The following is a 55,779-nucleotide window of genomic DNA, read 5'->3' on the forward strand; positions in this document are numbered from 1 at the left end:
GGCGATCAATCACCGTCCGATCCTGCTCATCCACGACGATCATGTCGACACGGGTATGGTCGATCTGAACCCATTCAAGCGGGCGGGACGTAACCTTGTACCCGGGGCGAGCCTCGAAGATGTCCGCAGCATCAACCTTCCCTAGCTTCATGTTAGCCAGGAACCGCTTGCCCTTCTTCAAAAGCCGCCGTCGTACAGCATGATAGCTAGGCCGTTTGAGACCACGCTCGTCAGCAAGCATTTGGGCGGTCACCCAAACCCGTTCGATGGTTGCTGCCTTCCCTGCGTAGGCCTTGATGGAGTCAACAATCAACCCCTCAAGTTCTCCCCCAAGCTCGGACGGCGTCGGACGACGTCCGGGCATGCTGGACGTAACGGCACTCAGATCACCGCCACGTGCCCTCACTCGCCGGATAATTTTATGGAAGCCTGATGGCTTCATACCGATCGCCCTCGCCGCATCAACAGCGCTGATTTGACCGGAAAGATAAAGCTGAATCGTCGGAATCCGGTCGCTGGCAAGATCGAAGCGAGCAATGGTCTTATCCGAACTATCCAGATTTAGCTTTGAGCTCGATTTGGATTCTGCAACCCGTGAGGTCGCCATCGTTGGCTCAATATTTTTTTCAGATGTTTTATTGCGATTTGTCATTCCGCCTACCATTTGACGAGTTGCCATTGGTAAATGGCACCTGCCCGTTGTTTGTGGGTAGTGGTTATCACTTGCTGGTTTTTAAAGAGCGGCGCTGTGAAAGCCGAGCTAGTTTTACTTCCTAGATCGGCAAGGTCAAGCCCACTCCGAAAAGCGCGAAAGTTGAATTATCCATATATTGACTGACAATTTAGGCTATTTTATTTTACTGTTTTCAACGCCTAAAAAATATTGGAGGCCCGATGGTGTCAGGCTTTGAGGGGTTGAGCTGGCCTCATGAAAAATTTGCCAAGCGAGACGAGAAATGGAGTATTATTATATATATTGACAAAAATCATATCTGCGGCATCGATATATGCGTTTCGCAATTTCGTGAAGTTCGCATCGAAATCACAAATGTTTTTTGTGCAAAATTTTTCCTTGGACTCTATCTTCTTGGCCATCGCGGCTGAAAAAGCGTAAGCTAATGCGGACACTTTCCGCAGTTTGCGCAGTTAATGCGGACACTTTCAGCACAAGCGCTCAGTTAAATCGGACACTTTCTGGGAAAAATTTGCGAATAATCTGGACACTTTCCGTCAAAAAGTGTCCTGAGTGCAAATTGGAATGCTGGAGGTCTTGAATTTGGGGGCTTGCGGGGAGTGTCCACGATTCGCAAAGGTCACAGAGAGCGTGATCATTAGAAATGAGATTGCAAGCTGCAATAGGCCCCGGAAGCAGCTCGCTCACCTGCACGGCAGATTGACCGGGCTAATGGAATGCTGCCGGATGAGATCCGTCTGCTGATCAGCTAATCCTTGGAACGTGCACGCTCCTTTGCAGCTGCCTCAAGCGCGCGAGCTAGCTCAGCTTCAACACGTTCGAGCATCCGTTGGCTTTGATGCAGTTGTTCACGATACTCTCCCAGCTGGCTGAGCGTTTCATAGTGCTTGTTCTTTAGCTCTTGGCACTGGGCTCGGAGATCATCTATTTGAGCTTCCCGCTCCGCCAGCAGCTGCTCCAGGTCGGCTGCTTGATTTATTGTGGGTAAAGATTGCTCGGCCACTCCTTGTGCAATCGTGGTTGCTTGCTGCCACAGTGCGAGAAATGCCTCAGTCACTTCCCTCGGCATTCCGGGCAGACGGGTTTCACCCACGACGCGCTTGGCCAGCTGTCCCCACCATATATCTAGTAATGAGCCCACGCGCGCTGGACTACCTCGTCCTAGCTCTTGGCGCACCCGCTCAACGGTCGGGCGTTCGCCACGAGCCAATACAGCGTCCGCTGCAGCGAATACCTCATCTTCTGGTACGCCTAATGCCATTGTTGATACCTGCTTTTCAAGGCTATAAGGGGCAGACGTCAACTTATTTTAGTGCGCTGGGATCGACTGTACATCTCATACATGCGCCCTATTGAATGGCGAATTTCCGCCTATGTGAATTGGCGGAAATTGAGCTGAGGCCGCTGGTGATATAGGGATCTCTTCAGAAGCAGAGTAGTGGTTTGCCTGATGCAGCACCCTGCTCTATTTTCTGCTCCAGGCTGGACGTGTCCGTCAGGAGCAAAAACAGCAGGCACAAAAAAACCACCCAAAAGGTGGTTTTTAACTGCTTTCGCATATCCCAAGGCGAAATCAGCTCCCATGCTGACTCCTAACCAAGTGGCTTGGGAAGAGATCGTAGGTGAATTCGGTTCATCCATCAAGGCCTGGGATCGAGCATCCCTTTGGGCATCGTGTTATTTCGACGCCGCCGTGCGAATGCCCTGCAGCTGCATCAACCCCGGCATTCGAAGGCCCACAGAGGCACCCGTATTGACTGGCGCCCATTGACCATAGGCTCTCTGGCATGGATCAGTGCAGCATCCACCGTAGTGTTCATGCCCACCTTCTTCAACGTGCTCGGCATGGCAAGTGTGCAGTCTCATTGCGTTCTGGTGATGCTGCCGGCCTGTGCACTGGCGCAGCTGGGGGCTCCATGGCTTAGACGAATTTTTCCGGGCATGCGGGGGCCTGGCTCCGTCAGCGTGGGCATTACCTGCATATTGATCGGGGCATCTGTGCGAAACGATGCACTCGCCCTGTTCGGTTTTGGACTGCTGGGCCTGGGATTCGGCATGGCCTACCGACTGTGTCTGCTGGCATGTGTAAGGCATGCGACTCCGGCCGAGCAAGCGGCGCTGTCTTCAAAGTATGCTGCTGTGACGTACCTTTCCTCAATGGTCTGCGTCCTGGTAGGAGGCGCATTAGGAAATCTCCTCGGCCTGCCGGCGGCAACGTTCGTGCTCTTCGGACTCATAGCCTTGGCACTGATTCCCCTGATGCGCGTGGCTCCGAAATTAGGCGAAGTCGGCTAAGGACTGTAGCTCTCCAGCCGCTCAATCACTACACCGTATGGGGTACGCTATGCGCCCCTTCAGATCTCATTCCAAGGACGATATGGCCGCCTCGAAAAAGAAACGCGCTCAGAACCCAGGGGCGCAGCCTGCTGCCCATTCCGGGGCGAGCCCATCGGTAAACGAAGCAGACTTCCAAGCGGCGATCATCGCTCGGTTGCGTCAAGCCCTCCCCTTGCTACCGGCTAACATCCGTGCCGAGCGCTATTTGAAATTGCAACTCGGCCACCATCAGATCGCAGTCGATGGAAGCGGAAAAACTAGAGATTTCTTCAAGGGGCGTTCGGACGTTGTCGTGTTCCTCGATGATAAACCGCTGTTGCTTGCTGAGCTGAAAGCTCCGACTGTGGCCATCACTGATGAGGACATCGACCAAGGGCTATCCTATGCCAGAATCCACCAACCCATGGTGCCTCTTGTACTGGTCACGAACGGCGATCAAGCGTCGACCCAACTTGTGCTGACCTACGATGGAACACTTGTCTCAAACGACAAAGCTGATGCTGAAGGTTTGGGGAAGATTCTCTCAGCAGCTTCGAGCCTGGCACGCAGCTCGACCGAGGGCGCTATTCGCAGTTTGCTGGGGCGAGACCCGAAAGTCTGGACAGCCATTCTCAAGAAATGGAATGCCGAGGAGATCAGTAGCCGAACTGGCGACTTACCTGATCTGCATCGGGCCATCGCCAAGGATTTTCAGATCCCCCGCGAGGCAGTAGGTCAGATTATCAAGGATGTCGAGAATGGGGCGGAAGTAGTCGTCCTGCATGGCACTCCACTATGCGGTATCACTGGCACATTGATCCAACTGGTGGAGAAACTGGAGGACTCTCCAGTCCTCTACATCGACCGTAGAGGCTCGGGTGACGTTCTCCAGTTTCTTTCATCCCGACTGACCCGAGAACTCTTCATTGGGGTTTCCCGGGATGACGTAAGACAGTGGCTGATCACTGGTCAGTCATTGAGTGGCTTGATCCTGGTGGTGGACGGCATCCCGGCCGGGGAGCTTGAAGAGCTGCTCCACCTTGCAGAGCTGAAACGCCTCCAACTCGTAATCGGGACTGATAGCGGTAACTTTGACTCACACCGCACTGTGGCGGGCCGCATCGAAGAAACAATGCTTGGTCGCCTCGCAACACCCGTTGGGCTTCAGGAATTGTCCGACGAAGAGTTCGCCGCTGCTCGTAAGCTTTTTGTAGAACTCAAACACGCTCATTTCTTGGCTGGCGCGAAACTGATTCCTGATCTGCGTCGCCCGCGTCAGCTGCGTCTTCTCGCGTCCCTTTTACCCCGCCACACTCCAAAGCGTAAATCAGCACCTGATGGTTCAGTATACGAAGCCCGCCTGGTAATCCCCCCGATACCCAGTTTCCGGATGCTGGAGGGGGCGAGTAACCTCATCGGTGCAGACCCTCAACTGAAGCATGATCTCACCAAGCTTGCAGTCGCCTATCTGGTCGATGTAAAGGAACACGGTCGCGACCATAAGCGTATCGTCGAGACCTACGGAGCTACATCGATCGATCCCGATATCCTAGAGCAGTCACTCGGCGAACAGCGGATCGAGCGCTTGCGCAGAAGTGGCATGATTCACTGGATAGACACTCGGACGCTAGGGCCAAGATTGGTCATTCGGTTCCCAGAGCAGCTAGCTCACTACATCTCTGGCCAATGGGCGGCAGACCTAAATAGACAACCGGATGCAGACAGCCTAAATGCCACCCTTCAGCGCATACTCCATGGAGATCTCGGCGTTGCAGCGGCTATCTCACAAGTCACTGACGGTAATCACGTATACCTAATCGTCAGTGCTCTGATAGCCGCCGAGCCCGTGCCGACCTTCCTCACCGAGGGCTCGAAGGTGGAGATACTTACTAAAGACGTCAAGGGCGTTTGCATTGAGTTCGGCGAAGGAGTGAACGAGCGGCTGCCCGGAGATATGCAGCCTTGGCTGATACTGAGCCATTTGGCGATGACGCCCATGGATAGAGGCGACGGTGGTACTTCGTTGAACTTGTCGATCTTTGCCACCTTAGGCAATTCCGAGGATCTCATTTTCAGACCAGCCCCTCGCGATCTCAGAGCCATGCTTGGCCTTCACACCCACGACATTCCGGGCGTTGGTTCCGTACTATGTGTGAATAGCGGCGTCGTGGAACCGCTCATGCAAGCCATGTATCTGTGGGCATCAAGCCGACCTGATGAGCTCCAACAGTTGGTAACGTACGCGCTAGAAGAAGATAAGCGTCACCTAGCCTGGCGCCTGGTGATTCTCTACAGTCTTCTGAAGAATGATACCGATCCCAAGGCCAGTGCAGCAGCTCGAGCTGCCATGAAACGATTGGACAAATACTGGAAAGACCTCACGGCATCCGATGACGTCAAAACTGAAACGCCCACCGTTTAATCAGTAAAAAATTTCGGAGGGGGCGGCCATGCGAGTGCCCCCGTCCGATCATTCATTGCCGGTACCAGTGAACCAATTTTTGAGGCGCGTCCAGATGCCATGCGTCTGAGGCGTTGCTTCTTCCGGTTGAACGATAGGCTTGGCGTCAATGGCCCTACCGCCGGCGCGATCTTCGTAATGTTGCATCCGTTGCTCCTCTGCGTGCACTCTTCCCCTTTTGATCGCGGCGTCAGACATGTCTCCAGCCCAGAGCACTGCTCCGTTGCGAATGAAGTAATGGGAGCGGCAAGGGAAATTCCAGTTGCCTACTGAAGGATCCAGCGATACCTCGCCATTGAATGTGAGCTTCCACTGAGTCTTGGAAATGGGCAACGGCACTTCGTTGCCACACCCGCAGGGACACAAATGAGTGGTAGTGCGGTACTTCATGGATACGTACAGCACCCCGGCTTCGAGCTCGTCCGGAATGAACTCGACGAATGCGTTCCGTAGCTTCATGGCAACTGCTCGGAATTGACCACCTTGTTGCTGGCGGTGGTGAGTGTCGAATTCAGCTCGCGCGCGCTGTCGTAGTAAAAGCCGCAGTGGCGCTTCCACCTGAGCACAGCAAGCTGGGCGTTGATCGCGTTCAGCTCTGCGATCTGAACGGCAGCCTTGTAGAGAGCCTCACGGTTTCCGTCAGCCATAGAGATCCGATCAAACACATGATCACGCTGGCCCGGAAGGCTCATCGTAACCCTGGCAGTGCCAATCAACTGGTTGTCTTCGGTACGGATCACATCGATACCTGTATCGATGATCACCACCTTGGAGTCGGCAAGGCGATCATAAATTAGCCTGCGCACATCGCCTTTATCCACACACAGGAAGATGTAGTCGTAGTCCCGCAGCTCATCAACGTTAACCTCCGTGACGTTTATGCAGTGCGGCACGATGTGTTTACGGAAAGCTGAGTAAAGCTGCCCGAAATAGTCCACCTTCGAGTGCTGAGCATCTAACGCTTCTCGGCTCACTGCGCCCGGGGCACGAAAGGCGTTGTGCTGCTGAAGCTTGTCCAGGTCGTACAGGTGAATCTCAGCCACTGGCGTCTTCGCCACCGCGTCCAGGACATAAGCACCGGTGCCGCCCAAGCCAACAATGGCTATGCGCTGCGAGGCAAAAATCCCGTTAAGCGCAGTGGTGCCGTAGCGCGCGGAGGCCGTGTCCTCGTAATGGAAAACAGAGTCAGGCGACTCCGCCTCCACCACTTTGTACGTCAACGGTGTAACGCCGGCGGCAGCAGCCCGTGCCTCATTCCAGAGGATACGTGTGTAGTGCCACACCTTGTCGTAAAAGCTGGAAAACCCAGTGGTACCTTGCGGCTTGTTCGAGAATGCAAAATTCGCCGTCAATGTCTGCGTCAACGGCAGCGGCCCCGCCTGGTACTCGATTGCGGCGATCCTTTCACCGTTGTGCTTATGCGGGTACTCACCAATGAAGTGGATGACGTGGGTGGCTGGAGGAGCCACCACGTCAGGACTCACCAGATCAAGCGGACAACAGAATGCACCCAGCTTCACCTCTCCTTGCGCATTGAGGTAAGGAATGGAGTGCACGACCAAATGCCCTTCGCGCACTTCCAATTCGAACCCCTGGTTGCGGAGATCGAGGAGCGTGGGGTTAAGACTTATCACTGACCGAGACATAGAATTCCATCCCCTCTTTGACACGAATTTGTTGACCGTCCACAACCGAACCCTCCGGGTGGTCGTGAGGGCCATGGTCATAGTCGATCGTGTAAACCGTCTGCGGGGGATGCTGGCTGCCAGGGAATGCCAGCTCGACCAGTTGCTGGTAGGTCAGGAAGCGGGTATGAACCACGCGTGGCTTGGCGTTGATGATGATGGTTGCCTCAAAAGGCTTAGCCACGAAGTGCTCAACGCCGGGCTTGGTCAGGTCAATGTAGTCCTTGTCCCCAACCAGGATGTCGCGCCCGCCAGGCACGATTTCCCAAACATCGTGATCCTGAGGTGCACCGGCCAAGGCTTTCAGTGTCGCCCCGTTGATCTGGCGACCACCCCAGGTCAGTACCTGGTCGTTCAACACGATCCGGTAGGAGCTATCGCCCAGGAACACCAAGAAGCGCTCCACCCCAGCGTGGCGCAGATCAACCCGTTCGTTGGTATCGATCTCTTCCAAGCGGCCGGTCGAAAGCACCTGGAAGACCATGATGCCCGGCGCAGGGCGAACCTCGATGCTTTCAAGGATTTGGCCGCCTGTCACGATGGGGTCATCGATCACGACCGAGGTGAAGCTCAGCGCTTCATTCCCCACCAAGATCCGATAAGGGCCCTGCTCGGGCGGCTGTTCACCTTTGGCGATTACGGCCGCCAAATCCACAACGTCTAACGCAAAACCAGAAGCCATGATGGAACTCCTAGCCCCGCTGGGGCAGTTAACCGTTACGCTTGCTAGACTAGGAAAGCGTGCTTGATATGTCAAGCAGTCACGAGAAAATGGTTTGTGCTTGAGTAGCAGAGCGCTACACTGCATCAAACATCACCGTACTGGCACGTTGTCAGATCGCGGCTGATTGCCGAGATTTTCTGAAGATCAGCAACAACAGAGGCACATGTGAAACCAACACTTGCACAGTACCTGGCTTCGATTCGCCGGGATAGGCAGCTATCCCTGAGGCAGGTTGAGGAGCAGAGCGGCAAGGAAGTATCCAATGCCTACCTAAGCCAGCTAGAAACCGGCAAGGTTACGCAGCCCAGCCCAAATGTGCTCCACACACTGGCTGAGTTGTATGGGATCGATTACATATATCTCATGCAGCTAGCTAACTACCTCCCCGCCGAACGGGAGGATTCGCAGCGTCACGGCCGAGTTGCAACATTTGCTGAGCACAACCTCACTCAAGATGAGGAAGGTGAGCTTTTGGAGTTTTTGCAGTTCATCAGGAGTCGACGTAAGGATGGCCAAGCCGGACGACAGTAGCCTGCAGGAACATGAGCTTTATGCTGTAGAAGCCAAAGCCAAGACACTGCTCGATGAAGCAAATGCATGGGGACGGTTCCCTACCCCCGTCCCCGACATCCTTGATGCCGCCAAGCTGCGGGTCGCCCCTATCGCCATCCACGATGTCGAATCCTTTATGGCCTACGTGGCCCAAAAAACGGCCGCCGCCGGGCATCGCCTGAAATCAGCCTTGTCGAAGGTGCTAGGCGTATATGACGCTGATGAGCAATTCATCCACATCGATCCCACTGTCACCGAATCAAAGCAGACCTTCCTCAAGCTCCATGAGACCGGTCATCATCGGCTCCCGAGCCACCGCAAGATGTTCAAATTTTTTCAGGATTGTGAGCAGACACTGGCCCCCTCGATCGCCGATCTCTTCGAGCGTGAGGCGAACAATTTCGCTCGATTCGCTTTGTTCCAAGGAGACAGCTACAAACAGCATGCCCTAGACATGGCGAATGCGATCAAGACTCCGATGGCTCTCGCCAAACAGTACGGCGCGTCGATTTACGCCTCGTGTCGGGAGTTCGTTCGCACTCATGACCAGGCGTGCGCGCTCTTTGTGCTCGAACCGATCCAAATCCATGAAGACCATGAACTCATCGCCCTGGTACGACGGATCGAGCTTTCACCTGCTTACCTCCAGCAATTTGGCCGACCCGACGATAGCTTCATCACGCTCAGCCATACACTTGGGCGGCTGCTTCCTAAGCACGGTCGGCGAATGGTGATCGACGCCAGGGTGCATATCAGAGATCTCAATGGCACGCTGTATGAATGCCTTGGAGAAGCCTTTGACACCAAACATAACGTGTTCTTGTTGATCTTCCCGCTCCGGCCCGCCGTTACCTTTGACTTTTTACTGCCTAAGTAGACGCACCAGTAGCGGGAGGTGCCAGTTACTGCGTATATGGCTTGACTGGCTGTAAGGGCTATCGACGATTAGAAGCGGAGGTATCAAAAATTCATCATGGCCTGAGAAAATGCAAACAAATCCCCAAAGCGCCCTGCCCCTTTTCGATTCAAGTGATGCCCCGGAATTCCATATGAACGTGGCCCGATTTCATCCCACTTTCTGGAATCACCAACCATAACCACTCGAGCAGCGCCCGCTTCGAAGGACTTCCCAGGAATTACACCCATCATGGAGCATGCGCTTTGGTAGATTGCCGGATCAGGCTTCATCACGCCTAGCTCAGCAGAAAGCGCATAGCCATCAAGATTTGGAAAATGTTCTCTCGCTGATGAGCAGTACGGCCCAGCAGGCATTCGAGAAGAATGCCCGACGCTTACGTCACGGCCAGGAGCGATTTCAGCAACTCCAGCATGGCCGAGCGTTGCTCCAGCCAACCGTGCCACTCAGTAACGCCCAGTGCGATACAGCAGAAAATGGTCGATACGATCAAAAATTGGGAGGCAGTTGCAAACAGGAAGAGACGACGCAGAATTGGCGTCCGCTGAGCAAGTTCAGGTTCAATCCTCCTGAACGGTATACCTCGCCGGTAGGCGATCAAGCCCAAAGCGATCGCGAACAAGAGTCCGACCAGCTGGGTTACCGGAAGCAGCAGAACAATCGACCCAACTGAACCTGGCCCCGCGAGGCTCTTGGCATAATCCTTCGCTACCCGCTCTCCACTCCACCCTAAGATCGGGGTGTATTTACGAATCTGCAGCATGTAAAAGCTCCCAAAGCACCGATTCGAGTGAGGCTACCAAAGCTTGACGGCTTTCCTGGCCTGTCAAGGTAACTCCATGTGTCCTAGGCCCAGTGTCCTTCAGCAACTCGGAAGCCCCGAAGTACCCCACTGCTCGCGTGGCGGCTCAGCTCTTCTCTTGAGCCGCCGTCGACACGACGGATCTTTACTCGGGAACATATGCCGTGTTTCGAGTGAACTCACGAACCTGCCTAACGATGCGCTGGCCTTGTTGCTCAGGCATGTGGGCATTCAGTGTGAAAACACCGGGCTATTCCTGGAAGTTGCATTCGGCGCGGAGGACACATTGCGAGCGTTGCGCGTGGTCGGTCAAATGGATATCTCGAACGTAGAGCCGATCTTGGAAAATGTCGAAAATATGATCCGAGAGAAATGGGATTGGGCCCTTCCCCGCTCGCTCCTCATGAAGTCGTTTGCCTCAAGCCATCTTGATTTCCAGGCTGCGGTTTTAACAGCGCGAATTCTTTGCGAGGATGCGTAGGGAGGGGCGATCGGCGCGGTTGAGCCCGGCCCGTTCCGCCCTGGCTCAGGCAATCGGATAACGCTTGAACAGATCCGTCTGCTCCAGGCGGGCCGCATGGGCATTGAGGGCCGGGAAATCGCTCGCCTTGACTACGTTGGGCAGCATCGACTGCATGAACGACCAGGCCACCGCACTGGTGACCCCGGCCTGGTCCGGACGCAGGCCGTACGACGCCTGCGCCGCCCACTGCTTATCCAACTCAGTGCACGCCGCCAGCAGCTGACGGGTGACGCGTTCAACCCAGGGCTGATGAACCTTTTCCGCCGGTCGAAGCTTATGTTCATAGACGATCTGCACCGTCTTCTCGCATGCCGCTAACGCCAGCCCCACTCTACTCAGAGCCCCGGCCAACGCCTGCGGTTGGCTTGGCAATAACTTGCTCTGGGGTGTGCTGAGGCTCTCGAAATAATCGATGATCAGCGTCGAGTCCATCAGTACGCAGCCGTCATCGAGCAGCAGAGTCGGCGCTTTGACCACCGGATTGACCCTGGAAAACGCTTCGAACGTGCTAAACACCGACAGTGGGTCATGTTCAAACTCGATACCCAGAAGGTCCAGGGAAATAGCTACCCGGCGAACGTAAGGTGAATCCAGCATCCCAATGAGTTTCATCGATAGTCTCCTTGATTGATGGTGACCGCTAACACCGTTATCCGACGTTTGAACAGCCGAGGCAGCGGCCATGTGAACGGATGAGCTTCGCACACATCGTCTATGGCGCCGGCCGGCTTTCCAGCCGAAGACTTTACCGTCCCTTACATTAATGAGAGCCTTGCCACTTATAAATCAGTTTTTTTTGCCGATATTTGTAAGGGTTGCTTACATGTCGAATCTACCCCCGATCACCTGCCTACGCTGCTTCGAGTCGGTTGCGAGGCTGGGCAGTGTTACCGCAGCTGCCAAGGAACTGCACGTCACCCACTCAGCCATCAGCCAGCAAATCAAGGTGTTGGAACACATGATCGGCGTCACCCTGTTCGTCCGTGAGGGGCGGGGCCTGCGGGTGAGTGAGGACGGAAGACTGTATGCCTTGCAGATTCGCGAATCGTTGGGCGCAATTGCCGAAGCCACGCGGCTGATCAAGACACAACCGAAATCAACGGAACTGGTGGTCGCCGTTCTCCCTTCGTTCGGTTTCAGCTGGTTGTTGCCCCGCTTGCCACGTTTCCAGCAATTACAGCCGCATATCAGCGTCCGGCTGCAGGCCAGTCTCGCGCTATCTAACCTGGCGCGGGAATCTGTCGACGTCGGGATCCGCATGGGCAAGGGCGACTGGGATGGGGTGGAGCAGCACTTGCTCTTTCATGACGAGACGCTGGTGGTTGCCGCCCCGCACTTCAACGGTGGGGTGCACCCTCAGACCCCTGAAGAGATCATCGGCAGCAACATAATTTTCAACATGGAATCTTGGCAACCTTGGTGTCAAGCCGCTGGGCTGGATAGGGAAGTGCCGCGCATCGGCCTGTGCAGCAACGACTCCAACTTGGTACTCCAAGCCGTACGTTTGGGCCAGGGGATCGCCCTGGAGCGCCGCAGCCTTGTGCACGACGCCATTCAACGAGGGGAGTTGGTGCAACTCTCCCCCGTGATCGCGCCCTATCCCTACCCCTATTGGCTGGTATTGCCCAACCGTGAGCGTTCGGAAACAAAGCAGCAAGTGTTCTCGAGTTGGCTGAAACACGAGGTCGCTGAATATCTGAACGAACAGGATCATGGCAGCAAGCAGCGTCGACCAGCCCACCTCACCCGCCCTGCCGAGCGCGATGCAAGCCTTTAAACCTTGACCGGCGTTCTGGTTTTCCAGAGTGACAGCAACACGCCGCCAATCAGTAGGCCAATTGTAACGCTTAAAGAAATTTCGGCAGGCACCTTGCCAACAATGTCGTGCAGGAATATTTTCGCGCCTATGAAAACCAGTACCAGCGCCAAGGCGTATTTGAGATAGGCGAAGCGGCTTATCATCGCAGCCAATGCAAAATACAGTGCGCGCAAACCGAGTATCGCGAAAATGTTCGACGTATAGACAATGAAGGGGTCCTGCGTGATGGCAAAGATCGCTGGAACACTGTCAACCGCGAACACCAAGTCGGCGCACTCAATCAGAATCAACGCGAGAAACAGCGGCGTCACCCATATTACCCGCCTGCCGGAGCCATCAGGTATACGGACCAGGAAATGCTGACCGTGCAACTCGTCAGTCACGCGTAGATGACTGCGCAGATACTTGACGAAGCGATTGTTTTCCAGGTCGGGCTCATGGTCCACTCGAGCGAACAGCATTTTCACACCCGTGAATACCAGGAAGGCGCCGAAGCAGTAGAGAATCCAACTGAACTGCGTAATCAGCGCGGCGCCCAGGCCTATCATGATGGCCCTCAATACAATGACCCCCATGATCCCCCAGAACAGCACTCTGTGCTGGAATTCTCTGGGAATGGCAAGAAAACTGAAAATGAGGGCAATAACGAACACGTTGTCCATGGACAACGACTTCTCGATCAGAAAGCCAGTCACATAGTCCATGCTTGCGTCGCTGCCTTTCTGGAAATAGACCCAGACAGCAAATAGCAGGCCCATGCTGATGTAGCTAGCCGACAGGAGCAGGCTTTCCTTGACACCGATTTCTCGATTCCCACGATGGAGAACCCCTAGGTCAAGCGCCAGCAGCGTCAACACGACAGCGAAGAATGAAAGCCACAGCCAGAGATCAGTGCCAAGCACGTCTTGGGAGAGATACGCATTAAGGGCAGACATGAGCCCCTCCTATATAGTCGTAGTTTAACAACTATGACTCCGACATGGCGGCTACTTACCGTCAGAGGGGCCCGGCGTCACACCATCAGATTTTATCCAGCGTGAAAATGTTGCAAGGGGGAAAATTTTGCTATTTATTTCTTCTGTGACTTCAGTTTCCGAACGCTATGACAATGGCATTCAATACTAGACACAAGCTCGCCACGACCGTCAAACGTACCCGCATAGGCATATACCAGCCGGGCATGAAGTTGGCCAGTTTACGGTCTTGCCAAAGGTGCACGGTAAATCCTGAAGCCAGTACCCAACATCCCCATGACACCGGTAACAACATGGCAACCCAGCCGATCAGGGCTGGCATGACACTCCCCACAAGCCGCTGTTGTCGCTCAATAGCAGGCAAGGCCGGCAACGTCATCGCGAACCCCCAATGCAGGGCTCCGACAAAACTCAGTATCACGGCCCCATAGCCAACCAACGCTTCAGCCAGGCTATCTCGATACTCACCGCCAAAACAGACCAGCAGTGCCAGACCCAGAAATGGCAGCAAGCCACCGTAGCCCAGGATAGTAAAGCGGCTCGGAGATAACGTATCGAACACTGAACCCATGGGTGCGCCCTCCTCCACGACTCAAAACCAAACTTCAGGTGTGTCGGCCAATCAGCGTGAGGAATTCATGCCGCGTGGTTGGGGAGTCTCTGAATTCGCCTAGCATGACCGAGGAAATCATCACCGAGTTCTGCTTTTCTACACCACGCATCATCATGCACATGTGCTTGGCTTCGATAACCACCCCAACCCCTGCCGCATCGGTCACTTCCTGCATGGCACAGGCAATCTGCCTGGTCAGGTTTTCCTGAATCTGCAAACGGCGGGCAAACATGTCCACCAAGCGCGCTACTTTGGAAAGCCCTAGTACTCGCCCTGTTGGCAGGTACGCGACATGAGCCTTCCCAATAAACGGCAACATGTGGTGCTCGCATAACGAGTACAGTTCAATGTCGCGAACGACAACCATCTCGTCATTCTGGCTTTCGAACAGCGCCCCGTTGACTATTTCACCCAAGCTCTGGGTATAGCCATTGCATAGGTATTGCATCGCTTTGGCAGCACGCTGAGGCGTATCCAAAAGCCCTTCGCGCTGCGGGTTTTCACCCACGCCAACAAGGATTTCACGGTAGTGTTCGGCTAGCGAATGTGGCATTTGGAGGCCTCACCTTTGCAACGTTGCCCGCCATCGGGATGGGGTAACCAGGCCAGACTTGGCCTCAAGCGACAGAACAATCTGTAAAAAACCGAAAGCACTGGACGCAACGGGCGCCACGCCAAGGGTGCTGCCCAAAGGCCCAAACTGGCAGCACGCCAAGCCCACAGGGTCGCGTCCAAGCCGGTGACCCATTGCCCGTTCGCGAACCTTGCGTGCAAACAGGACCGTAGTTGCTCCATCGTCCGGCCCAGAGGGGTGGGATCGAATTCATCACTGTCGATATCAACCAGGATGAGCTTTGCTGCCGTGCAACGCCTGCGCAGAAATGCGACCTCCCTGGCACACAATGGGCAGGCCCCGTCAAAGTAAAGCGTCAGAGGCCACTCGCAATACATGTACAAAACCTCATTCATGTACAGGTTTTTGTACAAGTTAGCTGAAGCCAAAAAATACGCAATAGGCAAGATGATTGCGACGACCGCAGAATGCCCTAATTCAGCCACCCTTCGAGCGCCAGCACATTTTCTTCGAGGTCGGCGACTTCATCGTCATTGGCCCGTTGGCGGGCACCGTTGAACATGTTGGCTTGAAAACCACGCGTATCTTGCGTGGTTTTGGCGAGGAAGCGTTGGAGTTCGGGTGCGTGTACATCGTCCAGGACCCAGGCTGCAACCTGCATGGACATCCAGCGGGCGATCAAGGTCACCGCATTGCCGCAAGAAGCCAACTTGTCGGTGCCAGGGCGCGAAGGCGTGAGCATCAGCGGCGCGTGAGCGCCCACCCCCAGCTTCCCCCCGCTGCAGCGTGCGCGGGGTTCCCAGCCGCGCCTTGAATCGCTTCGAACTTAGAGGCTCCCCAGTACTCGTAGCGTTTAGACACACTAAATGGCAAGGCGAGGTCGACATGAAGATGATCCATGGCACATCACATTTTCGGCCCTATACCTCTGCAGCGGGCGGCTGGGGGTCGGCCCACTCCGTGCTGAATATCCTTTGGCGCGAGCAGGCACTGATCAAAGGCACAACCGCCCTGCTCAAGCTGAACAAGCCCAAGGGTTTCGCCTGCGTGAGCTGTGCCTGGGCCAAGCCAGGCGATCCTCATGCCCTGGAATTTTGCGAGAATGGTGCCAAGGCCACGGCATGGGAATTGACGTCACGACGCACCTCGCCCGATTTCTTCACGGCCCACTCCTTGACCGAGTTGCGCGGCTGGTCGGACTTCGAGCTGGAGCAGCATGGCCGGTTAACCCACCCAATGCGTTACGACAAGCACACTGATCGCTACCAGGTCGTGACCTGGGAGCAAGCCTATAAAGCCATAGGCGCGCAGTTGCGCGCGCTCAGCCCCGACGAAGTCGTTTTTTACGCATCAGGGCGCGCATCGCTGGAAACATCGTTCATCTACCAGTTGTTCGCCCGTGCCTATGGCACGAACAATCTTCCCGACAGTTCCAACATGTGCCACGAAAGCACCTCGGTTGGCCTGCAGGAAAGCATCGGGGTCCCGGTTGGCACGGTCTCACTGGCCGATTTCGAGCATACCGACTGCATTCTGTTCTTCGGGCAAAACGTAGGCAGCAACAGCCCGCGCATGCTTCACCCGCTTCAGGAGGTGCGCAAGCGCAACGTCCCGATCATCACCTTCAACCCGATCCGGGAACGTGGTCTGGAGCGCTTTGTAAACCCCCAGTCCCCCACTGAAATGCTCGGTCCGCAATCCACAGTCATCAGCACTCAGTACCACCAAGTGGCCATCGGCGGTGACACCGCTGCCGTCATGGGGGTGGCCAAGGCGCTTCTGGAAATGGAGGGAAGGGCCAAAAGCAACGGCGAGCCGCCGGTGCTCGATCACGATTTTCTCGCACAACATACGGACGGCCTGGGCCAGTTCATGGAGCGTGTGCAGCAATACACATGGGCTGAACTGGAGCGACGGTCCGGCCTGAGCCGAAGCGCGATGGAGGCCACGGCCACCGTTTATGCGCGCAGCGAGAAAGTGGTGATCGTCTATGGCATGGGCATGACCCAGCATCGGCACGGGGTGGCCAACGTGCAGATGCTGGTGAATCTGCTATTGCTGCGCGGGAATATCGGTAAACCAGGGGCCGGTATCTGCCCGGTCAGAGGGCACTCGAACGTACAGGGCCAACGCACGGTAGGCATCACCGAGGACCCTGCGAAAGTACCCGGGGAGAAGATCGAGTCGCTGTTCGGCTTCAAGATTCCGGAGCACAAGGGCCTGGCGACGGTCGACACCTGCGAGGGCGTTCTCAATGGCAGTGTGAAGGGGTTCATCGGGCTTGGCGGTAACTTTCTGCGTGCCGTGCCCGATACCAGCCGGGTGGAACCCGCCTGGGCCCAACTCAGCCTCAGTGTACAGATCGCGACCAAGCTTAATCGCACCCACCTGGTCCCTGGTGAAAGCACCTGGCTGCTGCCCTGCCTGGGCAGGATCGAGATCGACCGGCAGCTTGGCGTCGAACAAACCTACACCACTGAAGACAGCACCGGCTGCATCCGCGCCTGGCGCGGCCACGCCGAACCCGCAGGAGAGCAGCTGCGCTCGGAGTTGGCGATCATCGCAGAGTTGGCCCTGGCGACGCTGGGCGACACGGTCGCCATTCCCTGGGCACACTGGAAGCACGACTATGCCCTGGTTCGTGAAGCCATCAGCAAGGTTTATCCAAGTATTTTCCATGACTTCGAGACGCGGATGTGGGAGCCCGGCGGGTTCCATCGCCCGCTGGGCGTGGCACAGCGGCAATGGGCTACGCCTTCAGGGAAAGCGCAGTTCATTACCCCAGGCACGCTGGATGAAGACGACGACGTGCTGACGGGCGAAGCCGGCCGTGATGTCCTGCAACTGATGACGTTGCGCAGCAATGACCAGTTCAACACCACCGTGTACGGTTACGACGATCGTTTCAGGGGCGTAAAGGGCACGCGCAAAGTGGTGTTCCTCAACCGCAACGATATCGTCCGCCTGGGCTTCGTGCCGGGGGGCTGGGTTCGCTTGCGTACAGCTGTGGAACCGACAGTTCGCCGCGAGGCAGGCCCTTTTCAGATTATCGCCTATGACATACCGGTAGGCTGCGCCGCCGCTTACTACCCCGAGGCCAATGCGCTCGTGCCCTTGTGGCACTATGCCAAGCGAAGCAAAGTGCCCGCCGCGAAATCGGTGCCTGTCGTGCTCTTGCATGCTCGGCCCGATGCTGAAGATCTGGCACACGCCGTACCCGCAACAGATCAGGTCGTGTAGCACGCTTGAAACCGGCCCCCAGTAGCCAGGGGGCGGGCTGAAACGATGGTCATCCGTGACCCGCTGCTGCTCACAGCGCTTGGCCGTCGTCCTCGATGTCTTCTTCAGCCTCAGCGGCATCCGTGGCATCAGCGTCATTCAAAGGCGGTGAACTCGGCTTTTCCGGATCGTTGATGAACGGCACGCCACTCGGTCCGTGCTCTTCATGACCTTTGGTTTCGGGCTGCATGGCAAAGCCTCCAGGCAATTGGGGTTAGCTGTAGGTGGCATGCCACTTACAGCGCTCTGTTACTCATGCGTGTGAGGGGCGAAATGCGGGGAAAATTCAACTGAGAAGCCCGCCGGCCGAATACCACGCTCAGAAACGAGCTTGACCATGCCTCAACCAGCAAGCTGACTGCCGCGACCGTTATCAAAGGACAATGTACTGGTTCCGGCTGCGTACCCCGGCATGCGGCCCCTCCACAAGGTGCACGAAACGCCCGCCCACCTGGTCGATGGGCAGGCAGTCATCGACATCCAGCACTGCATCGTTGTGTGCTTGCGACCAGTGCGCCATGGCCTGTTTCTTGCCTTTTGCCATGGCCTCCCGTTTGTCCCTGGCGACCACCAGCAGATAGTCGTGCGCCTCGCCAAAGGCCTGGGCGTCGTACCCGCCCAGGTTGATGAAGTAGAGCCGCAGGGATTCAGGCGACGGCGCCAGCGGGCTGAGCTCGACGCGCCAGTTGTCAACCCCATCGACGGCCATCCAGGCATCGACGTGCACGCCCTTGGGGCTGCCAAACCAACCGTCCCGTAGTTGCGGGTATGCCTGCTCCAGCGTATCCGCGGCCGCAAACACAATGTCGTGAACCTCAATCTTTGCCTGGGGGTGTTTGCCCCCAAGTAGCACCACGAACAGCATCGGGTCATCCACCTTGGTAAAGTTCGCCGAGCGCCAGAAGTACCCCCGCAAGCGCGAGGCTCAGTTCAGGCGATAATGCTCTGCTATCGAGACGAACTCTAACCCACGACCTGCCTTGGCAGGAACCACCTGGGCAAGCGCCAGGCTCAACCTGCCGCTCACCACAGCGCGATTTGATAACCGATGATCAAGCGGTTCTCGTCCACGTCCGTCGTCAACCCGTTGCTTGAACGCAGCGTTGCATTCTTCCAACGCACGCTCACGTTCTTGAGTGGGCCGGATTGAACGACATAGAAAATATCGGTATCCCGTTCCCATTCATGACCATCAGTGACCCCCGCCTGCTGGACACTGCGGCCTTGTACATAGCGGGTCATGAAGTTCAGCCCTGGAATACCCATGGCCGCAAAGTTGTAGGTATACCTGAGCTGCCACGCCCGGGTGTTCTGCTTGGTGAAGGAGTTGGCAGTGACGAGGTTCATCGAGTAAGGGTCGGTGCCTGCCAGGAACGGGAAGTTGCCGTCACCCGACAGTTTTTGCCAGCCGGCGCTGAAACCGTGGCCCTTCGTTTCGAGCGTGACCATGCCGTTGAGAAAATCATTGGCGATACCACCCACCACTGCGCGGCCGTCATCGTCACTGCGGAAATACCGCAGATCCGTCAGGAGCTTCGTCCCCGGGGCGATCTGCGCACTGTGGGTCAGGCCAACGAAATGTTGGGAGTAGGCGTCGTTCAACCGGCCGTAGTAATAGCTGACGGCGGCGGCATCGGTCACATTGTAGGAGCCACCTGCGAAGTCGAAATCACCCGCGCTGACGCCATTGTAGGCATAGGCCATTTTCTGATCGTTGGTGGAGTCTCGCAAGTTGACCCGGCTCAACTGCCCGGCAGTGAAATTCAACTTGTCGATATCTTTGGAGGTGATCATTGCACCGGTGTATCGCGTCGCCAGAAGTCTCGTGTCGTTGTAGAGCACGACCGGCAAGCTCGGTTGCAGCGATCCCACCGACAACTGGGACTTGGCGAATCTCAGTTTTGCAGCCACCCCAGCTTCGGACCATTCGTTTTCCTTTTTGCCGTCGCTACCGAGAACGAGCAGGCCCGTGGTGCTGCCGGGTTGGCCGCCATCAAGGCGCACCCCCATTTGCGCGATGGCTTCAAGGCCAAAGCCCACCGTGCCTTCGGTGAACCCCGAGTTCACCCGCAAGGTGAACCCCTGCCCCCAGTCCTGCATGGGGTCGGCACTACCGGCGTTGCGCAAGTCGCGGTTGACGTACATATTGCGCAGGTCAATCGTGCCGTGGCTGTCTTCGATGAAGTTTGCTCTGGCGCCGGGCGCATAGAGCGAGATTGCGCCCAAACAGACGAACACTTTGGTTGTAACGTTCAAGGTCATTTTCATTGTTTTTATTATCGGAATACGGGTGACCGACTGGCAGAACGGCCAAGGAAATTAAGCGTCTGTGGTATCTCACCCAAGGCGACTAGCCCACCGACAAGCCAGAGCCTGATGCTAGCGAGGGCCTACACAGGGCGGTAGCCGATTAACGTAGGCACTATCCAATTCCGGCGGATTTATAACGGTCATCCGAGCAGGCGGCCCGTCTACGAGGCGGGTGCCACAAATCCGCTGGAATCGGATAGCGCGTGCCTTAATCGGCTAACGGCAGTGAGCCCGCATGGGTAGCCTATGAGCGTTCAGTCAGCCTCTTTCAGGCGCTGAACCTTGCGACCAATCACTACAACAATAAGAGCATCTTCATGAATTGCTTATCCTCTCTCGGCGCCCTCGCGCTGCTCGTTGCGGGTGTCAGCCAAGCCGTTGCGGCGCCTGCACCTACTGCGGCGCCCAAACAACCGAACATTCTGCTGGTGGTTGCCGATGACCTCGGCTTTTCCGACTTGTCCGCGCTGGGGAGTGAGATCCAGACGCCGAACCTGGACAGGTTGCTGGCTGATGGCCGCCTGATGCTCGACTTCCATGCCGCGCCCAGTTGCTCGCCAACCCGCGCCATGTTGATGTCGGGCAACGACCCGCACCTGGCCGGCCTGGGCATGATGGCGGAAGTCCACAAGCGCTTGCCAGCCGATGCCGTAGTGCGCCCTGGCTATGAAGGCGTACTTGGCACCAACGTTGCCACCCTTGCCGAGCTGCTGCACGACGCCGGCTACCGCACCTACATGGCTGGCAAATGGCACCTTGGAATGGAACCTGCCCAGCAACCGCAAAATCGTGGTTTCGACCAGGCCTACGTGCTGTTGGAAGGCGGTGCCGCACATTTCAAGCAAGCCAACATGGGCCAGTTGCCCAATTACAGCACGACCTACCGGCACAATGGCGAGCCGGTCGAGCTACCTGACAACTTTTACTCCACAACCTGGTACACCGACCGCCTGATCGATGTCATCGACCAAGGCAAGGCCAGCAACAAGCCGTTCTTTGCCTTTGCTGCCTACACCGCACCGCATTGGCCGCTGCAGGCACCGGACCGCTACCTGGCACAGTACCGCGGGCGTTACGACCAAGGCTATGAAGTGATCGCCCATGAGCGCCTGGCGCGTCAACGCAAGGCAGGCTTGATCCCGGCTGACTTCCCGCTGCAGGCACAACTCGAGGGCGTGCCGAGCTGGGCATCGCTGAGCGATGAGCAAAAGCGCCAGTCGGCACGCACCATGGAGGTCTATGCCGCCATGGTCTCGGCGCTCGACGCCGAAGTAGGTCGCCTGGTAGAACACCTTCGCAAGACCGGCGAGCTGGACAACACGCTGGTCATGTTCATGTCCGACAATGGGCCAGAGAACGCCACGCGCGTCGATGCCGATTGGATCAAGGCCAATTTCGACAATCGCCTCGATAACTATGGCCGCCCCAACTCGTTCCTGATGATTGGCTCAGCCTGGGCGCAAGTCAGCGCCCTGCCCAGCCGCCGTTACAAGATGACCACCTACCAGGGCGGTATCCGCGTGCCCGCGTTCGTCTATTACCCCGCTACGATCAAGGCTGGGCGCAGCGAGCAACTGGCCAGTGTCCGTGACATCATGCCGACGTTGCTGCAGTTGGCCGGCGCGCCGATGCCTGGCATCAAATACCGCGACCGCGATATCGTGCCGCCTCAGGGCACCTCGGCGCTGGACTACCTGCAAGGCAAAGACACGCGGATCCATGCCAGTGACGAAGCATTGGGCTGGGAAATCAACGGCAATGCTTCGTTGCGCAAAGGCCCGATGAAGTTGCTGTGGGATGCCACCGATGGCAAACCGACCTGGCACCTTTACGACTTGCGCAAGGACCCAGGTGAGCACAACGATATCGCTGCCAGCCAGCCTGAGCAGGTAGCGCAGATGCTGCGTGACTGGAAGGCCTACGCCCAGCGCAGCAACATCGCCATCGATGCCGAGGGGCGCCCAGTAAGCCCGGCCTTGGCCAAGCGGCCATGATTGCACGGGTTGCGGGCTTCGCGGCAATCGCCGCCAGCGTGTTCGCTGGCGCGTATGCTGCGTGGCCTGAAGCGCCAGCGCCGGTACTGTTGTGTACCGACTACGACGGCTTGCCTGCCCAACGCCAAGGACCGTGGCGCGAGGGTATGGTGCGCCTGCCGGGGGGCGAATTCAGCTTTGGTTCCGATCGCTTCTACGATGAAGAAGGCCCGCCGCACAAGGCGCAGGTGTCGCGCTTCTGGATAGACGTTCACCCGGTCACCAATGCGCAGTTCGCCCGTTTCGTGGAGGCTACGGGTTACGTAACCTACCCCGAGCGCGGGATCACGGCGCAAGACGCGGGCGACCTGCCCGCGCATCTGCGCGTGCCAGGTGCGATGGTGTTTCAACAAGGGCCAGGGGTGCTCGAGCCAGGCTGGCAATTCGTGCCGGGCGCAAGCTGGCAGCACCCCCAGGGGCCAGCCAGCAGTGTGCAGGGTTTGGGCAACCACCCGGTTGTGCAAGTCACGCTGGCAGATGCTCAGGCCTACGCTCGCTGGGCCGGCCGCCAGCTGCCAACCGAAGCGCAACTGGAGTACGCCATGCGTGGCGGCCTGGACGATGCCGACTTCAGTTGGGGGCGCACCGAACTGCCTACTGGCAAGCTCATGGCCAATACCTGGCAGGGGCAGTTCCCTTACCGTAACACCGCGAAGGACGGCTTCACCGGCACCTCGCCCGTGGGTTGCTACCCTGCCAATGGTTTTGGTCTGTTCGATGCCGGCGGGAACGTCTGGGAACTGACGCGCAGCGGTTACCGGCCGGGCCACGACGCCCAGCGCGACGCCGAGCCGGACCCACCCGGCCCGGCCATCGCCGACAGTTACGACCCGGCCGACCCAGGGGTGCCGGTGGCGGTGATCAAAGGCGGGTCACACCTGTGCTCGGCAGACGTCTGCATGCGCTATCGGCCATCGGCACGCCAGCCGCAGCCGGTGTTCATGGCCACCTCCCACGTCGGCTTCAGAACGGTTCGGCGCTGAACGCTGGCACCGTTCGCGGCCCTGGCGGCGCGGTGAAGGCCTTCACGGCTGCGCAACCAGCCGGTCGTACCAGGCGGCATAAGGGGTGTTGGTAGCCTTGTAGCGGTTGTAATCAGGGCTACCGTCATCCCACCACACCGGCCCACGCTCGCCTAATGCAACCTTGGCATCGTTGACCGCTGCCCTGGCCCGCTTCAAAGCGGCTGAATCGTCGCAGGCTTTTGCCTGCTTCACGGCCCGCCGCGCCTCCATCAACGCGCCCACCAGGTGCTGGCGCGCTTCGTCTGCAAGCGCAGGGTTGCTGCAGCGCCAGAGCTGGCCGTTGACGACGAAATAGCGCCCGTCCGGCGTGCGTGGGTATTTGGCGCCGGTCTGCGACCGGCTCATTTACCCGCCCGCAAAAAATCAGCCCACTTGCGCACCAGGTAATTATGCTCATCCATCACCGAGTTCCAGACCCTGATACGGCCCACACGCTCGGCGTAGGCGCCCCCTTCGCGTAGCTGCCCAGGCTCGATCAGCGGTTCGCCATCACTGCCCAGCAACTGCTCGCGGGCTGGCTTGCCCTCGTACCAGTAATCCCACTCAGCCGCCGACAGGTGATCGCGCGCGCGCAGTGGATTGGAAATGTAGAACCCTTGCCGGGCCATCATCGCGCCTGGCCAACCTGCCAACCACCAGTTCAGGTAGGCATAGGCCGCATCTTTCACCCCACCCTCAACGGCACGGGACAACGACAGGCCACCAAACCAGCCACGGTAACCCTCCCTGGGCACGGCCTGGCGGTACTGAATGCCTTCGCGGTGCAGCTGCATCAAGGCAGGCGACCAGACACTCTCGATGTGCACCTTGGGGCCCAGCATCAGCTTGCCTGCGTCGCGGTCATCAGACCAGAACGCGGCGAAATGGCCTTGGCGCTGGAGCTTGATGAGCACTGCCGCAAGCTGGTCGATCTCGTCCAGGCGCAGGTTCGCGATCACATCGAACGTGGCCAACCCCTTGGCCTGCACCGCCAGTGCCGCGTCCAGCGCCCCGATGGCTGCATCGCTCTGCAACGCCACATGCCCACACCAGTTGGGGTCAACCAACCAGGACCAGCTCTCGTTCTCGATACCGAACCCCGGCGGCAGAAGGTCCGGCCTGTAGGCAAAGCTGTCCGCGTTGTGGGTCAGCGGCAGCATGCTGATCCAGTCTGTCGGGCGGTTGGCCAGGGTCCGGTCATGCTGAACATACAGCCGGTCGCAGGGCAGGCTGCCGCCGGCCAGCTCATCCCCAGCATGCAGCCGGCCCCGCTTGGGCAGGTCGTTGATCTCGTCCCACAAGGCGACCCGGCGGATGTCGATGGGCTGGATGGCGCCGGCCGGCCAGACAAAATCCATGCTATGGAACCATTGGTCGTACAGGTCATAGCGTTCAGGGTGCATCAACGCAATGCGTTGAACCGTCTGCACGTCGTGGATCTGGTACTCGATGCGAATGCCCAGTTCTTTTTCCGCGCGCAAGCGAATGGGCTCCAGCAGCGTGACCGATGTGCCCAATACCCGCAACGTGACCGGGCCACTCATGCCGCACGCCCCAGGCGCTGCAAAAAAGCCTGGAAAGAGCGGCGCAGCAGCTGGGTATCCAGATCGCGCACGATGATCACCAGGCGCGAGCGCCGCGCCTGCCCTGGCCACTGGCGAAGATGCACGGGCGGATGCAGGCAGTGCTGTACGCCGTGAATGACGATAGGTTGTTCAGCATCGATCACATTCAAGATCCCTTTGACCCGCAGAATTCGGTCTCCGTGGCATCTTAGCAGCATCGACAACCAAACCCCGAAGGCAAGCCAATCCAACGGTGTGTCGTACTCCAGTGCACACACCTGGGCGCCGCCGTGGTGCGGCTGCCGGGTGGGCGCAAACAGCAGCCACCTGGCGACCTCCTCATCGGGCTCCAGGCTTCTCAGCCCCTCGCCCAGAAGCAGCTCATCGCCTTGCCCGACCGTGCTCGCCAACGCGATGGATGCCGTCGGGTTGAGGGCTTGCAAGTGTGCCAGCAACGGCTCGAGCACCGCAGCGCTTACCAGGTCTGCCTTGCTCACCAGCAGCCGATCGGCAGCCGTGACCTGGCCCAGCCACTCGGGGTGAATCCGCTCCTGAAGCATGGCGTGCTGGGCGTCGACCACCGTCACCATCAGGCCCACGTGATAGCGGCCGCGCAGTTGAGGGTCTCGCTGCAGCGTGGCAAGAATGGGCGCGGGGTCAGCCAGGCCTGTGGTTTCCAGGAGCACGCGGCGGAAAGCCGGAACCTCCCCGCGCGCACGCTTGCCGTGCAGGTCGATCAGCGCTTGCTTCAGATCCCCCCTTACCGAACAGCAGACACACCCACTCGGCAGCAACACCGTGTCGGGGGCAACTTCCTGCACCAGCACGTCATCGATCCCCACCTCCCCATACTCGTTGATGAGCACCGCCGTGTCGCCCATGTCGGCATTGGCCAGCACCCGCTTGAGCAAGGTGGTTTTGCCACTGCCCAGAAAACCCGTCAGCACATTGATCTGCAGGCTCATGCCGACGCCTCCAGGTGATCGAGGATGCGCGGATCCAGGGGGTCAAGGGTGCGCCCCAGTATGCTTTCGGCGGTCTGCCAGAGCTGATCCAGGCCCGCGGCAACACCTTGCTTGCCGGTAGGGCCTTGCACCAGATACGACGCACCCTGCACGTCACTGACCTTGAGCCTGAAGGGTGCTACCACCTGATTGATCGCGGCGATGCGCCGCAAGCGCTCGCGGCGGGCGGGAAGGCTCGTGTCCAGCGGGTCGCTCCAGTGGGCGTCCTCACCGATCAGGCCGCAAAGTCCACACATGGCTCACCTCAAGGCATTACATCGCCGGAATTGGGGTTAAGGGTTTGCCCGACGAACAGGTTGCCGCCAGGCTCGCTCGCCAACAGCACGGCGATCGGTGCCACTTCTTCAGCCTTGCCGAAGCGGCCCAACGGCAGCTCCTTGGCCTTGGCAACCTTCCACGCCTGGCTGATCCCCTCCACCAGCGGGGTTTCAATCGGCCCTGGCGCCACGCAGTTGACCAGTACGTTGTCCTTGCTCACCTCCAGTGCCAGCGACTTGCTGAAACCGATCACGCCGGCTTTGGCTGCCGCATAGTGCGCCAGTTGTGCACCGCCCTTGATCCCTAGCTGGGAGGCGATGTTGATGATGCGCCCCCACTGCTGCGCCAGCATGTACGGCAGCGCGCGCTGGCTTGCGACGAACACGCTGGTCAGGTCCACCCGCAGCATTTCATCCCACATTTCCTGGGTCAGGTCCACACAGGGGGCCTGGGTCAGCATGCCGGCATTGTTGACCAGCACATCGATGCCCCCCAGCGCTGCCACGCAGGCATCTACACCGGCTTGCGCACCCTCCCGGCTACCCACATCAGCGACAGATTCGATCACCTGCGCGCCGCGGTCGCGGCATTGGTTCGCGACTAACGCCAGGCGCTGGGGGTCGCGGTCACACAACACGAGCAGCGCGCCCGCATCGGCGTAGGCATGGGCGATGGCCGCGCCGATGCCACTCCCTGCGCCGGTGATGACGGCGCGGCGGTTCTGCAATGGTTTCATGCTTGTTCTCCTCGCGGCCGCAAGGCGAGCTTGCGGCGCAGCAATTTCCTATTCAGGCCAGCGCACCGTAAGGCCGCCATCGATCACGATGCTCTGGCCGGTGATGTAGCTCGACGCAGGGCCGGTCAGGAAGCAGACCAGGTCGGCAACCTCGCTGGCGCGTCCTACGCGCCCCAACGGGATCGCCTTGCCCGCCTTGGCCAGGCCGTCGGCGCCCAGCGAATTTTTGCTGTCCAGCGATTGCGGGGTTTCGATCAGGCCGGGAATGATGGTGTTGCAACGGATGCCCCTGGGGGCAAATTCCACCGCCAGGGAGCGGCACAACCCGGGCACCCCAGCCTTGGCCGCTGCGTAATGCGCGTGGTCCTGCCAGCCATACACGCCACCGGCAATCGACGAAATGGCCACCAGTGCGCCGCCTTCCCCGATGTGGCGGCTTGCGCTGCGGAAGGTGCGCATCACGCCGGTAAGGTCGACGTTGAGCATTTCATTCCATTGCTCGTCCGACATTTCCAGCAGCGGCGCCCGGCGCAAAAGCCCGGCGTTGGCCACGGCATAATCGAGCCGACCGAAGCGCTCGACTGCCGCGGCGGCGATGGCGTCCAGTGAAGCGCTGTCGGTAACGTCCATCGCCATCATCGAACATTCGCCGCCGGCCTGGGCGACCAACCGCTCCGTTTCAGCGGGGTCATGCGGGTCGGCGGGCAGGTAGCCGCCCATCACGCGCACACCCATCCGGGCGTACGCGACGGCGACCGCCTGGCCAATACCACTGGCAGCCCCAGTGACCAACGCTACGGGTCGAGACATGTGTGCAACTCCTGGTTATTTGACTGAAAGAGGTTCGACATGCCGGGCGGCAAGCATGATCAAGCCCGACAGGAAGCAAGGCAGCGCGCCGAACCAGAGCGCCGCGCTGTGCCATTCACCGCCAGTGGACAACACGCTGGTAATCCCCAGCCCGGCGACGATGGCGCCGATCGGCCCCATGGCATGCACGATGGCGCCGCCTGTGGCACGGATACTGGTGGGGAAGCTCTCGCCCATGAAAAACAACATGGCGGAGTAAGGGCCGGTCAGGAAGAACAGGCCAAGGCTGTAGAAAGCGATGACCGTGACCAGGTCGCTGGGGCCCTGGATCATGGCGAAGAACGCCAGGCCGCCACACATCCAGCCCAGCGCTACGGTATTGCGCCGGCCAATCCGGTCACCCAGCCAACCGTGAACCAGGTAGCCGATGAAGCCCACCAGGTTGGACAACACCAGGATCCACAAGGAGTTCTCGAACGACAGCTTGTGAACACTCACGATCACCGACGTGCCCAGCACGCTGAACACCTGGATAGCCGACCAGTTCAGCAGGATCGCCAGGCTCAAGACCACGGTCGGTCGCAGGGCCGCCCCACGGAAGGCAGCAGCAACACCGGCTTTGGCGTGCTCGTCGTAGTCGACGTTGTACTCGCGCGCCAAGCTGCGCGCGGCAGGTTCGTCGCCCGCTTTGCGCAACTGGTGGATGCGCTGATGCACCTGGAACTGGGGGCTTTCCTTGAGCTTGCGCGCCAGGATGGCGACTACCAGCGCAGGTACAGCGGCGAAGATGAAGCAACCCTGCCAGCCAATGTGCGGCAGCAACAATGCCGTCAGGCCTGCTGCGATCAACGCCCCAACCGGCCAGCCGCTTTGTACCAGGCTGTAGACGAAGCCGCGGCGCTTGATCAGTTTCGGGTCGGTCGACGCTGCGTACACCTCGGTCAGGTAGGTAGCGTTGACCCCTTCCTCGGCGTAACCCAGCCCTGCCACCGAACGCACGGCAATCAACGGCCCCTTGCCCATGCCGGCACACACCGCTGTCAGCGCAGAGCACAGTGCGGTGCCGCCAATGGTGAAGATGATCCCGCCACGGCGCCCGATCTTGTCCACCAGCGGCCCGACAATGAAGGCCACGACAGCGCCGCCGACCGCTACCCACGTGGCAATTTCCGCCTGTTCAGCTTCACTCCAGGTGAAATGCCCGCCCATGACCGGCAGCAGGGTGCCGAACAAGATGAAATCGTAAACTGCAAAAACCCAGGCGAAGAAAGCAATCCAGGTTGCGTATCTGACATCTCTGGATTCCAGCTGTACCGGTTTCCAGGTACCAGGCTCGGTCACAGGAGCCGTGGTGGTGGCTTGCGTAGTGGTCATATCGGCGCTTCTCTTGTTTTGGATCCGCTTGAAAACGTGCTAACCGAAGCAGTGGCTCAACGCTTGCGCGGTTGGCGCCGGATAAAGTCGTCGGCGATTTCGTCCATGGTGACGAACTTCACACCTGGGTGGCTTTTCATGTGCTCGATAAGCCGCTCGAGCATGAGCAGCACCTGAGGCCGGCCGGACACATCGGGGTGAATGGTGATGGGGAATACCGCGTAGTCATTCTCCCGGTAGACCCAGTCGAACTGATCACGCCACATCTCTTCAAGGTGGCGCGGGTTGACGAAGCCGTGACTGTTGGGCGATTTCTTGATGAACATCATCGGCGGCAAGTCATCGAGGTACCAGTTGGCCGGGATCTCGACCAGATCGGTCTCTTCACCGCGCACCAAGGGCTTCATCCAGGTATCGGGGTGCTGGCTGTAATCAATTTTGCTCCAGCTGTCCTTCACTCGAACGTAGTAAGGGTGGAAGTCGTTGTGCATCAGGCTGTGGTCGTACTTGATGCCCTTCTTCAGCAGCAGTTCGTTGGTAACGTTGCTGAACTCCCACCACGGGGCCACATAGCCCGTGGGCCGCTTGCCTGCCAACCGGGTGATGATTTCAATCGACTTGTCCAGAACGATTTCTTCCTGTTCCGGCGTCATCGCGATCGGGTTCTCATGGCTGTACCCATGAATGCCCACTTCATGCCCCGCTTCCACCACCGCCTTCATCTGCTCGGGGAAGGTCTCCACCGAATGGCCCGGGATGAACCAGGTTGTGCGCAGGTCATATTGCTTGAACAGCTTGAGAAGACGCGGCGCGCCCACTTCGCCGGCAAACAGCCCACGCGAGATATCGTCGGGCGAATCCTCCCCCCCGTAGGAGCCCAGCCAACCGGCTACCGCGTCCACATCAACGCCAATCGATACAAAAATCTCTTTTGTCATTATCTCGACCTCTTGGTTATTCAATTGATTGCAGGCACGCCGCTGCCTGCCCGGTGGGCTGACTCAGAGCCCGGCGCGCACGTAAGGCTCGATCGCCAATGCAGCTCGCAGCAGGGCCTTGTCATTACCACTCGAACTCGAAAGCAGCAGGCTGGTAGGTAGCCCTGCCTCCCCCTTGCCGCTTGGCAACGCAATGCCAGGCATGTCCAACATGCTGCCCGGCATGGTCAGCCGCAGCGTTGCCAGGTTGGTGGCAACGAACAGCTCGGCGTCCTCTTCCAGCGGTGCCAGCAGTGGCGCCACATGGCCGACGGTCGGGGTTACCAGAAAGGCCCCGTCCAGCTCGCGTGCTATCTGTGCTTTCAGTGCTTCGGCAGCCTGGTACAGCAGCACTTGCTTGCTGGCTGGGTAGGCACGGGCGCCCTCCAGCCGCTTGCGCACCCGGGGGTCCAGTTGCTCGGCCTGCGGGCTGTCGAGCAGCCCTTGGTAAAGGGCAAAAGCCTCGGCGCCGCCCAGCCAACCGATTTGCTCGATCACCTCCAGTGCTTGCTGGAAGGCCGGGACAGCTTTGTGCTCGACCACCGCGCCGGCTGCAGCCAGCCGCTCCAGTGCCGCAACAAGGTTGGCCCTGACTTCTGGCTGAATGCGTGCGTCGCCCAGCAGCTGCGCATCCACGCAAAGCTTCAGCCCGACGATGGGCAGGGCAACGGTGTCGACCGGCATGCCCAGCCGGTCGCCCAGCAGCAGGTTGTCGAGCACGATGGCATCGCGCACGCTACGGGTAATGGGCCCCAGCGAGTCGAGGGACCGTGCCAGGGGGGTGACCCCCTCGAATGAGTACCGCTTGGCACTGCTGCGGTAACCGACCAAACCATTGAACGCCGCCGGCACCCGGATGGAGCCGGCAGTGTCGGTCGACATGGCGATAGGGGCCACACCTTGGGCCACCGCTATTGCCGACCCCGATGACGAGCCACCCGGCGCGCGTGCGGCACCGGCGAACTCCGGGTTGGTTGGCGTGCCGAAATGGGGGTTGAGGCCCAGCCCCGAATACGCCAGCTCACTGAGGTTGGTCTTTGCCACGCTGACCATGCCCGCCCGGCTGAGCGCCGTGGCCAGTGCGCAATCACGCGGCGCCGGTTGCGCGTGCAAGCGCACCTTCGCGCCTGCAGTGGTGATGTGGTCGGCCAGGTCGTACAGGTCTTTCCAGACTACCGGTACCCCATCGAAGGCAGACAACGGTTGCCCGGCTTGCCAGCGGCACCTGGCCGCAGCCGCTTCGCGCAGCGCCCGCGCCTCGCACAGGGTGATGAATGCAGCCGGCACCTGCTGAGCGCTCACCAGTGCCGCTTCCATCGCAGTAACAGGGTCGTGGGTTCCCGCGGCAAACTGCCCGGCCAGGGAAAGCGCATCGGCACGCATGGCAAAACCTCTTAAATGTACATTTGTGTAATACGTACATTTGCATAAGCATGCGTCGTGCCAACCTTGTGCAGCGATTCATAGAAATGCGCGGATCCGTGTTTGCCAAGGGCTGGCGATGGCCCACTGTCGCCAATCACGGTCGCGCCCATTAAATGTATGTTTTACTGGATGATACATTTTGGGGTGTTCGGTAACAGCCCGCCCCAAAACCGTTCACAGCGGTGTCACCGGCGACCGGTCACATCTCGCTTCGCTTGTGCGAAACTGGCCTCCCACGCTTCATGAGAACCCTCTGATGTCTGTTACCCAGCCCCTTGAAGACCGCCCGGCCTCTCGTTACGAGATCATCCGGAACACCCTGCGCGAGGCGATTCTGGGTGGGCAGACGGCGCCAGGGCTGGTGCTGGTGGAGGGGCCTTTGGCAGAACTCTTCGGCACCAGCCGGGTACCGGTTCGCCAGGCCCTGAACCTGCTGCATGAGGAAGGTCTGATCCGCCGCTTCGAGGGCCGGGGCTTTCTCGTCGACCCCCAGGGCACCAGCGAAACGCCGTTGCGCGCACCGCTCACGCGCAAGCTCCTAGGGCTGGAGCCACAAGAAGACCTGATCGATTACCGCCCGGTAGGTGAGCGTATTTACGACCACCTTGCCCAGACGGTCGTGCGGTTCATGGTCTTTGGTCATTACCGAATCGATGAGCAGAGTGCCGCCGAAGAACTCAACGTCAGCCGGAATGTCGTCAGGGAAGCGTTGATGCGATTGCGCGACAAAGGTCTGGTGGAAAAAGAGCCGTACTCGCAATGGCTCGCCGGCCCGCTGACGGCCCAGGCGGTCAAGCACGATTACGAGCTACGGATGCTGCTGGAGCCGGATGCCCTGCGCCAAGGCGTCGAGCATGTCAGCCGCAGTGATCTTGAAGCGATGCTGCACCGCGTAGTCAGTGCGCAGGCCGCCGGCCGTGATGTGAAGCGCGCCGACATCGAACAACTCGAGCAGGACCTGCATGTGGCCTGCATCGCCGGCGTGGCCAATACCCGCATGGCAGCAGTCATTCGCCAATGCCAGATCCCCATGAATGTCGGCCGGGTCTTGCACGAAGCCCTGCAGTCCAGCAATGACGAAGCCATGCTGGTGGAGCACCGCCTGGTCTTCGAAGCCTTGCTGTACGGCACCGTCGACACTGCCTGTTCATGCCTGCGTGACCACCTGTGCAAGGCCCGCGAACGGACCTTGCAGCGGCTCAAGGTGTTGTCGGTGCTGCCCGAACCTGACGCGCCGGGCTATCTGCAAAGGCTGGCCTGAGGCGTCGGCGGGCCTGCACCCTCCCCGCGTTAAAAAGCGTACCGGGTGCTGAACATGACATTGCGTGGCTCACCGTAGTAGCCGGTGAAGAAGGTCGGGTCCAGGGCGCTGAAATACTGCTTGTCGAACACGTTGTTGACGTTGACAGAAGCGCTCAGCTGCCGGGTGATGTCATAACGCGCCATCACGTTGAACACGGCATACTGTTCCTGCGTCGCCTTTCCCTGGCTCGTCGTCACGCTCATACCACTTTGCCAGTTCAGGCCCCCGCCGATGGTCAATGGGTTCAGGTCCCCTTGAAGACGGTAGGTCGTCCAGAGCTTTATCAAGTTAGCCGGTGCTTCGGTTCTGATGCGCTCATGGTCGGCATCCTTGGTAACGCTATGGCTGTAGCTTGCGCTGACATTCCAGTCCGAGAGCACTTCGCCAAAGATTTCCAGGTCGATACCGCGCGTTTTCGCGCCGGCCACCGCGCGGTAGGCCGACTCGCGCACCGTGCCTTCCACGGTTTCGCCCGTGGGAACCCCCAGGTTGTCCTGTTTTATTTCATAAAGGGCAATGGCCGTGTTGACGCGGCCGTCGAAGAACTCGCTTTTCAGGCCAACTTCGTAGTTGTCCCCTTCCTTCGGCTCCAGGTTCCTGCCGTTTTGCTCTCGTAGGGCTTGAGGCTTGTTGATCGTCGTGTAGCTGGCGTACACCGAATGCTAGCGGGTAGTTCACTTGAGTGTGAGTAACACCCAATGGGGCTGCTGCGAAGCCAATCGCCGGCAAGCCAGCTCCCACAGGGATCGCATCAGGGCTGACAGGTGTTTGTCGGAAGATATGCAGCGCCTGTGAGATCGAGCGCCGCGCGGGCAGCGCTCGATCTCACAGGCGCTGAAGATGCTGCGGCTACCCTTGCCAGAAACCATAGAATCTCCCACAGGACCGTGCAATGCTTGAGGGCTGTGCTGTTCCTGTGGGAGCTGGCTTGCCGGCGATGGGTCACAGAACGGCCCCAATTGCTCAGTTGTGCGCGGTACGGATTAGCGGGCGACCCAACTTTCGACTTCATCCGCGCCGTATTGCTGCTTCCACTCTTTCAACTGGCGGTGATTGCCGCCTTTGGTCTCGATAACTTCGCCAGAGTGCGGATTCTTGTATTGTTTCACCTGTCGGGCACGACGCGGTGCTTTCGCTGTGGCCGCAGGGGCTGACTGGCGGTTGGCCTGCGGATCGAGCAAATTGATGATGTCACGCAGGCTGTAGCCATATTTGGCTAGCAGGTCGCGCAGTTTTGTTTCGAACTCGATTTCTTTCTGCAGCTCAGACGACCCTTTCAGCGCCTCAAGTTCAGCCAATTGCTGGGCCAGTTTTTGTTCAAGCTGACGAAACTCTGCCAGACGCGACATATACTTACTCCGAAGTGGGTGGGGTGTTAGTTAGAGAATCCTAACGCGGTTCAAGTTCAAACCCAAATGACAATGAACCCCACCCGTGTGCAACTTTCTGCACAGGTTTGCGCTTTTACAAGGCTCTCGGCGCACGACATTCGCAACAGGGCACCCAGTCTTCACTGGTTGGCAATGCCAGGGGCGGCACGCAGGTAGGTTTCGTCATTCACCTGGTCGACAAGGAACTTGGCAAGATTGCCCCTGGATAACTTCATGCCGAGCTTGGCCTGCCCATACCAGCCTACTTGCACCTTGCTCTGGGCCGGGCCGTCCTTGAGGTTCGGTATGCGCACCAGCGTCCAGTCAAGGTCGGAGTGGGCGATAAGTTCACCCGTTGCCTTGATGTCTTCATAGGCTTTGCGCGTCAGCAACTTGAACAGCAGCACGAACGCATGTGCGTTGAACGCAAAGCGGTCCTTCGGATCACGATAGGCAGCCGTGGATATCTGCACAAGGCGGCGCACCCCTGCAAGTTTCATGGCCGCGATGATGTTGTGCAATCCGCGCATGACGGGCTTGTCGCCCTGCACCTTCAGGCTGTTGGGGCCCAGGGCACTGATCACTGCGTCGGCACCTTCCACGCACTTCGCAATGGCTGGCTGGTCTTGCAGGTCACCGACGACGACGCGTACCCGGCCCGCAAAAGCTTCCAGCTTGCTGGCGTCACGGGTGTAAACCGACAGGCTGTAGCCCCGCTTCAAGGCTTCCTCGATGATGAACCTGCCAGTGGGTCCGGTCGCGCCGAACAGCGCGATCCTTTTCTTCTCGTGCATGCTGCCTCCAGGTATAAAAAGGGTACCGGGTAACAAAGTTAGTGTGGGTTACCAACAGGTACAAAGGATGGTAGGGTGCCCTCTGTTTACGCACAAGAAGGCACAGGCATGTCACTTAGTCACCTGGATCTCCCGCCAGACCTGGCGGCCCCCGAGGCCGGCGGTTGCCTGGCCACCCGCAAGATCCTGGACCGCATCGGCGATAAATGGAGCCTTTACATCATTGCCGTATTGGCCAACGGCCCCCGCCGCTTCAATGAGTTGAAGCGTGGCATCGACGGTATTTCGCAGCGGATGCTGACCCTGACCTTGCGCGGGCTGGAGCGCGATGGGCTGATAACCCGCACGCTGTATCCCACCATTCCTCCGCGCGTCGATTACGACCTTACGGACTTGGGTAAAACCCTGCTGCAGCCCGTCATGGCACTGGTCAATTGGGCGAACGAGCATCAGCACGCCATCGTGCAAGCCCATGAACGCTTTGACCAGGCCACCGAGCCAGATCAGGTCCTGATCCAGGGCGTAGTCTATGAACGCCGGTGAGCGCCCAGCAAAGGCCCGTGCTTGAGCGCCAGGGCCCCATGCAGTGCATGCGACAAAATGGCGCGCCACCGAACTTGAACTGCCGGTCACTGATACGGCTTAATGCGCGCGACGTTTCCATGGGTGATTCATGCTTTCACGAGCGCGTGCGCATCTCTGTCTGTTCGCCTGCTTCGCCGTGCTGTTCAACCTGCTGGCGATGCCGCTTGACCGTGCCTTGCACACACCCCGCGTCGACAGCCAATCCCTGATTCTCGGTAGCTTTTGCAGCCTGCACGGTGCACAGAGCCTGCCCAAGTCATTGCTGGCCCAGCTCAAGGCCGAGCTGCCCCAACTCGGTGACCAGCCGGAAACGAAACACCAGGCGGGCGACTGCTGCTGTGGCCATGCCGGGCATAGCCTGCTGGCCAGCGACTACTATCGCCACCTGTTCCCGCGGTTCTGGCCCGATGCGCTTTTGCTCGGTGACAGCCACAGGTTGCCACTGCCGCGTGAGCAGTGGCCAAAGCTCAACCCCCGCGCCTCTCCCCTGGCCTGACCCGTCGCTGATTGCCAACAGCTGCCCCGTGAACTGCGGTGCGCAGCCCTGCCCGACTGTCTAGCCAGGAAACTTTCCATGCCTGCGTTCCGTTGTACCGCACGCGCTGCCTTGCCCGTGCTCGCTTTGTTCAGCCTCAGCCCCCTGACACTGGCCGTGGCCGAAACACTGCCTGCTGAAAACTCCACCCTCACCCTTGGCGCGGTCAACGTGACCAGTACCGAAAGCGGCCCGCTGGCCACCAGCAGCGTGCTCAGCTCGGTGGATATCCTGGGCGGCGACATCTTCGAGAAAATGCCGGTGGCCTACAGTTGGGAGCTGTTCAGGCGCGCGCCCGGGGTGTTGCTGACCGAATTCAACCAGGGCACCACCTCGGGCAAGCTGTCGTTTCGCGGCTTCAATGGCGAAGGCGAAGTGAACGCCGTGAAGTTGCTGATCGATGGCATCCCCAGCAACACCAACGACGGCAACATGCCCTTCATCGACTCGGTGTTTCCCATGGACATCGACAGCATCGAGGTGGTGCGTGGTACCAGCGATCCACGCTACGGCCTCAACAACATCGCCGGTAACGTCAATATCCACACCCGCACCGGGGGCAACTACAACAAGGCGCGCCTGCGCTACGGCAGCTTCAATACGCGTGAGGTGCAACTGGCCAAGGGCATCGAGACCAGCAATTGGACGCAGAACTACTTCTTCGCTCGCCAGCAGGTTGATGGCTACCGTGACCATGCCGATACCGAGCGCTACAGCTTCGGCGGCAAGTGGTTCTACACCCCCGACGATGGCAGCTACCGCCTTGGTCTGATTGCCCGTCACTACGAGTCAGAAGCTCAGGAGGCGGGCTACCTGACCGAGGATGACGCCCGCCATCATCCGCGCATGAGCAATGACTACAACGCCACGGACAAGGGGACGCGGCGGATGAACCAGGTCAGCGTGCACTTCGATACCGACCTGGCCGACACCTTGTCGTGGTCAGCCAAGACCTACCTCAATACCTTCGACGATCGTCGCTGGACTCAATACTGGCGTACCAGCTCGCAACAGGAACGAGACACCTACGAAGACCAGTACGGTGCCATTACCTCGTTGACCTGGCGGCCACAGGTGGACTGGCTGCACGCCTTCGCGCTGGAAGGTGGCAGCGATGTGCAGAAGCAACAGAACCGCAGCGAGCGCTATCGCACAGTGGAGCGTGTACGCCAGGCGCAGACACGCGACCAGGACTTCGACTTCAACACGGTCGGTGCCTACGTGCAGGCGGAGATCGAGCCGTTCCCATCGTTGAAGATCGTGCCGGCCTACCGGGTGGACAAGATCAGCGGTGACTTCACCAACAAGATGACCGGGCAGGACTACGACATCAACGACTACGGGCTGATCAAGCAGCCCAAGCTCAGCATTGTCTATTCGCCCTGGAAGTTTGCCAGCGTCTACGCCAACTGGGGCCGCACCTTCCAGGTCGGGACCGGCGCCGCAGCCTACAAGGTGCCGCCGCGCAATGAGGACCTGGCCCCTTCGATCAACGAAGGCTGGGAAACCGGCATCAAGTTCACCCCGGCCGGCTGGGTCGATGGCCGCGTGGCCTACTGGCGTCAGGACGCCTCTGGCGAAGTGAGCCGTCGCCTGAACGACCCCAGCGGGGAGTCGGACAATGTTGGTGAGACACGGCGCTGGGGCTACGACCTGCAGGTCAACCTGCATCCGAGCGAACGCACCGAGATGTGGATGTCGTACTCATGGCAATATTCGAAGATCCTTGAGCCGAGCAGCGCCTTGCCTGGCAGCAAAGGCAAAGAGGTCGACCATGTGCCGCACCACCTGTGGAATACCGGCATCAACTACCAGGCCACGCCTGCCCTGCAACTGAGCGCCTGGGCAAACGGCCAGACCCACTACTACCTGGAGCGCGAGAACACCCAAGGCACCTACGGTGGCTATGTGTTGCTGAACCTGGGGGCAACCTACCAGGTCAGTGCGTCGATGAGCGTGGACCTGCAGCTGAAAAACCTGACCAACCGCTATTACGAGTACGCCTGGTACGACCCGGATGGGGCGCACGCTTCGCTGCACGCCCCCGGTGACGGGCGCGCACTCTATGCCGGTGTGACGTTCGACTTCTGATGGCAAGCGGGGCGGCCACGCTGGCCCCGAGCAGGCGAGCAGACGCTCGCCTGTGGCACGGCCAGCCTGTTACAGGCTCATGTTCAACGACACGAATGCCGAACGGCCTGGGGCGGGCGAGAACATGGGCTGGTCGTTGCCGCCCCAGAAGAAGTTGTCGTACCAGACATATTCATATTCGCGGCCCAGCAAGTTCTTCACCTGCAGATCCACGCTGGTGGACGGGGTGATCCGGTAACTCACGCTGGCATCCACGACCACGAAGCCACCGTACTTGCCCTGCTCGTTGAGCTCATCGATGTAGTAGCTACCCTGTGCCCGCCCCTGCGCGCCGAACTTCCAGTCGTCATTGTAGCGGTACTCGACGCCCACATTGCTGATGTAGCGAGGGGTGGAAAACACTTCTTTTCCTGACAGCGACTGGCCGTTGGCAGCCAGGCCCTTGACCACTTTCGCCTCCTGAACCGCGTGGGACGCCCAGACCGTCCACTGTTCATCCAGCTGTGCGCTGATCTGCATGTCCACGCCACGGCGGCGGGTTTCGCCGAGCCCCACCGTGGTACCGGTGCTGGGCATGTTCGCGACTTCATCGGTCGCATCCTGCTGCCACAGCGCAAGCCGCGCCTGGGCACCCGGGAACGGCTGGAATTTCACCCCAACCTCCTTGCCCGTGTTGATGGACGGGTCGTACGAGGCTTGCCCGGGCAGCAGGTAAGCCGGTTCCGCGGACCCTGTGAGCACCTGGAAGGTGCGCCCCCAATTGGCGTAAACGTCGATTTCGGGGGTGAGGCTGTAGATCACGCTGAGTTTCGGTTGGCGGATCCAGCCATAGTCCTGCAGGGATGCCTTGGCGCCGCCGAGCACCTCGGTGTTGCCGGAGAATTTATCCACCCGCATGGCAGGGATGATCTTCAGCGCATCGGTAGGCTGAATGACCGCCTGCACGTACCCGCCAATATTGCGCAGGGTGTAAGCGTCGTCATTTTGCACGCGCGCCGGCGGCGCGTCGAAGTCGGTTGGCACACCGTAGTTGTAGCGCAGGCGACGGTACAGGTTGTCCTGCTCTTCGTAGTTGATGCCGCCATCGAGCGTCAGCAACTCGTTGGCGCGCCAGGTCAGGTTGCTGAGCATGCCGCGCTGCTGCTCGTCCCACTGGCGTCGCTGGCGAGGTGCGTTGCCAGGCCGGTAATCGGTGAAAGTGACAGTGCGGTCATCGTTGTAGCTGTTGTAGTACAGCTTGCTGCTCAAGCTAAGGTCATCGGCCAGCTGCCAGTCACTGTGCAAACTCACCTGCTTCATGTCGCGGTCGTCACCATCATTGCCGTTCTTGGCAGGTGACTGGGTGCGGCTGGCGTGCAGTTGGTCACGGGTGAGGAAGCCCGGCTCCTGGGCTTGGTGATGATAAAGCCGGGCAATCAGCCCGACACGGAAGGTCTGGTCATCGTTGTTGACAAACCATTTGCCGCCCAACGCATATTTGTTCGAGTTGCTGTGGTCGCGGTAGCCGTTGCTGTCCTGCTTGGCGAGCATGTAGTTCTGGGCGAAGTTGCCCTCCTCGTGGCCGACTGCCAACTGCACTTCACGGGTATCGAAGCTGCCGTAGGTCACCCGGCTATCGACATAGTTGCCGCCCTGGCGTGTGGCAAAGTTGATGTTGCCACCGATGTTGTGCAGCCCATAACGCGGGTCGTTGGTACCGCGTACCACCTCGATGTATTCGATGTCCAACGGGAAAATCATGTCGATGAAGCGCTGGTTGCCGCTGTTGACGTTGCTTGGCACACCATCGATCAACGTCTTGATGCCGTTGATGTAGCCCTCGCCGTTGAACGCACGGAAACTGACCTTGCCAGACTCTGCACCTTGGCCGGTTTCGGTCAACTGGATGCCTGGCATCTGCCCCAACAGCTGCCAGCTGTTCATCACGTTCTTGTCGCGCACCTGGTCGCTGCCAAGAACGTCGACCGAGGTCAGCACGTTTTCGGTGCTCAAGGCTACGCCGGCGGTCTGGGTGATGTTCACGTCACCGAGCGTGATGGTCGAGGTGCCGGTCTGTCCGGCGACAAGGTCAGGTGTGAACATTGCCGTAAAAATGGCAAACGATGCTTGGGGGAATCGCATGGAGAGTCCTGAGTCGGGCATGGGTTGTTGTATGGCAGACAAATGCGCGGCAAGGCCAAAGGCCAGTGCCGCGCTGTTTTATGTTATACCATAACCTTTTGCGCCACTAGCGTTTGCTGCCGCTGCCCGATTCCGCCTTGGCGCTGCGCCGCCTGCCCCAGCAGAACCGCCGGCTGCAAGCTGCTGGTGCCAGGCGGTTCTTGCCCATGTTAGGAAAGCTGACTTTTCGCCTGCCGAGCCTGAGCGTGCAGGCCTGCCAACACTTCCCCTGAGCGGGCCCCGGCTGTCTGCGCATTCTGCGCGTACAAACTGTTCCCCTGCGCATCAATGGCAACCACTGCCGGCCCCAGGCCGTTCACATTGATTCGTGAAAGCCGATAGTGCGTGACCATCTCCGGCCAGCCGACCTCGACAACCCGCTGAATCGCCCGGGACAGCAAGGTGCAGCCGCCACCCAGGAAGGACAGGTATACGCACCCAACCTTCCTCATTGCCTCGACGCTATGTTCATCCAGGCCACCTTTGCCGCCGACCACCCGAAGGCCGAAACCCTCGATCAAGGTTGGCATGTACGGGTTGAACCGGGTGCTGGTCGTGGGGTTGATGTAGAGCATCTCGAAATGCTCGCCCTCCCCTTGGCTGTAGCCCCCAAGATGAAAAAGCGCTTGGCCGCGCAACTCGACAGGGGGGGCCTCGCCGCTTTCCAGGCAGTGCATCAACCGCTGGTGCGTGGGCAGGCCGGCGGTGATCACCACGTCGCCGTCAACCACCACCAGGTCGCCGGCACGAAGGGAACGGATAGCGTGTTCGTCAAATGGCGCTTGAAGCCGCTTCATAGGGCGTTCCTCACTCGAAATAATCGACGCGACCGTCCGGGTGGATCCGGGCGGAACGACGTCGGTTGATCCAGCAGTTGAAGCACACGGCAACGGGCGTGAAACCATGGCCGGACGCGTAATCCACGTGCACGGCCATGGCCGTGCTATCGCCCCCGGTACCCATGGGGCCGAACCCCGTGGCATTGACGGCTTGGCGCAAGCGTTCTTCCATGTCCGCCAGCACTGGCTCGGGGTTGGATGTTCCGATCTGGCGCAGCATGGCTTGCTTGGCCAGTTTCGCGGCGTAGTCGAAGGTGCCGCCAATCCCGACACCGATCACCACCGGAGGGCAGTGCTGAGGGCCAGCCTTGAGGACCACTTCCATGACATACCGCTCGATGTCTTCGAGGCTTGGAAAGGTGAAGATTTCCAGTGCTGCCCAGCGCCCGGAGCCCAGGGCCTTGGGTGAACAGGTGATCTCGACGTAATCAGCGTCATCGATCAGTTCGAAGGTGGTGATGGGCATGTCCTTGCCCGCGTAGCCACGCTCAAGGGTCAGCGGGTTGGTCACATGGGCCAGCATGGGTGGCTGGATGGTGGCGACGAGGTCGCTGAAACCATCGGTGATGGCCTGCTTCACCGGCCCATCGAAATTGACCTTGGTGCCAACCTTGACGAAATACACCGGCACCCCGGAGTCGGAGCAGACAAAATGGTTTTCCTCTTCCGCCGCGCGTGCGCTGGCGATCATGATGTCCAGGGTCTGGCTTGCGGTCTGGTTGCGCTCCACGGCCTTCGCCTGGGCAAGCGCCCGCTTGGTGTCTTCAGGGATTTTCTTCAGCGAGCGCTCATAGAGTTCGGCAGTCACTTGGCGTAGCAAGTCCGACGAGATGGTACCCATTACAGGCTCCTCAGCATTTTTCTTGTAAGAAGCCAGGCAAGCCTGGCTTGAGGTGTTGCGTCAAACGCGTTCGAAGGCCAGCGCCAGGCCCTGGCCGACCCCAACGCACATCGTTGCCAGGCCGCGCCGGCCGCCCTGCTTTTCCAGGGCGTGAATGGCGGTCATCACCAGCCGTGCACCGCTCATGCCCAAGGGGTGACCGAGGGCGATGGCACCGCCATGCGGGTTAAGGTGCAGGGCGTCGTCGGCAATGTTCAATGCCCTGGCCACGGCCAGGCTCTGGCTGGCGAACGCCTCGTTGAGCTCAATGACATCGAAGTCGCCAATGTCCAGTTCAAGCCGGGCCAGCAGTTTCTGCACGGCTGGCACAGGCCCGATACCCATGACCCGTGGCGCCACCCCCGCGCTGGCCATGCCCAGCACCCGGGCACGTGGGGTGAGGCCATGGCGCTCGACCGCCGCTGCGCTGGCAAGGAACATGGCGGCTGCACCATCGTTCACACCCGACGCATTGCCTGCGGTCACGGTGTTGCCCGCACCGTTCACCGGTTTCAACGCCGAAAGTGCCTGCAGGGTGGTTTCCGGGCGCAGGTGCTCGTCCTGCTCGACGATCCGTTCGCCCTTGCGCTCACGCACGACCACAGGAACGATTTCTTCAGCGAAGAAACCACTGCGCTGCGCCTGCGCCGCGCGGGCCTGGCTACGGTTGGAAAAGGCATCCTGGTCTGCACGGGAAATACCGTATTGCGCGGCAACGTTGTCCGCGGTCTGCGGCATGCTGTCGACGCCATACTGCTCGGCCATGGCCGGGTTGACGAAGCGCCAGCCGATGGTGGTGTCCTCGATGCTCAGCGCACGGGAATACGCCGCTTCAGCCTTGCCCATTACAAACGGTGCCCTGGACATCGACTCGACGCCACCGGCAATGGCCAAGGCCATTTCGCCGCAGGCAATTGCCCGGTAGGCCGTACCAACTGCGTCCAGCCCCGAGGCGCACAGGCGGTTCAAGGTCACCCCCGGCACAGATGCCGGCAACCCGGCCAGCAGCGCGGCCATGCGCGCAACATTGCGGTTGTCCTCACCGGCCTGGTTGGCACAGCCCAGGAACACTTCCTCGATGGCCGTCAGGTCGACCCCAGGGTTGCGGGCGATCAACGCCTTGAGTGGAACAGCGGCCAGGTCATCCGCCCGCACGCCCGCCAGGGCGCCAGCAAAACGCCCGATTGGCGTACGGACGGCATCGCATATGAAAACATCACGCATGTACATCGTTCCTGTGCAGATTCTTAAGCGAATCAGTTGGCTTTGACGACGGGCTTGCCGGCTTCAGCCGGGGTGCCCAGCAGGATCATCGCGGCGCCAGTCAGCATCAGCACGCCATAGGCGGCCTGGGATGCGGCCATGCTGCCGGTCAGATCGATCAGTGCACCCACCAGCGCCGGCATGAACACGTTACCGACACCGGCCAGCGTGGTGACCAGGGCGATGCTGCCCGCTGCCGCCTTGCCGGTCAGCAGGCTGCCGGGCAAGGTCCAGAACGGACCGGTCGCCCCCAGAACCGATGCGGTGGCGACGATCAGCAGAATCACCGAGACAGTGGTGCTGGGTTGCAGAATGGCCAGGGTCAACCAGCCAAGCGCCGAAATGCTCAAGCAGATCGCCACATGCCAGCGGCGCTCCATGACCTTGTCCGAATGCTTGCCCACCAGGTACTGCGCGATCACACCCACCATGAACGGCAGTGCCGACAGCAGGCCGACATGGAACAGGTCGGTGATGCCCGTTTTGCGAATGATGGTCGGCACCCAGAATGCAGCCGCCACTGCGCCACTGAAAACCGCCAGTGCGGTGAACGCCAGCACATACACACGTTTGTCCTTGAACGCGCCCCAGAGGGAATGGTGTTCGTTGGCATTGCTGGTGTCATCTGCCGCCAACTCGTCGAGGATGACCTGGCGCTCCTGCTCGGACAGCCACTTGGCTTCCTTGGGCGAGTTGTCCAGCAACAGGTAGGTGGCGACGCCCATCACGCAGGCCGGCAGGCCGGCGACCAGGAACAGGATCTGCCAACCCTTCAGGCCGAACAAACCGTCCAGGTGCTGCATGATGCCGCCCGCCAGTGGCCCGCCGATCATGCCTGAAATAGGGATCGCAGCCATGAACATCGCCGTTACGCTGGCTCGGCGGTTACGCGGCACCCACAGCGTGAGGAACAGCAACACCCCCGGGAAGAAGCCCGCTTCGGCCACACCCAGCGCAAAGCGCAGGATGTAGAACATGGTTTCGCTTTGCATCATGGAGAACGCCGCACAGGCGATACCCCACATGATCATGATGCGCAGCACCGTCTTGCGAAAACCGATGCGCTGCAGCATCAGGTTGCTGGGGATCTCGAACAGGATATAGCCGACGAAGAAAATGCCGGCGCCGATGCCGTACACCATTTCGCCGAAACCAAGGTCAGTCATGAAGCCGAGCTTGGCGAAGCCGATGACGTTGCGGTCAATCAGTGCCAAGACGTAGCAGATCATGAGCAGTGGCAGGATCTTCCATTTCACACGAGCGAACGTCCGCTGGGCGAACTGTTCGTCGGTGTAAGCCTGGACGGCATCTGCACTTTCGCGCGCTGTGATCATTGTGGGTTGCCCTGTTGTTGTTATCGGTTTTGCCGTCACATGAGCGTGCCGCTCAGTGTACGGCTATCAGCCAAGCCCTGGGCGCTTGCTGTGGTCCCATGAGACCGCTGCACGACCTAAAAGTCAATAGGTCATTTTTATAGCCTATTGACTTTTAGGTCGTCCTCGCCGGTAATTGTGGTGGGCTGACGCGATGCCAGCCGATAGAAACGCCCCCACATAGGACAGGTAACAATGACAACAAACCTGAACCGGCAGCTGCTGACGCTGACCACACTTACCCTCGCCGTGTCGTCAGGCGTACAAGCCGCTTTTCTCGATGACAGCAAAACCTCGTTGGACTCCAGAACCTTCTATTTCCAGAACGATTACCGGGATGGCAGCGGCCAGAACCGCGTCGAAGAAAGTGCCCAGGGCCTGACCTTTCGCTTCCAGTCCGGCTACACCGAAGGCGACATTGGCCTGGGCCTGGATGCAGCACTGATGTACGGCTTCAAGCTCGACTCAGGTCCGCAGCGAAGCGGCTCTGGCCTGCTACCGCGTAACGCCGAAAGCCGCCCGGGTGGCCCCAGCTATGCCCGCGAGTCACAGGACGAATACAGCAAACTGGCCCTCACCGCGAAACTGAGGCTGTACCAGGACACGCAAGTGCTGGTCGGTACCATCAACCCGAGCCTGGGCGTGTTGCAGCCAAGCACCACCCGGCTGTTCCCCCAGGACTTCCGCGGCACCCAGGTCACCAACACCTCGATCAGCGGGCTGACCCTGCGCGCCGGCAGGCTCGACCGCGCCCGCCACCGGGACTCCACCGATTACCAGGGCATCGGTATCGCCTACGCCAACGGGCAATACCCACGCACCGACAACCGCGACTTCAAATACGCCGCAGCAGACTACGCGCTGGGCAAGGATGTGGTGCTCAGTTACAACCTCGGTGAGCTGGAAGACGTCTACCGCCAACACTTCGTCGGCATCAAAGGCAAGTTGCCGGCGGGGCCGGGGCGCCTGGTCAGCGACATCAGGCTGTTCGCTTCCCAGGAAGCCGGCGCTGGCGACGCCGGCACTATCGACAACCGGGTGTACAGCGGGCTGTTCGGCTATGAGTGGAACGGCCACACGCTGCAGGCCGGCTACCAGAAGGTCGATGGCAAAGGCGCATACCCGCAGCTGGAAAATACAGCCACCTACCTGCACACCGAAATGATGCTGACCAACTTCGCCAAGCAGAACCAGGCTTCATGGCTGGCGCGCTATGACTACAACTTCGCGGCTGCCGGCCTTCCCGGGCTGATGCTGACCGTGCGCTATGTGAAAAGTGACAACGCCCAGGTCGTCGGGGTGCAGCAGGATGGCCGCGAGCGGGAACTGGATACCGATATCGGCTACGTGGTGCAAAGCGGCACGTTCAAGGACCTCGCCGTGCGCTGGCGCCATGGCGTGCTGCGCAGCAATTACCAGCGCAACAGCGACCAGGACCGCCTGATCGTCGACTACAGCTTCAAGTTCTGATCCAGCTCATTCCACCCTCCCCCACGCCGGCCACGCTCTGGCGGGTGGGGTGCAGGGGTTTCCCCCCAACCGGAAGGTGTTCAATGAAACTGTCGAAATTAGTCGCCCCTCTGAGTGTCTTGTGCGCAATTGCGCTCGCCCCGGCCGCCTGGTCGCAGGGCAACATCGCCCACCGCACCATCCAGCATGCCGACGCCACCATCGCCTACTCGGTACAGGGCCAGGGGCCGCTGGTGATGATCCTGGCCTCCACTGGCCGCGGCAGCGCCGAATTCGCCCCATTGGCCGAGCAACTGGTGCGCCGCGGCTATCGCGTGGTCTTGCCCGAACCCAGGGGTGTGGCAGGCAGTAAAGGGCCGATGAAAAACGTGACGTTCCACGATTTCGGCGACGACTTCGCCAACGTGATCGCCGCCGAAGGCGGCCCGGCAATCGTTGCCGGGCATGCGTACGGCCAGTGGATCGCCAAGACCATCGCCAGCGACCACCCACAGGCTGTGCGCGGGATCGTGCTGCTTGCCGGTGGCGCACGCCAGTGGCCCAGCGAGCTGTCCGATGCCATCACCCGGATCAACGCCGAGCAAACCCCCGAGGATGAAAAACTCGCCGCGTTGCGCCTGGCCTTCTTCGCCGAAGGCAATGATCCGCGCCCCTGGCTGACCGGGTGGCACCCGCAGGTCACGCAAAGCCAGCGGGAGGCACGTGCCAATACCCCCAAAGAGAGCTACTGGGCAGGCGGCAGCGCCCCGATCCTGGACTTGCAGGCTGGCGCCGACCCCTTCCGGCCCGAGCGCTCGCGCATGGAAACCAAGGAGGAGTTCGGCGACCGGGTGACGATCAAGGTCATCCCACATGCGAGCCATGCGCTGCCGGCGGAGAAGCCTTTGGAAACCGCCGACGCCATTGCCGATTGGGCTGATGGCTTACCTCGGTAAGCGTGACGAAAAAAGGGAGATCATCACTGATCTCCCTTTGCGCCACCCCGCCTGATCAGCGCCCGACGAACACCGGGGCGCGCTTCTCCACCACCGCCCGGGTCGCTTCACGGGCATCCTCGGTCGCCATCAGCCGGGTGCTGTAGCCCTGCTCGACCTGGTAGCCGTCTTCGACCTGCATGAACTCGATCTCGTTGAGCGACGCCTTGCCCATGCGCAAGCCCAGCGGGCTCTTGCTCGCGATCAGCCGGGCCAGCTCCTGGGCCCGCGACATCAGGGCCTCAGGCGCCAGAACCTCCTCGACCAGGCCAATGCGCAGCGCCTCTGCGGCGTCGATCGGCAGCCCGGTGAAGAACATCTTGCGCAGGTTGCCCTGCCCGATCAAACGCCCAAGGTGCGCGCCGCCGCCACAGCGGCCGACGTTGATCTCCGGCATGCTGAACTTTGCCCGTTCGCTGGCGAGGCGAATATCGCAGACTGCCGCCAGCACCGTTCCGGCGCCCAACGCAGGGCCGTTTACCGCTGCGATCACCGGCACCGCGCACTGGCGTACCGCCGCGAAACATTGCCGCACGACTGCCGCACGCGCAGGGTCTTCATCGACGGTCGCGGCAAGGAACTCGTGCAGATCCAGGCCAGCACAGAAGGCCCGATCACCGGCAGCGGTGAAAATCACGCAGTTGACCGCCGGGTCGCTCCCCAGCCGGGTGAACAGTTCGCCGATAGCCTGGTAGTGGGCCAAGGTGATTGCGTTAACCGGTGCACGGTCCAGCGTGACGACCGCCACGCCCTCGTTGATCTCAAGCTTCAAATCTTGCATCACGCGCTTTCCTTACTGTCGAAACCGAAAAGATGGGCAGGGTTGTCCACCAGGATCTGACGAATGATCGCTTCGTCCCCTACCCAGTTCATGAACACGTCCAGCAACTGGCCCACGTCCGGCGATTGTTCGGCCATGCGCACAAAGGGCCAGTCAGACCCCCACAGCAGCCTGTCTGGCCGCTTGTTCACCAGGGCCTGGTGGAATGGCTGCAGCTCGGCGTATGCAGGTGCCTGCCGGGACACCCGGCAAAGCGACAGCTTGGCCCACACCTGGCCGCTGTCGAGCAGGGCCAGAAACTGCTGGAACGCCGCGCCTTCCACGCCGGCCGCCACATCGAATTGCCCCATGTGGTCGAACACGATCGGCATGTCGAGATGCCTGACCGTTTCGAAGACACGCGGGCAGTCCTGGGCCTTGGCCCAGATGTGCGCGTGCCAGCCCCGTTCGCGCATGCGTGGCGCCAATTGGCACAGGGTATCGACGCCTATGCTGCCGGCGTAACGCTTGCCGCTGCTGGGGTCGAGCATCTCGATAAAGCGCAGCCCGCGTACCCCCGCCTGATGCAAGGTGTCGAGGCTGGCGTCGCTGATGCTCGCATCGGCAACGGCGATGCCCCGTGCCCGGCCGGCCAGCTCACCCAGGGCATTGACCAGGGCGCGGGTATCGGTGCCATAAGGTGCCGGCTGCACCAGCACGCCCCGGTCCAGGCCGACGCTGTCCAGCATCTGGCGATAGACCGAGGGCGCTGCCAATGGAATCGCATACGTGGCCGGGCCGGTGGCAAAGGTATCGAGCGGGCCGAAGACGTGGCAGTGCACGTCACAGGCACCCGCCGGCACGCTTCGAGCGGTGTGCGCCGGCATGCGCGGTTCAATGGTGTCCATCAACGCTCCCCCATCGCAGGGTGTGCGCCAGCCTGGAAAACCGCCGGCGCCGGCTCTGTCAAACGCGGTAAGCCGCACTGGGCATCGGTTGCCACTTGCAGGGGCGCCTTGACCTCATCGGGCAACGGAATACGGTGCACGTTCAGGGTCATGGCAACCAGCGTGTAGTAGCCGATCACCGAAGACAATTCGACCACGCCCACCGTGCCCCAGCGCGCATGAATGCGCTCGTACACGTCTTCCTGAACGTCGCCATGCAGTTGCATCTGCCGGGCGAAGGTATAAATGTCCCAGGCCTCCGAGTCGTCGAACACCGGTGCCTCCCCTGCTGCAATGGCGTCGATGATCGTGCTCTGCAACCCGGCCTTGGCTGCGTCGTCGGCGTGAATATGCCATTCCAGCTGGCCATTCCAGCGCCGCGCAGTGACCAGGATCGCCAGTTCACTCAAGCGTTTGGGCAACACCGTGTCGTAACGCAGCACTTCGCCCAGGCGCTGCCAGCGGTCAGCCAGCACCGGGTTATGCATGGCGGCCCGCAAAGGGCCCACAAGGCGCCCGCGGGGGCCACGGACAACGGCTTCATACACTTCAGCCTGCGCCTCGGACATGGTGCGGGCATCAAACAGCGGAATTCTGGCCATGACTCACTCCTGCGAGGCGGCGGATGGAACAGGGATCGTGATGCCAAGCTCACGCAACACCTCAGCCGTGTGCTGGCCCAACAGCGGCGGTGCACGGTTGAAATCCAGGCTGGCATTGCGCATGCGAATCGGGCTTACCACTTGCGGTACCACGCCGGCCAGTGGGTGGGGCAGCTGGCGCAGCATTTCTCGGGCCTGGACCTGCTCGTCGGCGAACACCATGGGCACCGTGTTGATCGGCCCGCACGGCACCTTGGCTGCTTCCAGCGCGCTCAGCCATTCCTGCAGCGGGCGTTCGGCAAGCCGCTCGGCGATAAGGCGCAGCAAGGACGGCAGGTTGTCGACCCGGGCCTGGTTGGTGGCATACAGGGGATCGTCGGCCAGTGCTGGCGCTGCAATCACTTCGCAGAAACGCCGGAACTGACCGTCGTTGCCTACCGCCAGCACGATGTGGCCATCGGCGCACTTGAAAACGTCTTGTGGCTGGATGTTCGGGTGGCGATTGCCAGCGCGCTGCGGGGTCTTGCCCGATACCAGGTGGTTCATGGCCTGGTTCGCCAGCACCGCCGTCTGCACATCCAGCATGGCCAGGTCGATGTACTCGCCCTCACCGGTGCGCTCGCGGTGCGCCAGTGCAGCCAGCACCGCCACGGTGGCATACATGCCGGTCATGATGTCGACGATCGGGATACCGACCTTCTGTGGTCCACCGCCCGGCAGGTCGTCCCGCTCCCCGGTCACGCTCATCAAGCCGCCCATGGCCTGGATCATGAAATCGTAGGCGGCGTTGTCGCGCTTGGGTCCGGTTTGCCCGAACCCGGTAATGGAGCAGTAAATGATATCCGGCTTTACCGCCTTGAGATCGTCGTAACCCAGCCCGTAGCGGCTCAAGGTACCGACCTTGAAGTTCTCCAGGACTATATCCGACGCGGCCGCCAGCTCCCTGACCACCTGCTGCCCGGCCGGGTCCGCCAGGTCGACGGTGACCGAGCGTTTACCGCGGTTGACCGACAGGTAGTAGCCGGCTTCTTTCGTCGCGTTGCCTGCTTGGTCTTTGAGGAAGGGAGGCCCCCAGGTACGGGTGTCATCCCCGACCTCGGGGCGCTCGACTTTGATTACGTCAGCACCGAGGTCAGCCAGAACCTGTCCCGACCAGGGGCCTGCCATGATCCGGCTCAGATCGAGAACGCGGATATGTGAAAGTGGGCCTGCCATGTTATGGACTCCAGAGTTAGGTGGCGCTCGGCGCGTTGTCATCACGAATTGCGGTCGCGGCCACGGCGGGGCGCGACTGGAACTGCTGATACCAGTGCGCCAGGGCCGGGTGGCCAGGGCGCCAGGCAATGAATGACCAGCGAAAATCCAGCTGGCCAAGCGCACAACCGATGGCGATATGGCCTAGCCCGAAGGGTGCGGCTTCAAGCTCGGCAGCCTGGGCTTCCAGGGCGGCGAGCACGGCTTGGCATTTTGCGTTGAAGGCATTGAGAAAGGGGTCGTCGGCACAGTCGTGGGGCAAGCCACGGTCGATGTACCAGTTGCGCCACAGCAACAGCACATCGATGAATCCGTCGCCCAGCGCTTGCCAGGTCATGGCTTGCAGGTAGCGGGCACGGTCGACCGGGACCAGCCTGGTGCCATTGTGCAGGCCATCGAGAAAGTCACAGATGACACGCGAGTCGTAGAGCTTGCGGCCATCGGCCAGCACCAGCGTCGGAATCTTGTTCAAGGGGTTGTCGAGCATGACCTGCTCATTGAGCTGGTTCATGCCCACGACATTGCGCACGCAGGTGACGCGGTCGAGCAGACCCGTTTCGTGCAGTACGATCATCACCTTGCGTACGAACGGTGAGCGCGGCGACCAGTGCAGGGTCATCGCTTGGCTTGCCGGGTGGGGAGTAGAGACAAAGGTCACTTTTGATCCTATGTGCTAACTTTATGACCTTTTCAGTATAGACCTATCTGAAAAGCGCTTGCCATCCCCCGTGCAATGATTTTTTCTCAGGCGTGCGCAGGCGCGCTCAACCGGCTGGATTCGCGCGCCTCGAAGCGCTGCTGCCATTGGGCAAGCTGGGGGTGGCTGGCATGCCACGGCACGTCGGCGAAGCGAACCGCCAGGTAGCCCAGGGCGCAGCCGATCGCGATATGGCCAATACCGTAGGCAACCGTATCCAGTTGCGCCACCTCATGCTCCAGCAATTGCAGGGTCGATGAGAGCTTGAGTGCGCTGGCGTGCAGGAAGTCCTGCTGCTGTTGGGCCTCGGGCCGCTCACGTTCATGTCGCCATACAATCAGCGTGTCACACAAGCCATCGCCCAACGCCTGCCAGCGCAAGGCTTGCCAACGCCTGTCGGCCTGCTGCGGGTACAGCCCCGGGCCGTGCCCGAGGGTATCGAGGTATTCACAGATCACCACAGAATCGAACAACACCGAGCCGTTACCCAGCTCCAGTGTTGGAATGCGCATCAACGGGTTGATCGCCAGCAGCGCAGCATTGGGCACGTGCCGGGAGACCTTGGTGCGCACACAGCGCACCTGGCCTGCCAGCCGGCGTTCATGGATCACGCACATGACCTTGCGCACGAACGGCGACAGTGGCGACCAATGCAGCGTCATCCCGCCAGTCATACGCTGACCTTGACGTCGAGCCTGACCACGTCACCTCGGTATACCCCATCCCCGACGAACACCAACCGCCCCTGGTCATCGATGGCAGACCGGTAACAATAGGCAACCGGGGCATTGAGCGGGATCTCCAGCGCCTCTGCAGTCGCCAGGTCTGCCGTGCCAATGGTGATGGTCTGGTGCACTTCCTTCAGCGTCAGGCCGGGCAGGTCCTTGAGAATTCGCAAGGTCGTGTGGGTTTCAAGCAGTTTCGCCGGAATCTTGCGCACCAGCCGCGCATCGATGAATGCGTTGCCGATGTAATACGGTTTGCCTTCGCGCAGGTGGCGGCGCCGCCAGCACCGGTACTCCGGTGCCATTTCACCGATCTTGTGCTGCACATTGACAGGCTGGGCCTTGACGTCGAAAGACAGCACTTCTGTCGTGACCCCTTCCGGTGACAGCAACAGGCCCGACCAGTCGGTGGGCACTTCACACCACATCTGCTCTTGTGGCTGCTGGATGACGAAGGTGCCCTTGGCACGGAAGCGCCGTATCAGCTTGTCCTCTTCGAGGATGTCCAGCGCTTGACGCACCGTTGCGCGAGCCACGCTGCACTCCGCGGCAAGGTCATCCACCGTGGGTATCTGCCCGCCTACCGGCCACAGGCCTTGCTCGATCCTGCGGCGGAACAACGTGGCCAGCTGGATGTAGCGGGCTACGCCACTGCGGCTGAAATCAATGCCTGACTTGCTGGCCAATGCATCTAGGTCTTTCATCAATTCGTCTCGTCTGTGAGCCCCGTGGGGCATGCCTTGATCGCGCGGCGGCAGTATCGCATAAACCATAGGTTTGCATTATTAGCCTTTAAGGTCCATTGGCAGTTAATTCTATAGGTCATCCTATTGACCTTTAAAGCCTCGTGTAAGTACAGTGTTGGCATCATTCGCACTGTCACACGGGTATCAGGCATGAGCACCGCACTGAGCAAAACAGCCAGCATTGGCATCATAGGGGCAGGCACGATGGGTGCGGGCATCGTCGCCGTGGCCTTGCGAGCCGGGCATGCCGTGTACCTGCACGACACCCGCGAGCAAGCGCTGACCCAGGGCGCCGAGAGCGTCACCGCCTCGCTGGATCGATGGGTCAAGCGCGGGCACCTGACTGCCCGGCAACGGGACGAATGCCTGGCCCGGCTGACCCTGGCAGCCGAGTTGAGCGAACTCTCGGCGTGCGCACTGGTGGTGGAAGCCATCATCGAAAACCTGGAAATCAAGCAACAACTGTTCAGCGCACTTGAAGCAGTGGTCGGCGAGCACACCATCCTCGCCAGCAACACCTCCTCCATCTCGATCACGGCGATCGCGGCAACCCTGCAAAGGCCGCAGCGCATGGTCGGCATGCATTTCTTCAACCCGGCAACGGTGCTGCCGCTGGTCGAGGTGGTCAAAGGTGAAGCCACCTGCGCAACCGTGGTAGCCCAGGTCAGTGAACTGGCCACCCAGTGGGGCAAATGCCCAGTCGAGTGCAAGTCAACGCCAGGCTTCATCGTCAACCGCGTGGCCCGCCCGTTCTACGCCGAAGCCCTGCTGGGCCTGGAAGACCAGGTGGCGCCTGCTGCAGTGATCGATGCCGCGTTGCGCGATGCAGGCGGGTTTCGCATGGGGCCGCTGGAGCTGATGGACCTGATCGGCCACGACACCAATTTTGCGGTGACGCGAAGCATTTACGACGCCTTCTTCCAGGACCCTCGCTACCGCCCTTCGCTCACCCAGAAAGCACTGGTGGACGCAGGGTGGCTGGGCCGCAAGACCGGCCGCGGCTTCTACCGCTACGACCCGGGCTCGACGCCCGATGCCATCACCTATGAAGCCGCTTGCCCACAACCAAAGCTGGTCCAGCAATTTGGCGATTTTCCTGGGGCGCAAACCGTTCGGCACGTGGCCGAGGAACATGGCTGCCACATCGAAAGGCACAACGGCGACGGCTACCTGATGGTCGACGGCGTGCAGCTACGCCCTTGCCTCGGGCTGACTGCCCTCGCGCTGGCGACCGCCCAGGAACTCGACCAGGTCGTGCTGTTCGACGCCTCCACCCACCTTGAAGCAGCCTCCCTGGTCGTGCTCAGCGGCGCCGACACCTGCAGGCGCGCCTCCCTGGATAGCGTGGTTGGCTTTTTCCAGGCGCTGGGCAAGCAGGTGGTCATCATCGACGACGTGGCGGGCATGCTCGTGACACGCACGCTGTGCATGCTTGCCAACGAAGCCGCGCAGGCCGTCAGCCAAGGCATCGCCACCGCGCAGGCGGTCGACCTTGCCATGCTCAAGGGGGTCAACTACCCGGTGGGCCCGCTGGCCTGGGCCGACGCGTTCGGCAACCACAACGTGGTCACCGTGCTGGACAACCTGGCCCGCGCCTGCCCCGATGGCCGCTACCGCGCCAATGCGCTGCTGCGCCGCAAGGCACTGACCAATACGCCCTGGAACCACGCTGAATAGAGCCCGAACATGCCTTCGACAAACCCCGTTCACCAGCAGATTCACACAGATGGCTACGCCATCATCACCCTCGACCGGCCAGAGCGTCGCAACGCCCTGAACCTGGAAATCAAACAGCTGCTGGCCGAGGCCGTAGAGGCACTGGCAGGCGACCCGCGCGTGCATGCCCTGGTGATCACCGGTGCAGGTGGCTATTTCGTCGCCGGCACGGATATCGCCGAGATGCGCGACATGACCCCCACTGAACACACGGCCCTGCAAACCGGACGCCTGTTCGAAGTCGTCGACCGCTGCGAAAAGCCGGTGATCGCCGCGATCGAGGGCTACGCCCTGGGTGGCGGCTGCGAGTTGGCCCTGGCCTGCGACATCATCATTGCCTCGCGCACGGCGCGCCTCGGCCAGCCGGAAATCAACGTTGGCATCATGCCAGGGGCAGGCGGCACCCAGCGCCTGCTGCGCACCATCGGCAAGTACCGCACGGCGTTGCTCACCCTCACAGGTGAACCCCTCAGCGCTGAACAGGCCTTCAATGCCGGCATGCTTTCCGAAGTGTGTGACGAAGGCGCTGCACTGCAGCGCGCATGTGCCATCGCCGCGCGTATCGCCGCTCAGCCGCCCTTGGCCGTGCGGGCGATCAAGGCACTGTTGGCTACCGGTGAGGACGCCCCCCTGCATAGCATGTTGAAGCTTGAAAGAAGCGCCTTCGTGCAACTGTTCGACAGCGAAGACCAGAAAGAAGGCATGACTGCCTTCCTGGAAAAGCGCAAGCCAACGTATCGCGGGCACTGATGCCTGCTGCGGCAAGGCGAAACCCACCTGCAAGGACCATTGAACATGCCGACCATCGTCAATCTCGGGCCCATTCCCGACATGCTGGAGCGCCGCCTGCGGGCGCGCTTCGAGGTGTGCCCCATCGCGCAGGCCGAAGCGCCCGAGCAGATCGAAGTGGCCGTGACCACCAGCATGGTCGGTGCCAGCGCTCAGCAGATGGCCCAGTTGCCGCGTTTGCAACTGATTCTGTGCAACGGTGCCGGCCTGGACCGCATCGACCTGGCTGAAGCGGCAGCACGGCACATCGAGGTGTTCAATACCGCCGACGCGGTTACCACAGACACCGCTGATTACGCCGTGGCTTTGCTGTATGCAGCCAAGCGCAGGGTTACCCAGGCGGATCGCTTCGTCCGGGCCGGCCAGTGGGGCAAGGAAGCCTTCACACCCACCCGCCGCGTCAGCGGCAGCAAAGTCGGCATTGTGGGGTTGGGCAAGATAGGCACGCTGGTGGCCC

General features: G+C 60.2%; 53 protein-coding genes and 3 pseudogenes (1 of these 56 only partly in view). 18 read left to right on the forward strand and 38 right to left on the reverse strand.

The window, feature by feature from the left end; genetic code table 11:
• Positions 1-679 (reverse strand): annotated as a pseudogene (locus tag APH30_RS01815) (hypothetical protein); the annotation flags it as partial.
• A gap of 829 nt (positions 680-1,508) precedes the next feature.
• Positions 1,509-1,955, reverse strand: a pseudogene (locus APH30_RS27445) (DNA-binding protein); the annotation flags it as partial.
• A 557-nt stretch (positions 1,956-2,512) separates the two neighbouring features.
• Between APH30_RS27445 and APH30_RS29395 the strand changes: the two are divergent.
• On the forward strand, positions 2,513-2,989 hold the full coding sequence (locus APH30_RS29395; RefSeq protein WP_256221935.1) for a hypothetical protein: 477 nt from the start codon (positions 2,513-2,515) through the stop codon (positions 2,987-2,989).
• An 82-nt stretch (positions 2,990-3,071) separates the two neighbouring features.
• Positions 3,072-5,432 carry a type I restriction enzyme HsdR N-terminal domain-containing protein gene (locus APH30_RS01830; RefSeq protein WP_054911599.1) on the forward strand — a complete coding sequence of 787 codons (2,361 nt, stop codon included), beginning with the start codon at positions 3,072-3,074 and terminating at the stop codon, positions 5,430-5,432.
• Positions 5,433-5,480: 48 nt separating this feature from the next.
• On the opposite strand, the gene APH30_RS01835 is transcribed toward APH30_RS01830, so the two are convergent.
• From APH30_RS01835 to APH30_RS01845, 3 genes are read right to left on the reverse strand one after another with little or no spacing between them, the layout of a single operon-like run.
• Positions 5,481-5,930, reverse strand: a complete 450-nt coding sequence (locus APH30_RS01835; RefSeq protein ID WP_054911533.1) for a DUF6527 family protein — start codon at positions 5,928-5,930, stop codon at positions 5,481-5,483.
• Positions 5,927-7,117, reverse strand: a complete 1,191-nt coding sequence (locus APH30_RS01840) for a ThiF family adenylyltransferase (protein WP_054911534.1) — start codon at positions 7,115-7,117, stop codon at positions 5,927-5,929. Before APH30_RS01840 ends, APH30_RS01835 begins: the two co-directional genes overlap by 4 nt.
• Complete coding sequence (locus APH30_RS01845; RefSeq protein WP_054911535.1) at positions 7,092-7,838, reverse strand: multiubiquitin domain-containing protein; 747 nt, start codon at positions 7,836-7,838, stop codon at positions 7,092-7,094. The genes APH30_RS01840 and APH30_RS01845 overlap by 26 nt, the downstream gene beginning before the upstream one ends.
• A 207-nt stretch (positions 7,839-8,045) precedes the next feature.
• Between APH30_RS01845 and APH30_RS01850 the strand changes: the two genes are divergently transcribed.
• Positions 8,046-8,411, forward strand: a complete 366-nt coding sequence (locus APH30_RS01850) for a helix-turn-helix domain-containing protein (protein ID WP_003435204.1) — start codon at positions 8,046-8,048, stop codon at positions 8,409-8,411.
• Positions 8,389-9,309 (forward strand): ImmA/IrrE family metallo-endopeptidase, encoded by a 921-nt coding sequence (locus tag APH30_RS01855; protein ID WP_054911536.1) that lies wholly within the window; start codon positions 8,389-8,391, stop codon positions 9,307-9,309. The genes APH30_RS01850 and APH30_RS01855 overlap by 23 nt, the downstream gene beginning before the upstream one ends.
• 415 nt (positions 9,310-9,724) lie before the next feature.
• Here APH30_RS01855 and APH30_RS01860 read toward each other — a convergent pair whose 3' ends face one another.
• The gene (locus tag APH30_RS01860) at positions 9,725-10,111 is read right to left on the reverse strand and encodes a hypothetical protein (protein ID WP_054911537.1); all 387 of its coding nucleotides are present in this window, start codon (positions 10,109-10,111) and stop codon (positions 9,725-9,727) included.
• A 565-nt stretch (positions 10,112-10,676) separates the two neighbouring features.
• Positions 10,677-11,285, reverse strand: a complete 609-nt coding sequence (locus APH30_RS01870; protein ID WP_054911539.1) for a glutathione S-transferase — start codon at positions 11,283-11,285, stop codon at positions 10,677-10,679.
• A gap of 211 nt (positions 11,286-11,496) precedes the next feature.
• On the opposite strand from APH30_RS01870, the gene APH30_RS01875 reads away from it, so the two are divergent.
• Complete coding sequence (locus APH30_RS01875) at positions 11,497-12,450, forward strand: LysR substrate-binding domain-containing protein (protein WP_054911540.1); 954 nt, start codon at positions 11,497-11,499, stop codon at positions 12,448-12,450.
• On the opposite strand, the gene APH30_RS01880 is transcribed toward APH30_RS01875, so the two are convergent.
• The 4 genes from APH30_RS01880 to APH30_RS27450 form a co-directional block, all read right to left on the reverse strand.
• Positions 12,447-13,427: a TerC family protein gene (locus APH30_RS01880; protein ID WP_054911541.1), complete on the reverse strand. Its 981-nt coding sequence runs from the start codon at positions 13,425-13,427 to the stop codon at positions 12,447-12,449. The genes APH30_RS01875 and APH30_RS01880 overlap by 4 nt on opposite strands.
• Before the next feature lie 151 nt (positions 13,428-13,578).
• On the reverse strand, positions 13,579-14,037 hold the full coding sequence (locus APH30_RS01885) for a DUF3429 domain-containing protein (RefSeq protein ID WP_054911542.1): 459 nt from the start codon (positions 14,035-14,037) through the stop codon (positions 13,579-13,581).
• 34 nt (positions 14,038-14,071) lie between these two features.
• Complete coding sequence (folE, locus tag APH30_RS01890) at positions 14,072-14,632, reverse strand: GTP cyclohydrolase I FolE (protein WP_054911543.1); 561 nt, start codon at positions 14,630-14,632, stop codon at positions 14,072-14,074.
• Complete coding sequence (locus APH30_RS27450) at positions 14,617-15,030, reverse strand: thiol-disulfide oxidoreductase DCC family protein (protein WP_082416097.1); 414 nt, start codon at positions 15,028-15,030, stop codon at positions 14,617-14,619. Before APH30_RS27450 ends, folE begins: the two co-directional genes overlap by 16 nt.
• 131 nt (positions 15,031-15,161) lie before the next feature.
• Here APH30_RS27450 and APH30_RS27455 point away from each other — a divergent pair.
• Positions 15,162-15,408: pseudogene (locus tag APH30_RS27455) on the forward strand (mechanosensitive ion channel domain-containing protein); the annotation flags it as partial.
• A gap of 130 nt (positions 15,409-15,538) precedes the next feature.
• Positions 15,539-17,893 (forward strand): FdhF/YdeP family oxidoreductase, encoded by a 2,355-nt coding sequence (locus tag APH30_RS01900; protein WP_054911545.1) that lies wholly within the window; start codon positions 15,539-15,541, stop codon positions 17,891-17,893.
• A gap of 70 nt (positions 17,894-17,963) precedes the next feature.
• Here the strand turns inward: APH30_RS01900 and APH30_RS28975 are convergent, their stop codons facing one another.
• The 3 genes from APH30_RS28975 to APH30_RS01910 form a co-directional block, all read right to left on the reverse strand.
• Positions 17,964-18,122 carry a hypothetical protein gene (locus tag APH30_RS28975; RefSeq protein ID WP_009684850.1) on the reverse strand — a complete coding sequence of 53 codons (159 nt, stop codon included), beginning with the start codon at positions 18,120-18,122 and terminating at the stop codon, positions 17,964-17,966.
• A 183-nt stretch (positions 18,123-18,305) separates the two neighbouring features.
• Positions 18,306-18,797 carry a DUF1543 domain-containing protein gene (locus APH30_RS01905; RefSeq protein WP_054911546.1) on the reverse strand — a complete coding sequence of 164 codons (492 nt, stop codon included), beginning with the start codon at positions 18,795-18,797 and terminating at the stop codon, positions 18,306-18,308.
• Positions 18,798-18,955: 158 nt separating this feature from the next.
• Positions 18,956-20,194, reverse strand: coding sequence for an OprD family porin (locus APH30_RS01910; protein WP_082416098.1), 1,239 nt, complete (start codon positions 20,192-20,194; stop codon positions 18,956-18,958).
• A gap of 365 nt (positions 20,195-20,559) precedes the next feature.
• Between APH30_RS01910 and APH30_RS01915 the strand changes: the two genes are divergently transcribed.
• Positions 20,560-22,236 (forward strand): arylsulfatase, encoded by a 1,677-nt coding sequence (locus APH30_RS01915; protein ID WP_054911548.1) that lies wholly within the window; start codon positions 20,560-20,562, stop codon positions 22,234-22,236.
• Entirely contained in the window at positions 22,233-23,258 is a 1,026-nt protein-coding gene (locus APH30_RS01920) for a formylglycine-generating enzyme family protein (RefSeq protein WP_054911549.1), read from the forward strand. The genes APH30_RS01915 and APH30_RS01920 overlap by 4 nt, the downstream gene beginning before the upstream one ends.
• Before the next feature lie 42 nt (positions 23,259-23,300).
• Here the strand turns inward: APH30_RS01920 and APH30_RS01925 are convergent, their stop codons facing one another.
• From APH30_RS01925 to APH30_RS01965, 9 genes are all read right to left on the reverse strand, one after another.
• Positions 23,301-23,645, reverse strand: coding sequence for a hypothetical protein (locus APH30_RS01925; RefSeq protein WP_054911550.1), 345 nt, complete (start codon positions 23,643-23,645; stop codon positions 23,301-23,303).
• Positions 23,642-24,823: a PotD/PotF family extracellular solute-binding protein gene (locus APH30_RS01930; RefSeq protein WP_009684847.1), complete on the reverse strand. Its 1,182-nt coding sequence runs from the start codon at positions 24,821-24,823 to the stop codon at positions 23,642-23,644. The genes APH30_RS01925 and APH30_RS01930 overlap by 4 nt, the downstream gene beginning before the upstream one ends.
• The gene (locus APH30_RS01935; RefSeq protein ID WP_054911551.1) at positions 24,820-25,809 is read right to left on the reverse strand and encodes a GTP-binding protein; all 990 of its coding nucleotides are present in this window, start codon (positions 25,807-25,809) and stop codon (positions 24,820-24,822) included. The genes APH30_RS01930 and APH30_RS01935 overlap by 4 nt, the downstream gene beginning before the upstream one ends.
• On the reverse strand, positions 25,806-26,105 hold the full coding sequence (locus tag APH30_RS01940; protein ID WP_054911552.1) for a hypothetical protein: 300 nt from the start codon (positions 26,103-26,105) through the stop codon (positions 25,806-25,808). Before APH30_RS01940 ends, APH30_RS01935 begins: the two co-directional genes overlap by 4 nt.
• A gap of 8 nt (positions 26,106-26,113) precedes the next feature.
• Positions 26,114-26,863: an SDR family NAD(P)-dependent oxidoreductase gene (locus APH30_RS01945; RefSeq protein WP_054911553.1), complete on the reverse strand. Its 750-nt coding sequence runs from the start codon at positions 26,861-26,863 to the stop codon at positions 26,114-26,116.
• Positions 26,864-26,911: 48 nt separating this feature from the next.
• Entirely contained in the window at positions 26,912-27,673 is a 762-nt protein-coding gene (locus APH30_RS01950) for an SDR family NAD(P)-dependent oxidoreductase (protein ID WP_054911554.1), read from the reverse strand.
• A gap of 15 nt (positions 27,674-27,688) precedes the next feature.
• Positions 27,689-29,047 (reverse strand): MFS transporter, encoded by a 1,359-nt coding sequence (locus APH30_RS01955; protein WP_054911555.1) that lies wholly within the window; start codon positions 29,045-29,047, stop codon positions 27,689-27,691.
• A gap of 56 nt (positions 29,048-29,103) precedes the next feature.
• Positions 29,104-29,985 carry a polysaccharide deacetylase gene (locus APH30_RS01960; protein ID WP_009684840.1) on the reverse strand — a complete coding sequence of 294 codons (882 nt, stop codon included), beginning with the start codon at positions 29,983-29,985 and terminating at the stop codon, positions 29,104-29,106.
• A 63-nt stretch (positions 29,986-30,048) separates the two neighbouring features.
• Positions 30,049-31,407, reverse strand: coding sequence for an amidase (locus APH30_RS01965; protein ID WP_054911556.1), 1,359 nt, complete (start codon positions 31,405-31,407; stop codon positions 30,049-30,051).
• A gap of 298 nt (positions 31,408-31,705) precedes the next feature.
• Between APH30_RS01965 and APH30_RS01970 the strand changes: the two genes are divergently transcribed.
• Positions 31,706-32,710: a GntR family transcriptional regulator gene (locus APH30_RS01970; protein ID WP_054911557.1), complete on the forward strand. Its 1,005-nt coding sequence runs from the start codon at positions 31,706-31,708 to the stop codon at positions 32,708-32,710.
• A 29-nt stretch (positions 32,711-32,739) separates the two neighbouring features.
• Here the strand turns inward: APH30_RS01970 and APH30_RS01975 are convergent, their stop codons facing one another.
• The 3 genes from APH30_RS01975 to APH30_RS01985 form a co-directional block, all read right to left on the reverse strand.
• The gene (locus tag APH30_RS01975; protein ID WP_054911558.1) at positions 32,740-33,408 is read right to left on the reverse strand and encodes a TonB-dependent siderophore receptor; all 669 of its coding nucleotides are present in this window, start codon (positions 33,406-33,408) and stop codon (positions 32,740-32,742) included.
• A gap of 327 nt (positions 33,409-33,735) precedes the next feature.
• On the reverse strand, positions 33,736-34,101 hold the full coding sequence (locus tag APH30_RS01980) for a histone-like nucleoid-structuring protein, MvaT/MvaU family (RefSeq protein WP_054911559.1): 366 nt from the start codon (positions 34,099-34,101) through the stop codon (positions 33,736-33,738).
• 161 nt (positions 34,102-34,262) lie between these two features.
• Entirely contained in the window at positions 34,263-34,916 is a 654-nt protein-coding gene (locus APH30_RS01985; RefSeq protein WP_054911560.1) for an NAD(P)-dependent oxidoreductase, read from the reverse strand.
• Positions 34,917-35,024: 108 nt separating this feature from the next.
• On the opposite strand from APH30_RS01985, the gene APH30_RS01990 reads away from it, so the two are divergent.
• From APH30_RS01990 to APH30_RS02000, 3 genes are all read left to right on the forward strand, one after another.
• Positions 35,025-35,459, forward strand: a complete 435-nt coding sequence (locus APH30_RS01990; protein WP_054911561.1) for a helix-turn-helix domain-containing protein — start codon at positions 35,025-35,027, stop codon at positions 35,457-35,459.
• Between the two features lie 130 nt (positions 35,460-35,589).
• A complete protein-coding gene (locus APH30_RS01995) occupies positions 35,590-35,997 on the forward strand; it encodes a DUF2946 family protein (protein WP_054911562.1) in 408 nt (135 codons plus the stop codon).
• Between the two features lie 78 nt (positions 35,998-36,075).
• The gene (locus tag APH30_RS02000) at positions 36,076-38,127 is read left to right on the forward strand and encodes a TonB-dependent receptor (protein ID WP_054911563.1); all 2,052 of its coding nucleotides are present in this window, start codon (positions 36,076-36,078) and stop codon (positions 38,125-38,127) included.
• A gap of 69 nt (positions 38,128-38,196) precedes the next feature.
• On the opposite strand, the gene APH30_RS02005 is transcribed toward APH30_RS02000, so the two are convergent.
• From APH30_RS02005 to APH30_RS02025, 5 genes are all read right to left on the reverse strand, one after another.
• Entirely contained in the window at positions 38,197-40,248 is a 2,052-nt protein-coding gene (locus APH30_RS02005; protein ID WP_054906189.1) for a TonB-dependent receptor, read from the reverse strand.
• A 209-nt stretch (positions 40,249-40,457) separates the two neighbouring features.
• The gene (locus tag APH30_RS02010) at positions 40,458-41,084 is read right to left on the reverse strand and encodes a fumarate hydratase C-terminal domain-containing protein (protein ID WP_054911564.1); all 627 of its coding nucleotides are present in this window, start codon (positions 41,082-41,084) and stop codon (positions 40,458-40,460) included.
• Positions 41,085-41,094: 10 nt separating this feature from the next.
• Positions 41,095-41,967 (reverse strand): fumarate hydratase, encoded by an 873-nt coding sequence (locus tag APH30_RS02015; RefSeq protein ID WP_054911565.1) that lies wholly within the window; start codon positions 41,965-41,967, stop codon positions 41,095-41,097.
• A gap of 60 nt (positions 41,968-42,027) precedes the next feature.
• Positions 42,028-43,230: a 3-oxoadipyl-CoA thiolase gene (gene pcaF / locus APH30_RS02020; protein WP_054911566.1), complete on the reverse strand. Its 1,203-nt coding sequence runs from the start codon at positions 43,228-43,230 to the stop codon at positions 42,028-42,030.
• Between the two features lie 32 nt (positions 43,231-43,262).
• Entirely contained in the window at positions 43,263-44,603 is a 1,341-nt protein-coding gene (locus tag APH30_RS02025) for an MFS transporter (RefSeq protein WP_054911567.1), read from the reverse strand.
• A 234-nt stretch (positions 44,604-44,837) separates the two neighbouring features.
• Between APH30_RS02025 and APH30_RS02030 the strand changes: the two genes are divergently transcribed.
• Together APH30_RS02030 and APH30_RS02035 are read left to right on the forward strand one after the other, a co-directional pair.
• Positions 44,838-46,112, forward strand: a complete 1,275-nt coding sequence (locus tag APH30_RS02030) for an OprD family outer membrane porin (protein WP_054911568.1) — start codon at positions 44,838-44,840, stop codon at positions 46,110-46,112.
• Between the two features lie 83 nt (positions 46,113-46,195).
• Positions 46,196-47,047 carry an alpha/beta fold hydrolase gene (locus APH30_RS02035; protein WP_054911569.1) on the forward strand — a complete coding sequence of 284 codons (852 nt, stop codon included), beginning with the start codon at positions 46,196-46,198 and terminating at the stop codon, positions 47,045-47,047.
• A gap of 55 nt (positions 47,048-47,102) precedes the next feature.
• Here the strand turns inward: APH30_RS02035 and APH30_RS02040 are convergent, their stop codons facing one another.
• The 7 genes from APH30_RS02040 to APH30_RS02070 form a co-directional block, all read right to left on the reverse strand.
• A complete protein-coding gene (locus tag APH30_RS02040; protein ID WP_054911570.1) occupies positions 47,103-47,867 on the reverse strand; it encodes an enoyl-CoA hydratase-related protein in 765 nt (254 codons plus the stop codon).
• Positions 47,867-48,754 carry an amidohydrolase gene (locus tag APH30_RS02045; protein ID WP_054911571.1) on the reverse strand — a complete coding sequence of 296 codons (888 nt, stop codon included), beginning with the start codon at positions 48,752-48,754 and terminating at the stop codon, positions 47,867-47,869. Before APH30_RS02045 ends, APH30_RS02040 begins: the two co-directional genes overlap by 1 nt.
• Positions 48,754-49,395, reverse strand: a complete 642-nt coding sequence (locus APH30_RS02050) for a carboxymuconolactone decarboxylase family protein (RefSeq protein WP_054911572.1) — start codon at positions 49,393-49,395, stop codon at positions 48,754-48,756. Before APH30_RS02050 ends, APH30_RS02045 begins: the two co-directional genes overlap by 1 nt.
• A gap of 3 nt (positions 49,396-49,398) precedes the next feature.
• Positions 49,399-50,610, reverse strand: coding sequence for a CaiB/BaiF CoA-transferase family protein (locus APH30_RS02055; protein WP_054911573.1), 1,212 nt, complete (start codon positions 50,608-50,610; stop codon positions 49,399-49,401).
• 16 nt (positions 50,611-50,626) lie between these two features.
• Positions 50,627-51,307, reverse strand: coding sequence for a glutathione S-transferase family protein (locus tag APH30_RS02060; RefSeq protein WP_218186800.1), 681 nt, complete (start codon positions 51,305-51,307; stop codon positions 50,627-50,629).
• 86 nt (positions 51,308-51,393) lie between these two features.
• Complete coding sequence (locus APH30_RS02065) at positions 51,394-52,020, reverse strand: glutathione S-transferase family protein (protein WP_082416099.1); 627 nt, start codon at positions 52,018-52,020, stop codon at positions 51,394-51,396.
• On the reverse strand, positions 52,017-52,775 hold the full coding sequence (locus APH30_RS02070; protein ID WP_082416100.1) for a GntR family transcriptional regulator: 759 nt from the start codon (positions 52,773-52,775) through the stop codon (positions 52,017-52,019). Before APH30_RS02070 ends, APH30_RS02065 begins: the two co-directional genes overlap by 4 nt.
• A gap of 192 nt (positions 52,776-52,967) precedes the next feature.
• Between APH30_RS02070 and APH30_RS02075 the strand changes: the two genes are divergently transcribed.
• The 3 genes in view from APH30_RS02075 to APH30_RS02085 are tightly spaced (at most 45 nt apart) and all read left to right on the forward strand, a layout consistent with a single transcriptional unit that may run on beyond the window.
• A complete protein-coding gene (locus tag APH30_RS02075; RefSeq protein WP_054911576.1) occupies positions 52,968-54,494 on the forward strand; it encodes a 3-hydroxyacyl-CoA dehydrogenase in 1,527 nt (508 codons plus the stop codon).
• Between the two features lie 9 nt (positions 54,495-54,503).
• The gene (locus APH30_RS02080; RefSeq protein ID WP_054911577.1) at positions 54,504-55,283 is read left to right on the forward strand and encodes an enoyl-CoA hydratase-related protein; all 780 of its coding nucleotides are present in this window, start codon (positions 54,504-54,506) and stop codon (positions 55,281-55,283) included.
• A gap of 45 nt (positions 55,284-55,328) precedes the next feature.
• On the forward strand, positions 55,329-55,779 hold the 5' portion of the coding sequence (locus APH30_RS02085) for a 2-hydroxyacid dehydrogenase (RefSeq protein WP_054911578.1). Its footprint extends 449 nt past the window's final position; the window shows 451 of its 900 coding nt (coding positions 1-451); it begins with the start codon at positions 55,329-55,331; the stop codon falls past the right edge of the window.

Source organism: Pseudomonas sp. NBRC 111127 (assembly GCF_001320345.1).
GTDB classification, from domain to species: Bacteria; Pseudomonadota; Gammaproteobacteria; order Pseudomonadales; family Pseudomonadaceae; genus Aquipseudomonas; species Aquipseudomonas juntendi.

Excerpts from the sequence above, each read along its gene's own strand:
- APH30_RS01830 (WP_054911599.1), top strand. The coding sequence starts at position 3,072 with ATGGCCGCCTCGAAAAAGAAACGCGCTCAGAACCCAGGGGCGCAGCCT.
- folE (WP_054911543.1), bottom strand. The coding sequence starts at position 14,632 with ATGCCACATTCGCTAGCCGAACACTACCGTGAAATCCTTGTTGGCGTG.
- APH30_RS02010 (WP_054911564.1), bottom strand. The coding sequence starts at position 41,084 with ATGAAGCGGCTTCAAGCGCCATTTGACGAACACGCTATCCGTTCCCTT.
- APH30_RS02045 (WP_054911571.1), bottom strand. The coding sequence starts at position 48,754 with ATGGACACCATTGAACCGCGCATGCCGGCGCACACCGCTCGAAGCGTG.
- APH30_RS01940 (WP_054911552.1), bottom strand. The coding sequence starts at position 26,105 with ATGTGTGGACTTTGCGGCCTGATCGGTGAGGACGCCCACTGGAGCGAC.
- APH30_RS02005 (WP_054906189.1), bottom strand. The coding sequence starts at position 40,248 with ATGCGATTCCCCCAAGCATCGTTTGCCATTTTTACGGCAATGTTCACA.
- APH30_RS01860 (WP_054911537.1), bottom strand. The coding sequence starts at position 10,111 with ATGCTGCAGATTCGTAAATACACCCCGATCTTAGGGTGGAGTGGAGAG.
- APH30_RS01960 (WP_009684840.1), bottom strand. The coding sequence starts at position 29,985 with ATGACAAAAGAGATTTTTGTATCGATTGGCGTTGATGTGGACGCGGTA.
- APH30_RS01930 (WP_009684847.1), bottom strand. The coding sequence starts at position 24,823 with ATGAGTGGCCCGGTCACGTTGCGGGTATTGGGCACATCGGTCACGCTG.
- APH30_RS02075 (WP_054911576.1), top strand. The coding sequence starts at position 52,968 with ATGAGCACCGCACTGAGCAAAACAGCCAGCATTGGCATCATAGGGGCA.
- APH30_RS01845 (WP_054911535.1), bottom strand. The coding sequence starts at position 7,838 with ATGGCTTCTGGTTTTGCGTTAGACGTTGTGGATTTGGCGGCCGTAATC.
- APH30_RS02040 (WP_054911570.1), bottom strand. The coding sequence starts at position 47,867 with ATGCAAGATTTGAAGCTTGAGATCAACGAGGGCGTGGCGGTCGTCACG.
- APH30_RS01985 (WP_054911560.1), bottom strand. The coding sequence starts at position 34,916 with ATGCACGAGAAGAAAAGGATCGCGCTGTTCGGCGCGACCGGACCCACT.
- APH30_RS01905 (WP_054911546.1), bottom strand. The coding sequence starts at position 18,797 with ATGCTGTTCGTGGTGCTACTTGGGGGCAAACACCCCCAGGCAAAGATT.
- APH30_RS01885 (WP_054911542.1), bottom strand. The coding sequence starts at position 14,037 with ATGGGTTCAGTGTTCGATACGTTATCTCCGAGCCGCTTTACTATCCTG.
- APH30_RS01835 (WP_054911533.1), bottom strand. The coding sequence starts at position 5,930 with ATGAAGCTACGGAACGCATTCGTCGAGTTCATTCCGGACGAGCTCGAA.
- APH30_RS01910 (WP_082416098.1), bottom strand. The coding sequence starts at position 20,194 with ATGACCTTGAACGTTACAACCAAAGTGTTCGTCTGTTTGGGCGCAATC.
- APH30_RS01915 (WP_054911548.1), top strand. The coding sequence starts at position 20,560 with ATGAATTGCTTATCCTCTCTCGGCGCCCTCGCGCTGCTCGTTGCGGGT.
- APH30_RS01880 (WP_054911541.1), bottom strand. The coding sequence starts at position 13,427 with ATGTCTGCCCTTAATGCGTATCTCTCCCAAGACGTGCTTGGCACTGAT.
- APH30_RS01925 (WP_054911550.1), bottom strand. The coding sequence starts at position 23,645 with ATGAGCCGGTCGCAGACCGGCGCCAAATACCCACGCACGCCGGACGGG.
- APH30_RS01965 (WP_054911556.1), bottom strand. The coding sequence starts at position 31,407 with ATGCGTGCCGATGCGCTTTCCCTGGCCGGGCAGTTTGCCGCGGGAACC.
- APH30_RS02050 (WP_054911572.1), bottom strand. The coding sequence starts at position 49,395 with ATGGCCAGAATTCCGCTGTTTGATGCCCGCACCATGTCCGAGGCGCAG.
- APH30_RS01900 (WP_054911545.1), top strand. The coding sequence starts at position 15,539 with ATGAAGATGATCCATGGCACATCACATTTTCGGCCCTATACCTCTGCA.
- APH30_RS01980 (WP_054911559.1), bottom strand. The coding sequence starts at position 34,101 with ATGTCGCGTCTGGCAGAGTTTCGTCAGCTTGAACAAAAACTGGCCCAG.
- APH30_RS02055 (WP_054911573.1), bottom strand. The coding sequence starts at position 50,610 with ATGGCAGGCCCACTTTCACATATCCGCGTTCTCGATCTGAGCCGGATC.
- APH30_RS01945 (WP_054911553.1), bottom strand. The coding sequence starts at position 26,863 with ATGAAACCATTGCAGAACCGCCGCGCCGTCATCACCGGCGCAGGGAGT.
- APH30_RS02065 (WP_082416099.1), bottom strand. The coding sequence starts at position 52,020 with ATGACTGGCGGGATGACGCTGCATTGGTCGCCACTGTCGCCGTTCGTG.
- APH30_RS01950 (WP_054911554.1), bottom strand. The coding sequence starts at position 27,673 with ATGTCTCGACCCGTAGCGTTGGTCACTGGGGCTGCCAGTGGTATTGGC.
- APH30_RS01870 (WP_054911539.1), bottom strand. The coding sequence starts at position 11,285 with ATGAAACTCATTGGGATGCTGGATTCACCTTACGTTCGCCGGGTAGCT.
- APH30_RS28975 (WP_009684850.1), bottom strand. The coding sequence starts at position 18,122 with ATGCAGCCCGAAACCAAAGGTCATGAAGAGCACGGACCGAGTGGCGTG.
- APH30_RS27450 (WP_082416097.1), bottom strand. The coding sequence starts at position 15,030 with ATGTATTGCGAGTGGCCTCTGACGCTTTACTTTGACGGGGCCTGCCCA.
- APH30_RS02000 (WP_054911563.1), top strand. The coding sequence starts at position 36,076 with ATGCCTGCGTTCCGTTGTACCGCACGCGCTGCCTTGCCCGTGCTCGCT.
- APH30_RS01855 (WP_054911536.1), top strand. The coding sequence starts at position 8,389 with ATGGCCAAGCCGGACGACAGTAGCCTGCAGGAACATGAGCTTTATGCT.
- APH30_RS02080 (WP_054911577.1), top strand. The coding sequence starts at position 54,504 with ATGCCTTCGACAAACCCCGTTCACCAGCAGATTCACACAGATGGCTAC.
- APH30_RS01970 (WP_054911557.1), top strand. The coding sequence starts at position 31,706 with ATGTCTGTTACCCAGCCCCTTGAAGACCGCCCGGCCTCTCGTTACGAG.
- APH30_RS02015 (WP_054911565.1), bottom strand. The coding sequence starts at position 41,967 with ATGGGTACCATCTCGTCGGACTTGCTACGCCAAGTGACTGCCGAACTC.
- APH30_RS01955 (WP_054911555.1), bottom strand. The coding sequence starts at position 29,047 with ATGACCACTACGCAAGCCACCACCACGGCTCCTGTGACCGAGCCTGGT.
- APH30_RS29395 (WP_256221935.1), top strand. The coding sequence starts at position 2,513 with ATGCCCACCTTCTTCAACGTGCTCGGCATGGCAAGTGTGCAGTCTCAT.
- APH30_RS02070 (WP_082416100.1), bottom strand. The coding sequence starts at position 52,775 with ATGAAAGACCTAGATGCATTGGCCAGCAAGTCAGGCATTGATTTCAGC.
- APH30_RS01875 (WP_054911540.1), top strand. The coding sequence starts at position 11,497 with ATGTCGAATCTACCCCCGATCACCTGCCTACGCTGCTTCGAGTCGGTT.
- APH30_RS01840 (WP_054911534.1), bottom strand. The coding sequence starts at position 7,117 with ATGTCTCGGTCAGTGATAAGTCTTAACCCCACGCTCCTCGATCTCCGC.
- APH30_RS02025 (WP_054911567.1), bottom strand. The coding sequence starts at position 44,603 with ATGATCACAGCGCGCGAAAGTGCAGATGCCGTCCAGGCTTACACCGAC.
- APH30_RS01990 (WP_054911561.1), top strand. The coding sequence starts at position 35,025 with ATGTCACTTAGTCACCTGGATCTCCCGCCAGACCTGGCGGCCCCCGAG.
- APH30_RS01995 (WP_054911562.1), top strand. The coding sequence starts at position 35,590 with ATGCTTTCACGAGCGCGTGCGCATCTCTGTCTGTTCGCCTGCTTCGCC.
- pcaF (WP_054911566.1), bottom strand. The coding sequence starts at position 43,230 with ATGCGTGATGTTTTCATATGCGATGCCGTCCGTACGCCAATCGGGCGT.
- APH30_RS02035 (WP_054911569.1), top strand. The coding sequence starts at position 46,196 with ATGAAACTGTCGAAATTAGTCGCCCCTCTGAGTGTCTTGTGCGCAATT.
- APH30_RS01920 (WP_054911549.1), top strand. The coding sequence starts at position 22,233 with ATGATTGCACGGGTTGCGGGCTTCGCGGCAATCGCCGCCAGCGTGTTC.
- APH30_RS02030 (WP_054911568.1), top strand. The coding sequence starts at position 44,838 with ATGACAACAAACCTGAACCGGCAGCTGCTGACGCTGACCACACTTACC.
- APH30_RS01935 (WP_054911551.1), bottom strand. The coding sequence starts at position 25,809 with ATGAGCCTGCAGATCAATGTGCTGACGGGTTTTCTGGGCAGTGGCAAA.